The organism is Streptomyces coelicoflavus (assembly GCF_045041415.1).
GTDB lineage: Bacteria > Actinomycetota > Actinomycetes > Streptomycetales > Streptomycetaceae > Streptomyces > Streptomyces coelicoflavus.
This window is the reverse complement of record NZ_CP108218.1, coordinates 1,709,063-1,766,733: the sequence shown is the minus strand read 5'-3', so window position 1 is coordinate 1,766,733 and position 57,671 is coordinate 1,709,063. Positions and strand designations below refer to the sequence as shown.

44 protein-coding genes and 1 pseudogene (2 of these 45 running past the window's edge) are annotated in these 57,671 nt (G+C 71.4%); 25 read left to right on the top strand and 20 right to left on the bottom strand.

Translation table 11 applies throughout. The annotated features are described in order from the left end of the window. From OHA99_RS07740 to OHA99_RS07715, 6 genes are all read left to right on the top strand, one after another. On the top strand, positions 1-346 hold the final stretch of the coding sequence (locus OHA99_RS07740) for a hypothetical protein (protein WP_405694892.1). The gene continues 836 nt to the left of window position 1, outside the view; 346 of the gene's 1,182 nt are visible here — the last part of the coding sequence; the start codon falls outside the window, past its left edge; its stop codon occupies positions 344-346. Then, positions 343-1,476, top strand: a complete 1,134-nt coding sequence (locus OHA99_RS07735) for an effector-associated domain 2-containing protein (protein WP_381499702.1) — start codon at positions 343-345, stop codon at positions 1,474-1,476. The genes OHA99_RS07740 and OHA99_RS07735 overlap by 4 nt, the downstream gene beginning before the upstream one ends. A gap of 479 nt (positions 1,477-1,955) precedes the next feature. Beyond that, positions 1,956-3,821, top strand: a complete 1,866-nt coding sequence (locus OHA99_RS07730; RefSeq protein ID WP_405694890.1) for an aKG-HExxH-type peptide beta-hydroxylase — start codon at positions 1,956-1,958, stop codon at positions 3,819-3,821. A gap of 64 nt (positions 3,822-3,885) precedes the next feature. Beyond that, entirely contained in the window at positions 3,886-5,109 is a 1,224-nt protein-coding gene (locus OHA99_RS07725) for an arginine deiminase (RefSeq protein WP_007445225.1), read from the top strand. A 147-nt stretch (positions 5,110-5,256) separates the two neighbouring features. Then, a complete protein-coding gene (argF, locus tag OHA99_RS07720; protein WP_164250671.1) occupies positions 5,257-6,264 on the top strand; it encodes an ornithine carbamoyltransferase in 1,008 nt (335 codons plus the stop codon). Between the two features lie 132 nt (positions 6,265-6,396). Further along, positions 6,397-7,839, top strand: coding sequence for an amino acid permease (locus OHA99_RS07715; protein WP_405694887.1), 1,443 nt, complete (start codon positions 6,397-6,399; stop codon positions 7,837-7,839). On the opposite strand, the gene OHA99_RS07710 is transcribed toward OHA99_RS07715, so the two are convergent. Then, positions 7,799-8,239, bottom strand: a complete 441-nt coding sequence (locus tag OHA99_RS07710) for an ATP-binding protein (RefSeq protein ID WP_164382671.1) — start codon at positions 8,237-8,239, stop codon at positions 7,799-7,801. The genes OHA99_RS07715 and OHA99_RS07710 overlap by 41 nt on opposite strands. A gap of 184 nt (positions 8,240-8,423) precedes the next feature. On the opposite strand from OHA99_RS07710, the gene OHA99_RS07705 reads away from it, so the two are divergent. Next, positions 8,424-9,251 carry an enoyl-CoA hydratase family protein gene (locus OHA99_RS07705; RefSeq protein WP_366472468.1) on the top strand — a complete coding sequence of 276 codons (828 nt, stop codon included), beginning with the start codon at positions 8,424-8,426 and terminating at the stop codon, positions 9,249-9,251. A gap of 4 nt (positions 9,252-9,255) precedes the next feature. Next, positions 9,256-11,637 (top strand): bifunctional salicylyl-CoA 5-hydroxylase/oxidoreductase, encoded by a 2,382-nt coding sequence (locus tag OHA99_RS07700; protein ID WP_405694883.1) that lies wholly within the window; start codon positions 9,256-9,258, stop codon positions 11,635-11,637. Here the strand turns inward: OHA99_RS07700 and OHA99_RS07695 are convergent. From OHA99_RS07695 to OHA99_RS07685, 3 genes are all read right to left on the bottom strand, one after another. Then, the gene (locus OHA99_RS07695; protein WP_405694881.1) at positions 11,625-12,536 is read right to left on the bottom strand and encodes a sulfotransferase family protein; all 912 of its coding nucleotides are present in this window, start codon (positions 12,534-12,536) and stop codon (positions 11,625-11,627) included. The genes OHA99_RS07700 and OHA99_RS07695 overlap by 13 nt on opposite strands. Before the next feature lie 83 nt (positions 12,537-12,619). Next, a complete protein-coding gene (locus OHA99_RS07690) occupies positions 12,620-13,480 on the bottom strand; it encodes a PaaX family transcriptional regulator C-terminal domain-containing protein (RefSeq protein WP_405694879.1) in 861 nt (286 codons plus the stop codon). A 15-nt stretch (positions 13,481-13,495) separates the two neighbouring features. Next, positions 13,496-15,190 carry an AMP-binding protein gene (locus OHA99_RS07685; protein ID WP_405694877.1) on the bottom strand — a complete coding sequence of 565 codons (1,695 nt, stop codon included), beginning with the start codon at positions 15,188-15,190 and terminating at the stop codon, positions 13,496-13,498. 162 nt (positions 15,191-15,352) lie between these two features. Here OHA99_RS07685 and OHA99_RS07680 point away from each other — a divergent pair, with 162 nt between their 5' ends. Together OHA99_RS07680 and OHA99_RS07675 are read left to right on the top strand one after the other, a co-directional pair. Beyond that, positions 15,353-16,537, top strand: a complete 1,185-nt coding sequence (locus tag OHA99_RS07680; RefSeq protein WP_153177447.1) for an acyl-CoA dehydrogenase family protein — start codon at positions 15,353-15,355, stop codon at positions 16,535-16,537. Next, positions 16,534-16,932, top strand: coding sequence for a RidA family protein (locus OHA99_RS07675; RefSeq protein ID WP_282880675.1), 399 nt, complete (start codon positions 16,534-16,536; stop codon positions 16,930-16,932). The genes OHA99_RS07680 and OHA99_RS07675 overlap by 4 nt, the downstream gene beginning before the upstream one ends. Positions 16,933-16,967: 35 nt before the next feature. On the opposite strand, the gene lpdA is transcribed toward OHA99_RS07675, so the two are convergent. Then, the gene (gene lpdA / locus OHA99_RS07670; protein WP_405694875.1) at positions 16,968-18,383 is read right to left on the bottom strand and encodes a dihydrolipoyl dehydrogenase; all 1,416 of its coding nucleotides are present in this window, start codon (positions 18,381-18,383) and stop codon (positions 16,968-16,970) included. 185 nt (positions 18,384-18,568) lie between these two features. Between lpdA and OHA99_RS07665 the strand changes: the two genes are divergently transcribed. After that, positions 18,569-19,396 carry an alpha/beta fold hydrolase gene (locus OHA99_RS07665; RefSeq protein WP_165684498.1) on the top strand — a complete coding sequence of 276 codons (828 nt, stop codon included), beginning with the start codon at positions 18,569-18,571 and terminating at the stop codon, positions 19,394-19,396. A 66-nt stretch (positions 19,397-19,462) separates the two neighbouring features. Here OHA99_RS07665 and OHA99_RS07660 read toward each other — a convergent pair. After that, positions 19,463-19,627: pseudogene (locus tag OHA99_RS07660) on the bottom strand (DUF5999 family protein); the annotation flags it as partial. Between the two features lie 242 nt (positions 19,628-19,869). Here OHA99_RS07660 and OHA99_RS07655 point away from each other — a divergent pair. Beyond that, positions 19,870-20,313, top strand: coding sequence for a DUF6299 family protein (locus OHA99_RS07655; protein WP_153177442.1), 444 nt, complete (start codon positions 19,870-19,872; stop codon positions 20,311-20,313). Positions 20,314-20,463: 150 nt separating this feature from the next. Here the strand turns inward: OHA99_RS07655 and OHA99_RS07650 are convergent, their stop codons facing one another. After that, complete coding sequence (locus OHA99_RS07650) at positions 20,464-21,327, bottom strand: DUF2637 domain-containing protein (RefSeq protein WP_153177441.1); 864 nt, start codon at positions 21,325-21,327, stop codon at positions 20,464-20,466. 546 nt (positions 21,328-21,873) lie between these two features. Here OHA99_RS07650 and OHA99_RS07645 point away from each other — a divergent pair. From OHA99_RS07645 to OHA99_RS07625, 5 genes are all read left to right on the top strand, one after another. Then, positions 21,874-22,296, top strand: a complete 423-nt coding sequence (locus OHA99_RS07645; RefSeq protein ID WP_153177439.1) for a hypothetical protein — start codon at positions 21,874-21,876, stop codon at positions 22,294-22,296. Positions 22,297-22,346: 50 nt separating this feature from the next. After that, positions 22,347-22,856: a hypothetical protein gene (locus OHA99_RS07640; protein ID WP_153177438.1), complete on the top strand. Its 510-nt coding sequence runs from the start codon at positions 22,347-22,349 to the stop codon at positions 22,854-22,856. Positions 22,857-22,914: 58 nt separating this feature from the next. Then, positions 22,915-23,697: a DsbA family protein gene (locus tag OHA99_RS07635; RefSeq protein WP_405694871.1), complete on the top strand. Its 783-nt coding sequence runs from the start codon at positions 22,915-22,917 to the stop codon at positions 23,695-23,697. Further along, positions 23,694-24,560, top strand: a complete 867-nt coding sequence (locus OHA99_RS07630) for a cytochrome c biogenesis CcdA family protein (protein ID WP_405694869.1) — start codon at positions 23,694-23,696, stop codon at positions 24,558-24,560. The genes OHA99_RS07635 and OHA99_RS07630 overlap by 4 nt, the downstream gene beginning before the upstream one ends. Before the next feature lie 662 nt (positions 24,561-25,222). Continuing rightward, a complete protein-coding gene (locus OHA99_RS07625) occupies positions 25,223-25,741 on the top strand; it encodes a transglycosylase SLT domain-containing protein (RefSeq protein ID WP_405694867.1) in 519 nt (172 codons plus the stop codon). Positions 25,742-26,233: 492 nt separating this feature from the next. On the opposite strand, the gene OHA99_RS07620 is transcribed toward OHA99_RS07625, so the two are convergent. Further along, the gene (locus OHA99_RS07620; RefSeq protein WP_405694866.1) at positions 26,234-27,937 is read right to left on the bottom strand and encodes a TIGR04141 family sporadically distributed protein; all 1,704 of its coding nucleotides are present in this window, start codon (positions 27,935-27,937) and stop codon (positions 26,234-26,236) included. Between the two features lie 155 nt (positions 27,938-28,092). Between OHA99_RS07620 and OHA99_RS07615 the strand changes: the two genes are divergently transcribed. After that, positions 28,093-29,748: an N-6 DNA methylase gene (locus OHA99_RS07615; protein ID WP_189283622.1), complete on the top strand. Its 1,656-nt coding sequence runs from the start codon at positions 28,093-28,095 to the stop codon at positions 29,746-29,748. A gap of 23 nt (positions 29,749-29,771) precedes the next feature. Here OHA99_RS07615 and OHA99_RS07610 read toward each other — a convergent pair whose 3' ends face one another. From OHA99_RS07610 to OHA99_RS07600, 3 genes are read right to left on the bottom strand one after another with little or no spacing between them, the layout of a single operon-like run. Further along, positions 29,772-31,907 (bottom strand): UvrD-helicase domain-containing protein, encoded by a 2,136-nt coding sequence (locus OHA99_RS07610; RefSeq protein WP_405694864.1) that lies wholly within the window; start codon positions 31,905-31,907, stop codon positions 29,772-29,774. A gap of 30 nt (positions 31,908-31,937) precedes the next feature. Beyond that, on the bottom strand, positions 31,938-33,197 hold the full coding sequence (locus OHA99_RS07605; protein WP_405694862.1) for an McrC family protein: 1,260 nt from the start codon (positions 33,195-33,197) through the stop codon (positions 31,938-31,940). Then, on the bottom strand, positions 33,194-35,011 hold the full coding sequence (locus OHA99_RS07600; RefSeq protein WP_405694860.1) for a DUF4357 domain-containing protein: 1,818 nt from the start codon (positions 35,009-35,011) through the stop codon (positions 33,194-33,196). Before OHA99_RS07600 ends, OHA99_RS07605 begins: the two co-directional genes overlap by 4 nt. Before the next feature lie 555 nt (positions 35,012-35,566). Between OHA99_RS07600 and OHA99_RS07595 the strand changes: the two genes are divergently transcribed. From OHA99_RS07595 to OHA99_RS07575, 5 genes are all read left to right on the top strand, one after another. Then, a complete protein-coding gene (locus tag OHA99_RS07595; RefSeq protein ID WP_364811849.1) occupies positions 35,567-36,787 on the top strand; it encodes a sigma-70 family RNA polymerase sigma factor in 1,221 nt (406 codons plus the stop codon). 35 nt (positions 36,788-36,822) lie between these two features. Next, on the top strand, positions 36,823-39,975 hold the full coding sequence (locus OHA99_RS07590) for a helicase-related protein (RefSeq protein WP_405694858.1): 3,153 nt from the start codon (positions 36,823-36,825) through the stop codon (positions 39,973-39,975). Next, positions 39,972-41,855 carry a DrmB family protein gene (gene drmB / locus OHA99_RS07585; RefSeq protein WP_405694855.1) on the top strand — a complete coding sequence of 628 codons (1,884 nt, stop codon included), beginning with the start codon at positions 39,972-39,974 and terminating at the stop codon, positions 41,853-41,855. Before OHA99_RS07590 ends, drmB begins: the two co-directional genes overlap by 4 nt. A 5-nt stretch (positions 41,856-41,860) precedes the next feature. Further along, entirely contained in the window at positions 41,861-42,976 is a 1,116-nt protein-coding gene (locus OHA99_RS07580) for an AAA family ATPase (RefSeq protein ID WP_189283628.1), read from the top strand. A 110-nt stretch (positions 42,977-43,086) separates the two neighbouring features. After that, on the top strand, positions 43,087-43,725 hold the full coding sequence (locus tag OHA99_RS07575) for a hypothetical protein (RefSeq protein WP_405694853.1): 639 nt from the start codon (positions 43,087-43,089) through the stop codon (positions 43,723-43,725). A 65-nt stretch (positions 43,726-43,790) separates the two neighbouring features. Here the strand turns inward: OHA99_RS07575 and OHA99_RS07570 are convergent, their stop codons facing one another. The 5 genes from OHA99_RS07570 to OHA99_RS07550 all read right to left on the bottom strand — a co-directional run bounded on the left by OHA99_RS07570 (position 43,791) and on the right by OHA99_RS07550 (position 49,733). Then, on the bottom strand, positions 43,791-46,292 hold the full coding sequence (locus OHA99_RS07570) for an Hsp70 family protein (protein ID WP_405694851.1): 2,502 nt from the start codon (positions 46,290-46,292) through the stop codon (positions 43,791-43,793). 81 nt (positions 46,293-46,373) lie between these two features. Then, a complete protein-coding gene (locus OHA99_RS07565) occupies positions 46,374-47,006 on the bottom strand; it encodes a nucleotide exchange factor GrpE (protein WP_405694850.1) in 633 nt (210 codons plus the stop codon). Then, entirely contained in the window at positions 47,003-47,323 is a 321-nt protein-coding gene (locus OHA99_RS07560) for a hypothetical protein (protein ID WP_405694848.1), read from the bottom strand. Before OHA99_RS07560 ends, OHA99_RS07565 begins: the two co-directional genes overlap by 4 nt. Next, entirely contained in the window at positions 47,320-49,170 is a 1,851-nt protein-coding gene (locus tag OHA99_RS07555) for a hypothetical protein (protein ID WP_405694847.1), read from the bottom strand. The genes OHA99_RS07560 and OHA99_RS07555 overlap by 4 nt, the downstream gene beginning before the upstream one ends. Positions 49,171-49,286: 116 nt before the next feature. After that, entirely contained in the window at positions 49,287-49,733 is a 447-nt protein-coding gene (locus OHA99_RS07550; protein ID WP_405694845.1) for an ATP-binding protein, read from the bottom strand. 157 nt (positions 49,734-49,890) lie between these two features. Here OHA99_RS07550 and OHA99_RS07545 point away from each other — a divergent pair, with 157 nt between their 5' ends. Then, entirely contained in the window at positions 49,891-50,772 is an 882-nt protein-coding gene (locus tag OHA99_RS07545; protein WP_405694843.1) for a helix-turn-helix domain-containing protein, read from the top strand. Beyond that, positions 50,769-50,960: a DUF397 domain-containing protein gene (locus OHA99_RS07540; RefSeq protein WP_405694842.1), complete on the top strand. Its 192-nt coding sequence runs from the start codon at positions 50,769-50,771 to the stop codon at positions 50,958-50,960. The genes OHA99_RS07545 and OHA99_RS07540 overlap by 4 nt, the downstream gene beginning before the upstream one ends. Positions 50,961-51,019: 59 nt before the next feature. Here the strand turns inward: OHA99_RS07540 and OHA99_RS07535 are convergent, their stop codons facing one another. The 4 genes from OHA99_RS07535 to OHA99_RS07520 form a co-directional block, all read right to left on the bottom strand. Beyond that, positions 51,020-52,666: a hypothetical protein gene (locus tag OHA99_RS07535; protein WP_405694840.1), complete on the bottom strand. Its 1,647-nt coding sequence runs from the start codon at positions 52,664-52,666 to the stop codon at positions 51,020-51,022. Positions 52,667-52,731: 65 nt separating this feature from the next. Then, the gene (locus OHA99_RS07530) at positions 52,732-53,217 is read right to left on the bottom strand and encodes a hypothetical protein (RefSeq protein WP_405694838.1); all 486 of its coding nucleotides are present in this window, start codon (positions 53,215-53,217) and stop codon (positions 52,732-52,734) included. Between the two features lie 35 nt (positions 53,218-53,252). After that, positions 53,253-57,413, bottom strand: coding sequence for an Eco57I restriction-modification methylase domain-containing protein (locus OHA99_RS07525; protein WP_405694836.1), 4,161 nt, complete (start codon positions 57,411-57,413; stop codon positions 53,253-53,255). After that, positions 57,413-57,671: the end of a DEAD/DEAH box helicase gene (locus tag OHA99_RS07520; protein ID WP_405694834.1), read on the bottom strand. The gene runs 2,717 nt beyond the window's last position; only the last 259 of its 2,976 coding nucleotides appear in the window; the start codon falls outside the window, past its right edge; it ends in the stop codon at positions 57,413-57,415. The genes OHA99_RS07525 and OHA99_RS07520 overlap by 1 nt, the downstream gene beginning before the upstream one ends.

Below are 57,671 nucleotides of genomic sequence, written 5' to 3'. Positions count from 1 at the left end.
CGCGGTCGTCGCCCACAGCCTCGGCGGCATCATCGCCCTGGACACGCTGGTCCTCACCCCGCTGCCCCAGGTGCGGCTGCTGGTCACGGCCGGTTCCCAGGCGCCGTTCCTGTACGAGTCCGGGTCCCTGCCCTCCCTCGAACACCCCGCGCCGCTGCCGGCCCACTTCCCCGACTGGCTGAACCTCTACGACCCCCGTGACCTGCTCTCCTACCTCGGCGCCGGCTTGTTCCCGGGCCGGGTGACGGACGTCGCCGTCGACAGCCGGCAGCCCTTCCCGGCCGCGCACAGCGCCTACTGGACCAACCCGGCCGTGTACCGGCACATCGTGGACCGGCTCCCGTGACCGGCCCGCGCCCCGCCCCGGCCCCGGACCCGGCGCGGGTGCACGCGCTCGTCGTCGGCGTCGAGACCTACGACGCCGGCACCGGCTGGGACCTGCCCGGCCCCGCCCGGGACGCCGTCCGCTTCCACCGGCTGCTGCGCGCCGCCGGTGTCCCCGGGGACAACATCCGGCTGCACCTCGCCCCGCTGCCGCCGTACGTCCCCGAAGTGCCGTACGCGCCCGCCGACCACGCCACACTGCGCCGTGCCCTGGTCCGCGAACTCCCCGCCGTGCGGGGCGACGTGCTCTGGGTGTGGTGGGGCGGACACGGCGTCCTCGACCGGTCCGGGCAGCTGCGGCTGTTCTGCGCGGACGCCACCACCGAGGACAAACTGGGCATCGACCTGGACTCGGCGCTCGCCCGGTACGCCGGCGACGCCGTGCCCGGCTTCGCGGACCAGCTGTGGATCGTGGACGCCTGCGAGACCTTCGAGGAGGCGCTCGCGTTCCGGGAGCCACTGCCGCCCGACGCGCTGCCGGTGGGACGGCGCAGCACCGCGCACCGGCAGACCGTGCTGCGGGCCGCCGGGCGGGGCCGGACCGCCGCCAACGACCCGGTGCGCGCCACGGGCCTGTTCTCCGACGTCCTGCTCGCCCTGCTGGCCGACCGGACCTCCGTACTGCCCGCCCCGCCCGATGCGGAGGAACTGTTTCCGGCCGTACGAACGCGTATCGCCGCCCTCAGGGACGCGGGCCGAACCCTGCAGTATCCCGAGATCCGGCTGCGCAGCCCCGAACGCACCGAGATCCTCACCCCGGTGGGGCCGGGGGACCGGGAACGGCAGGTCTCCCCGCTGCTGCGGGCCGTCGACGCCCTCCTCGCGTATCCGCTGATGAGCGACCCGACCGAGCGTCAGACGGTGGTCGCCACACTGGGCCCGCACGTCACCGGGACCCTGCCCCGCCACACCAAGGCGCGCACGGACGCGACGGGCATCCTCAACGGACTCACGCGGCACCATCCACGCGCGTTGTGGGCGCTGTTCGACGCGGTGGTGTCCGTCGACGACGATCCGGCACGGAAGGGGGAACTCGCCTCGGCCCTGCGGGAACTGACGGACTCCGCGGAGCGGCCGCGTACCGGCGGTTGATCGGGTGGCGTGATCGTACGGTTTTCGACATGGGTCGGAATGGTCATGATGGAAAAAGGACACGGGGCATCGAGTGCCACCGTGCGAGAAGGGGGAGCATCTTGGACCGGCCGCCCGCTCTGTGCCATGCCGAAGTCGCCACCCGTGAACAGCCGGTCGCCCCAGGGCGCGTCGACGTCTGGGAGTCGGATCTGGCGGACGTCGCGGCGCTGCCCCTGACCGCTGTGGACGGACTCGCACCGCTCCGTCCCACCGCCCGCCTTCTCGAGGAGGTCCTGCGCGCACGCGGCAGCATCAGGGGCGGCGAGGGCGGAGGTGGCGGCGCCCGGGCCGAATAGGCACCGCCCGCGCCCGTCGACGGAGCCCGACGACAGAGCCCCGAAGGCACCGGCGGACGGAACCCGAAGACGCAGCCCCCGGCGGGGCCGCGCGCCCGCCGGGGCCCCCGCATGCCCGCCCCCGACCGGAGGTCCCCGCCCATGACCAGCGAGCCGCGCCCCGCCCCCTTCCGCGTGCCGGACCGGCTCTTCGCGGAACTGGCCGCCGGAGGCGGATCCGCGGAGGCCGTCGCCTTCCTGGAACGCGGTGAGCGGGCGCGGCGGCTGCTCCTGCTGCGGACGCTGCTGGACCGGCTCGCGGAGCCGCCCACGCCGCTGACCCCGGTCGCCGAGGCCTGGGACACCTTCAAGGCGGCCGCCGAACGGGCGCCCGAGGCGGTCGACCGGCTGCTGCTCGCGCCGACGACAGGTGGCTGGATCGCCCACATGCTGCGCCGGGTGCACGGCACCGCGACGGGGCCGCCCCTGTGGGCGGAGGCAGGCCGGCTGAACGTCCTGGCGCTCACCGCGGCCCTGCGCGCCGGTACGGAGGCCTCGCTCACGGTCCCCCTCACCGACGGCGCCCTGCACCTGCCGGTCCTCGGCCTGCTCCGGCTGTCGGCCGCACCACCGGGTCCGACCGTCGCACGGGCCACGGCAAAGGCGGGCGAACTGACCCTCTCCGGGCCCCCGGCGCCCGACGGCTGCCGCACCTCCGTGACGTGCCGCCCCGCCACATCACCGGCGGACGGAGGTGACCCCGGCGGACCACGCCCGTCCGGCCCTGCTCCGTCCGGCGCCGGCCCGTCCGGCCCGTGTCCGGCCGGAGTGCCGCCCGCTCCCCGTCCCGCCGAAACTCCGCCGGCCCCCGCGGTGGGCTCCGCCCCGGGTACGGGGTCCGCCCCCGCAGCCGCCTGGCTCCCCCTGCGCACTCTCACCCACACCACCCCCACCGGCCCGGTCGCCATCCCCCTCGACGACCTCGACCCCTACCGCGACCTCGACGACCCGGTCCCGCCCGCCCGGCTCGACGCCGCGGAGGCGGCCGAGTGGCAGCGGGTGTTCGACGGTGCCGTCGCCGCGCTCGCCGCGACCGGCACCGAGCAGGGCCCGGGGCGGCTCGACCCGGCGCTGATACGCGCCGTCGTGCCCTACGGGCGCACCGCCGCCACCCCGCCCGCCCCACCGACCGTCGCCGTCTCCGCCTCCAGCGGCGACTCCTTCGGCGCGATGGTGATATCCCGCCCCGGGTCCGCCCTCGCCCTCGCCGAGACCCTCGTCCACGAGTTCCAGCACAGCAAGCTCGCCGCCCTGCTCCATCTCTTCCCGCTCCTCGACGACGACCGCGAGGAGCGCTACTACGCCCCCTGGCGGGCCGACCCGCGCCACCTCACCGGGCTGCTGCACGGCGCCTACGCCTTCACCGGCGTCGCGGGCTTCTGGCACGACCGGCTGACCGATCCGGCGCACGCCGAGGCCGCCGCGTACCACTTCGCACTGCGCCGGGTGCAGTGCCGGCTGGTCGTGCGCACCCTGCTGACCAGTGCCCGGCTCGCCGCGCCCGGGCGCCGGCTCGTCGAGGGCCTCGCCCGGACGCTGGACGGCTGGCTGCGGGTACCCGTCGACCGGGCCGCCCTGCGCCGGGCCCGCACGGCCGCCGTCCTGCACCGCACCCAGTGGCGGCTGCGCAACGTCGCCGCGCCGGACGCTCCGGACGACGGTTCCGCGCCGGCCGGACCACCGGAGGACGGCGCCCTCCGCTTCCGCCCGGACCGCGGCTTCTGGCCCGACACCCGCACCCACGCCTTCGCGCGCCGCCCCACGGATCCCCGTACCCCCGACGAGCACCTCGCCGCCGGGGATCCGGCCGCCGCGCTGGACGGCTACGCCGAGGACCTGGCCCGTGACGCGACCGACCCTCGCGCGCTGTCCGGCTGGATCGTCGCCCGCGCGGTACTGGACCCGGGCGGGTCGGCCCGCCGCCCGCTCGCCCGCCCGGAGCTGCTGCTGCCCCGGCCCGGTCGCTGACCGGGGTCGCACCGGTCTGCGAAAGCAGGGGGTGAACGCCCGCCCGATTGGTCAGGATGGAGGCATGGGATTCCAAGTCGACTCCGAAGCCGGGCGGCTCACCCGCGTCATCCTGCACCGGCCGGATCTCGAGCTCAAAAGGCTCACCCCCAGCAACAAGGACGCCCTTCTCTTCGACGACGTGCTGTGGGTGCGCCGGGCGCGCGCCGAGCACGACGGGTTCGCCGACGTGCTCCGCGACCGCGGGGTGGCGGTGCACCTCTTCGGCGACCTGCTCACCGAGACCCTGGACGTCCCGGCCGCGCGGCGGCTCGTCCTGGACCGGGTCTTCGACGAGAAGGAGTACGGAGTGCTGGCCACGGACCATCTCCGGGCCGCCTTCGAGACCCTGCCCGCCCACGAGCTGGCCGAGTGGCTGGTCGGCGGCATGACCAAGCGGGAGTTCCTGGACGCGCACCCGGAGCCGACCTCCGTGCGCTTCCACGCCATGGAACTGGACGACTTCCTGCTCGGCCCGCTGCCCAACCACCTCTTCACCCGCGACACCTCGGCCTGGATCTACGACGGGGTCTCCATCAACGCCATGCGCTGGCCGGCCCGGCAGCGCGAGACGGTGCACTTCGAGGCGATCTACCGCCACCACCCGCTGTTCCGCGACGAGACGTTCCACCTCTGGTCCGAGGGGCAGGCCGACTACCCCTCCACCATCGAGGGCGGCGACGTCCTGGTCATCGGCAACGGCGCCGTGCTCATCGGCATGAGCGAGCGCACCACGCCCCAGGCCGTCGAGATGCTCGCCCACAAGCTGTTCGCCGCCGGGTCCGCCCGGACCATCGTGGCCCTCGACATGCCGAAGCGGCGCGCCTTCATGCACCTGGACACGGTGATGACGATGGTCGACGGCGACACCTTCACCCAGTACGCCGGGCTCGGCATGCTCCGCTCCTACACCATCGAGCCGGGCGCCGGGGAGAAGGACCTGAAGGTCACCGACCATCCCCCGGAGCACATGCACCGCGCGATGGCCGCCGCCCTCGGCCTCGGCGAGATCCGGGTCCTGACCGCCACCCAGGACGTGCACGCGGCCGAGCGCGAGCAGTGGGACGACGGCTGCAACGTGCTGGCCGTCGAGCCGGGCGTCGTCGTCGCCTACGAACGCAACGCCACCACCAACACCCACCTGCGCAAACAGGGCATCGAGGTGATAGAGATCCCGGGCAGCGAACTGGGCCGGGGCCGGGGCGGGCCGCGCTGCATGAGCTGCCCGGTGGAGCGAGGGCCTGTATAGAGACCCGCCCTGTATAGCGAACCGCCCTGCACCGAGACTGGCCCCGACGGAGACTGGCCCTGACGGAGACTGGCCCCGCATAGAAATTCAGAACTTCGTATAGACTTCCAGAAGTCAGTCCCCGACCTGCACCTCTGGAGCGCCCCCATGGCGACAGTCCCGACCGCCCTCACCGGCCGCCACTTCCTCAAGGAGCTGGATTTCACCGAGGAGGAGTTCCGCGGCCTGGTCGAGCTGGCCGCGGAGCTGAAGGCCGCCAAGCGGGCCGGGACCGAGACGCGGTACCTCACCGGCAAGAACATCGCGCTGATCTTCGAGAAGACCTCGACGCGCACCCGCTGCGCGTTCGAGGTCGCCGCCGCCGACCAGGGCGCCTCGACCACGTACCTCGACCCGGCCGGCTCCCAGATCGGCCACAAGGAGTCCGTGAAGGACACCGCCCGCGTCCTCGGCCGCATGTTCGACGGTATCGAGTACCGCGGCGACAGCCAGACCAAGGTCGAGGAGCTGGCGGCCTTCGCCGGCGTCCCCGTCTACAACGGCCTGACCGACGACTGGCACCCCACCCAGATGCTCGCCGACGTGCTCACCATGACCGAGCACAGCGACCGCCCGCTGCGGGAGATCACCTTCGCCTACCTCGGCGACGCCCGCTTCAACATGGGCAACTCCTACCTGGTCACCGGCGCCCTGCTCGGCATGGACGTGCGCATCGTCGCCCCGAAGTCCTACTGGCCCGCCCAGGAGGTCGTCGACCGGGCGCACCGGCTCGCCGAGACCAGCGGCGCGCGCATCACCCTCACCGAGGACGTGGCCGAGGGCGTGCGCGGCGCCGGATTCGTCGTCACCGACGTCTGGGTCTCCATGGGCGAGCCCAAGGAGGTCTGGGCGGAGCGCATCAAGGCCCTCGCGCCCTACGCCGTGACGATGGACGTCCTGCGCGCCACCGGCAACCCGGACGTCAGGTTCCTGCACTGCCTGCCCGCCTTCCACGACCTGGGCACCAAGGTCGGCCAGGAGATCTTCGAGGCCCACGGGCTCGACTCCCTGGAGGTCACCGACGAGGTCTTCGAGTCGGAGCACTCGGTCGTCTTCGACGAGGCGGAGAACCGCCTGCACACCATCAAGGCCGTCCTCGTCGCCACCCTCGCCTGAGTCTCCTCCACACCGCCTCCCCCCCCACCAGGCCCTATGCTGACCGGCGGCTCCGGAGCCACCCCTTCCGGCGCCGCCGGCCGCGACCACCGTCGCGCCCCCCCGCACCACCAGAAACGAGCACCACCCGTCATGCCCGCTTCCCGCGTCAAGTCCCCCCACCTCCTGATCGCCGAATCCGGCGCCGACCGCGAGGGCCACGGCCTCAAGCGCACGATGGGCCTGTTCCAGCTCGTCTGCTTCGGCGTCGGCGCGATCGTCGGCACCGGCATCTTCGTCGGCCTGTCCGACTCGGTCGCCGAGGCCGGCCCGGCCGTCGTCGTCTCCTTCGTCCTGGCCGCGATCACCTGCGTGTTCACCGCGTTCGCCTTCGCCGAGCTGGGCGGCGCGATCCCGGTCTCCGGCTCCTCGTACTCCTTCGCCTACGCCGGACTCGGCGAGCGCACCGCCTTCCTGGTCGGCTGGTGCCTGCTCCTGGAGTACGGCGTGTCCGTCTCGGCGGTCGCGGTCGGCTGGAGCCAGTACGTCAACGAGCTGCTCGACAGCGTCCTCGGCCTCCGGCTCCCGCAGGCACTGTCCGCGGGCCCCCGCGAAGGCGGCGCCGTCAACCTGCCCGCGGTGATCGTCATCGCCCTGGCCTGCGTGCTCCTGGTGCGCGGCGTGCGGGAGAGCGCCCGCGCCACGGCCGCCATGGCCGTCCTCAAGCTGGCCGTCCTCCTCGCCTTCTGCGCCATCGGCTTCTACGCCTTCAAGGACGGCAACCTGACCCCCTTCTCGCCGGCGGGCCTCGGCGGCATCGGCGCCGGCACCACGGCCGCGTTCTTCTCGTACATCGGCTTCGACGCGATCACCACGGCCGGCGAGGAGGCCAAGAACCCGCGCCGGGACATCCCCGTCGCGATCCTGGTCTGCATCGGCCTGGTCACCCTGCTCTACTGCGCCGTCGCCGTCGCCGCGATCGGCGCCGTGGGCGGCGACCAGGTCGGCGGCCGGCCCGCCGCGCTCTCCTACGTCGTCGACGAGGTCACCGGCTCCGCGATCGGCGGCGCCGTGGTCGCCTTCGGCGCGGTCGTCGCCATCGCCTCGGTGGTGCTCGCCGTGATGTACGGCCAGACCCGCATCCTGATGTCGATGTCCCGGGACGGCCTGATTCCGCGCGTCTTCGAGAAGGTCTCCCCGCGCACCTCGACGCCCGTCGCCGGCACCCTGATCGTCGCCGTGGTCTTCGCGCTCCCGGCCGCCTTCGCCCCGCTCGACGCGGTGGTCAACCTGTGCACCATCGGCACCCTCGCCACGATGGCCGCCGTCAACGTCTCGGTGATGACCCTGCGGCGCCGCGAACCGGGCCTCGCCCGCACCTTCCGCGTCCCGCTGTACCCGGCGACGCCCCTGCTCGGCGTCGGCTTCTGCCTGTACCTGATGTACGAGACGGGCGGCGCCACCTGGCTCCAGTTCGCGGTGTTCCTCGCGGTGGGCCTGCTGGTCTACACGGCCTACGGCCGCCGCCACTCCCGCCTGGCCCGGACGGCGGCCGTCAGTGCCGGCGACGCTGAGCGGGTACCGCAGGAAGCCTGAACCAGACCGCCTTGCCCGCCCCGGTGGGCCGGTGGCCGCAGGACGAGCTGAGGGCGCGGATCAGCAGCAGACCGCGCCCGCCCTCGCGCCACGGGTCGGGCGGCTCCACGTCCGTGCGGGTGAGGTCGGCCGGCGGCGCCGGGTCCGGGTCGTGCACCTCGACCTGGCAGCCGGTCGGCCGCAGCTCCACCACCAGCTCGATCGGCGTCCGGCCGACGGAGGTGTGCTCCACGGCGTTGGCGACCAGCTCCGCCGTCAGCAGTTCCGCGGTGTCACCGTCCGCCGTGTGCTCCAGCTCGGCCAGGGCGTTGCGCACCAGCGCGCGCGCCACCGGCACCGCCGCGGCGGAGTGCGGCAGCGCGATGCGCCAGGAGGCGGGAGCGGGGGAGTGATCGTGCACGGCAGGTCCGTTTCGTGGAGCAGGGGCGTCCTGTCCTGCTTTCAACCTTATGAATGGTACGGCGCCACCCGGCAGAGCCGTTCGACGGGCACCCCCAGGGACCTTCGGCCCTCGACACCGACGCTCCGACGTCTTATCGCGCACCCGTGACGACAGTCACAGAAGGGTGATAACTTCGAGTGTCATGAGTCCCTTCACCGGCTCCGCCGCCCCCACCCCCGACTGGCGGCACCTGCGTGTCGAGATCACCGACGGCGTCGCCACCGTCACCCTCGCCCGCCCCGACAAGCTCAACGCGCTCACCTTCGAGGCCTACGCCGACCTGCGCGACCTGCTCGCCGAACTGTCCCGCGAGCGGTCCGTACGGGCGCTGGTCCTGGCCGGCGAGGGGCGCGGCTTCTGCTCCGGCGGCGACGTGGACGAGATCATCGGCGCCACCCTGTCCATGGACACCGCCCGGCTGCTCGACTTCAACCGGATGACGGGCCAGGTGGTCCGGGCGGTACGGGAGTGCCCGTTCCCGGTGATCGCCGCCCTGCACGGGGTCGCGGCCGGGGCGGGCGCGGTCCTCGCCCTGGCCGCCGACTTCCGCGTCGCCGACCCGTCCGCCCGCTTCGCCTTCCTCTTCACCCGCGTCGGCCTCTCCGGCGGCGACATGGGCGCCGCGTACCTGCTGCCCCGCGTCGTCGGCCTCGGCCACGCCACCCGGCTGCTGATGCTCGGCGACCCGGTCCGGGCCCCCGAGGCCGAGCGCATCGGCCTGATCAGCGAACTGACCGAGGAGGGCCGCGCCGACGAGGCCGCCCACACCCTCGCCCACCACCTCGCCGACGGCCCGGCCCTGGCCCACGCCCAGACCAAGGCCCTCCTGACCGCCGAGCTGGACATGCCGCTGGCGGCAGCGGTGGAACTGGACGCCTCGACCCAGGCCCTCCTGATGACCGGGGAGGACTACGCAGAGTTCCACGCGGCCTTCACGGAGAAGCGCCCCCCGAAATGGCAAGGGAGGTAAGGGGATGCTCTCGTCCCAGGGAAGTCCAGTTGGCCTAGGGGCGCGGGGAACTGCGCGACTAGACACGACGGCGCCGCAGCCGCATGACAACCGCAACCACCCTCACCGCATCGCCATCGTCGGTGGAGGTCCCGGCGGCCTCTACACCGCCGCCCTCCTCAAACGCCTCGCCCCCGACCGCGAGGTCACCGTCTACGAACGCAACGCCCCCGACGACACCTTCGGCTTCGGCGTCGTCCTCTCCGACGAAACCCTCGGCGGCATCGAACACGCCGACCCCGTCGTCTACGAGGCCCTGAAGGCCCACTTCGTCCGCTGGGACGACATCGACATCGTCCACCGCAACACCCGCCACACCTCCGGAGGACACCGCTTCGCCGCCCTCGGCCGCCGCCGCCTCCTGGAGATCCTCCACGACCGCTGCCGCGATCTCGGCGTGGACCTGCGCTTCCGTACCGAGGCACCGCCCCCGGACCGACTCGCGGGGACCCACGACCTCGTCGTCGCGGCCGACGGAGTGCACAGCGCCACCCGCGAGGCGTACCGCGACGTGTTCCGGCCGCACCTCACCCCCCACCGCTGCCGCTACATCTGGCTCGCCGCCGACTTCGCCTTCGACGCCTTCCGCTTCGAGATCGCCGAGACCGAGCACGGCGTGATGCAACTGCACGGCTACCCCTACGCGCCGGACGCCTCCACCGTCATCGTCGAGATGCGCGAGGAGGTCTGGCGGTCGGCCGGCTTCGACGCACTCGACGAGACGGAATCCACCGCCCGCTGCGCCAAGATCTTCGCCGACGCACTCGGCGGCCGCCCCCTGCGGTCCAACAAGTCCGCCTGGACCACCTTCCGCACGGTCGTCAACGAACGCTGGTCGCACGGCAACATCGTCCTGCTCGGCGACGCCGCCCACACCGCCCACTTCTCCATCGGCTCCGGCACCAAACTCGCCGTCGAGGACGCCCTCGCACTCGCCGCCTGCCTGGAGGAACAGCCCACCCTCCCGCGGGCACTCGCCGCCTACGAGGAGGAGCGTCGCCCCGTCGTCGCCTCCACGCAGCGGGCGGCCAAGGCCAGCCTGGAGTGGTTCGAGGACCTGGACCGGTACCTCGGCCAACCGCCGCGCCAGTTCGCCTTCAACCTGCTCACCCGCAGCCGGCGGGTCACCCACGAGAACCTGCGGTTGCGCGACGCCGATTTCACGGACTCCGTCGAGCGCGAGTTCGGCTGCCCGCCGGACACGCCCCCGATGTTCACCCCGTTCCGCCTGCGCGGTCTGACCCTGCGCAACCGCGTCGTCGTCTCCGCGATGGACATGTACTCGGCCACCGACGGCGTCCCCGGCGACTTCCACCTGGTCCACCTCGGGGCCAGGGCCCTGGGCGGTGCCGCCCTGGTGATGACCGAGATGGTGTGCGTCAGCGCCGAGGGCCGCATCACACCCGGCTGCGCGGGCCTCTACACCGGCCGGCAGGGCGAGGCGTGGCGGCGGATCACGGACTTCGTGCACGCCGGCGCGCCCGGCACCGCGATCGGCGTGCAGCTGGGCCACAGCGGCCGCAAGGGCTCGACCCGGCTGATGTGGGAGGGCATGGACGAACCGCTGCCCGACGGCAACTGGCCCCTCGTGGCGCCGTCCCCGCTGCCGTACCGGCCCGGCAGCCAGACTCCGCGCGAGCTGTCCCGGGACCAACTGACCGACGTACGGCAGCAGTTCAGGTCCGCCGCCGAACGGGCCACGCAGGCCGGCTTCGACCTGCTCGAACTGCACTGCGCCCACGGCTACCTGCTCTCCGGCTTCCTCTCGCCGCTCACCAACCACCGCACCGACGCCTATGGCGGCTCACTGGAGAAGCGGCTGCGTTTCCCGCTGGAGGTCTTCGACGCCGTACGCGAGGTGTGGCCCGGCGAACGGCCCATGACCGTACGGATCTCCGCCACCGACTGGGCCGAGGGCGGCACGAGCGGCGAGGAGGCGGTGGAGATCGCGCGGGCCTTCGCCGCGCACGGCGCCGACGCCGTCGACGTGTCCACGGGACAGGTGGTGTCCGGTGAACGGCCGGAGTTCGGGCGGTCGTACCAGACGCCGTACGCCGACCGCATCCGGCACGAGGCGGGCGTCCCGGTCGTCGCCGTCGGCGCGATCTCCTCCTGGGACGACGTCAACTCGCTGATCCTGGCCGGACGCGCCGACCTGTGCGCGCTGGCCCGCCCCCACCTCTACGACCCGCACTGGACCCTGCACGCCGCCGCCGAGCAGGGCTACGACGGCCCCGGCGCCGTCTGGCCGGCGCCGTACCGGGCGGGCAGCCGCCCGCCGCGCACCGGGCGCACCGACGCCCCCAAGCCGAGGCTCACGCTGCACGGCCCGCGTCAGGACGTGTAGCCCCAGGCCGCGCACATCGATCGCAGCCGCTCGGGGATCTCCTCCTCCCCGGGCAGCGCGCGCCCCGGCTGCACGGTGCCGGTGCGGATGTTCTCGCGCCAGTCGCCCAGGCCCCTGACCAGCTCGGCGTTGCCCTTCTTGCCGTAGCTCAGCATGGCCGGCGCGTAGTCGACCTCGAGGTGCGCGCACAGCCGGCGCATCTCGCGCTCGGGGTCGTCGGTGATGTCCTCGTAGCGCACGGTGAAGCCGTCGGCGTCCGCCGCGCGGGCCTCCTCGACGGCCATCATGTAGCGCAGCACGTCCGTGACGGCCGTGTCGTGCGGCCGCTTGACCGGGTCGGTCTCGTGCCAGGACCGGGCGATCGACACGGGGTGGCGCAGGAGGAAGACGAAGCGCGCGTCGGGCCAGCAGTCCTTGAGACGCTGGTACATGTACGCGTTGGCGGGGGTCTTCTCGACCACGAAGTCCTTGCCGGACCGTGTGAGTTCGCGGTGCAGGACGCGGTCCCACAGCAGGTGCTCCAGGTCGCCGCGCCGGAGGTCGAGGGCGCCCATCGCGCGCTCGGAGAACCAGTTGGCGCAGGTGACCTCCAGCCGGCCGATGTGCAGCTCGTGCGGGGCGTGCAGCCGCGGATGGGCGCCCAGCATCATGCGCAGCAGCGTGGAGCCGGAGCGGATGGACGAGATGATGAAGACCGGCCGCCGCAGCAGCCGCTCGGTCGGCAGTTCCTCGGCCGACGGACATCGGTACGCGGCCGCCTGCCGCGCCGCGGGCTGCGCGGCGGCCTGCCTTTTCCCCGGCTTTCCCTTCGGCTTCCCCTTCGCCGCCTGGGGTGCTCTCCGTACCTGGAGGCCGGTGGTGACGGTGAGGGCCCGGTTCAAGTTGCGCGCGAGACTCATGCGTCCGCACGGTAGGTGAGAAACCTGAGAAGAGGGGCAGAGTGGGCTGAGGGTTCCCCGATCCCGCGAAAATGTGACGCGCATCACTGTCCGGAAGGTGAGGGTGGCCCTGCCTCCGGGCCCATGCCCGCGTAGCGCGCGCCCGCGTCGCGCAGCCGCTCGTGCAGCGCCCGGAAGACGGCCGCCGAGCGGGTGCCGGGCCAGTCCCCGGGCAGCAGCCGGGGCGGCAGCCCCGGGTCCACGTAGGGCAGGTGGCGCCAGGAGTCCAGGGCGAGGAGATAGTCGCGGTAGGCCTCCTCGGGCGGGGTGTCCTTCCGGTGCTCCCAATCGCGCAGCACGCGCGCGTGCCGGTCGAGGAACGCCTCGTGCTCCTTGGCGATCGCGGCCAGGTCCCACCAGCGGGCCACCGCCTCGGAGGTCGCCGTGAAGCCCAGGTGCTCGCCGCGGAAGAAGTCCACGTAGGAGTCCAGGCCCAGGCGGCCCAGCGCGTGCCGGGTCTCCTCGTACAGCCGGGCCGGGGCGATCCACACACCGGGCGCCGCGGTGCCGAAACCGAGGCCGGCCAGGCGGGAGCGCAGGACGTGCCGCTTCTGCCGCTCCGACTCGGGCACCGAGAACACGGCGAGCACCCAGCCCCCGTCCTCGTGGGGCGCGGCGGTGGCGTAGACGCGCCGGTCCCCGTCGTCCAGCAACTCGCGGGCCTCGGCGGAGAGTTCGTATCCCGCCGCGCCCTCGGCCGTACGGGCGGGCAGCAGCAGCCCGCGCCGCTTCAGCCGGGACACCGACGAGCGCACGGAGGGCGCGTCCACCCCGACCGCGGCGAGCAGCCGGATCAGCTCGGCGACGGGCACCGGGCCCGGCGCGAAACGGCCGTACGCTCCGTAGAGCGTGACGATGAGGGACCTCGGGGCGTGCTGTACGTGCTGGTCGGACACGTTGATCATCTTATGTCGTCGGCGTCAGGCCCGGCCGCCCAGGGGATCCGGACTAGCACCGGGGGCCGAGGCGGAGCCGGGGGCCGAGGGGGAACCGGTGCCGGGCGGGTCGAGCAGGCGGTAGCGCTGGAGCTTGCCGGTCGCCGTGCGCGGCAGCGCGTCCAGGAAGACGATCTCGCGCGGGCACTTGTACGGCGCCAGCTCCGCCCGCAGGAACTCGCGCAGCGCGTCCGCGTCCCGCCCGGCCCCCTCCCGCGGCACCACGTGGGCCACCACGACCTGCCCCCGGCGCTGGTCGGGCCGGCCCACCACCGCCGCCTCCACCACGTCCGGATGGCGCAGCAGCGCGTCCTCCACCTCGGGTCCCGCGATGTTGTACCCGGAGGAGATGATCATGTCGTCGGCGCGTGCCACGTACCGGAAGTACCCGTCGGGCTCGCGGACGTAGGTGTCCCCGGTGACGTTCCAGCCGTCGCGCACGTACTCGCGCTGGCGCGGATCGGCGAGGTAACGGCACCCGACCGGCCCGCGCACCGCGAGCAGCCCCGGCTCCCCGTCGGGCACGGGCGCGCCGTACTCGTCCTGCACGCGCGCGTGCCACCCCGGCACCGGAACGCCCGTCGTCCCGGGCCGGACGGCGCCGTCCGCCGCGGACACGAAGATGTGCAGCAGCTCGGTGGCCCCGATGCCGTTGATGATGCGCAGGCCGGTGCGCTCGTGCCAGGCCCGCCAGGTGGCCGCGGGCAGGTTCTCGCCCGCCGAGACGCAGCGCCTGAGGCTGCTCACGTCGTACCCGTCCAGCTCGTCGAGCATCGCGCGGTACGCCGTCGGCGCGGTGAACAGCACCGACACCCGGTGCTCGGCGACCGCCGGCAACAGCTGCCTGGGGCCCGCCTGTTCCAGCAGCAGGGCACTCGCCCCGGCCCGCATCGGGAAGACGACGAGACCGCCCAGCCCGAAGGTGAAACCGAGCGGCGGGCTGCCCGCGAAGACGTCGTCCGGGCGCGGCTTCAGCACGTGCGCGGAGAAGGTGTCCGCGATCGCCAGCACATCGCGGTGGAAGTGCATGCAGCCCTTGGGGCGCCCGGTGGTGCCGGAGGTGAACGCGATCAGCGCCACGTCGTCGGCGGCCGTGTCGACGGCCTCGTACGGCGTGCCGGGCACCGTGCCGGGCGCCGTGCGGGCCGCCAGGTCGTCCGGCGCGTCCCCGCCGTACGTCGTGATCCGCAGGCCGTCGATCTCCGCCTTGGCGAGGTCGTCGACCGCCCGGACGTCGCACAGCGCGTGCCGCACCCGGGCGATCCCGCAGATCGCGCGCAGCTCGTGCGGGCGCTGCCGGTCCAGCACGGTGACCGCCACCGCGCCCGCCTTCAGCACCGCCAGCCAGCACGCGGCCAGCCACGGGGTGGTGGGGCCGCGCAGCAGCACCCGGTTGCCCGGGACGACACCGAGGTCTGCGGTGAGCACGTGCGCGATCCGGTCGACGCGGTCCCGCAGGTCGCCGTAGCTCCAGGTGTCCCCGGACGCGGTGCGGAAGACCGGACGGCCCTCGGGCGGGCCGGTGAGCAGCTCGGCGGCACAGTTCAGCCGGGCCGGGTAGCGCAGCTCGGGCAGCTCGAAGACGAGCTCCGGCCACTGCTCGGGGGGCGGCAGGTGGTCGCGCGCGAAGGTGTCGACGTGGGCGGAGCGGTGCGGGTCCGCGTGGCGCGGATCGGCCATGGCGGTTCGCCCCCTTTGTCGTGGTGGGCTCGCGCAACGAGCGTATCGTGTTGGTGACGACAGTCAACGGGGCGCGATAACCTCGGCCGTGACCGGCCGTCCGTCCGGTGGCCCGTCCGGTGGGCGGGGAAGCACGCAGGGGAGCAGGGGAAGGGACCGGCGATGACCGCATTCTCGCTCGAACCGGCACAACTCACCTGGTGCGAGGAGCTGCGCACCCTCGCCGCCGACCGGCTGCGCCCGCTCGCGGAGAAGGGCGAGCCGGGCCGCGTCAACCGCGCCCTGGTCACCGAACTCGGCACCCTCGGCCTGCTGCCGCGCCTGTTCACCTCGGGCGCCCTCGACCTGTGCCTGATGCGGGAGTCGCTCGCCCACGCCTGCACGGAGGCCGAGACCGCCCTCGCCCTCCAGGGTCTCGGCGCCCATCCCGTGCACGCCCACGGCACCGATGCCCAGCGCGCCCGCTGGCTCCCCCGCGTGAGCGACGGCACCGCGGTGGCCGCCTTCGCCCTCAGCGAGCCCGACGCGGGCTCCGACGCGGCGGCGCTGTCGCTGCGGGCGGAGCCGGAGACCGGGCCCGGCGCGGGCCCCTCCGCCTGGCGGCTCACCGGCGAGAAGTGCTGGATCTCCAACGCCCCCGAGGCCGACTTCTACACGGTGTTCGCGCGCACCACCCCCGGCGCCGGGTCCCGCGGCGTCACCGCCTTCCTCGTGCCCGCCGACCGGCCCGGCCTCACCGGCACCCCGCTCGACATGCTCTCGCCGCACCCCATCGGCGCCCTCGCCTTCGACGCCGTACCCGTCACCGCGGACGACGTCCTCGGCGAACCGGACCGCGGCTTCCGGGTGGCCATGGACACCCTCAACCTGTTCCGCCCCAGCGTCGGCGCCTTCGCCGTCGGCATGGCGCAGGCCGCCCTCGACGCGACCCTCGCGCACACCACCGCCCGCGACGCCTTCGGCGGCAAGCTGCGCGACCTCCAGGCCGTCTCCCACCAGGTCGCCGAGATGGCGCTGCGCACGGAGGCGGCCCGCCTGATGGTGTACGCGGCGGCCACGGCGTACGACGCCGGCGCCCCGGACGTCCCGAAGCGCGCCGCGATGGCGAAGCTCCTCGCCACCGAGACCGCCCAGTACGTCGTCGACCGCGCCGTCCAGCTGCACGGCGCCCGCGCCCTGCGCCGCGGACACCTCCTCGAACACCTCTACCGAGAGGTGCGCGCCCCGCGCGTCTACGAGGGCGCGAGCGAGGTCCAGCGCGGCATCGTCGCCAAGGAGCTGTACCGGACGCACCAGGTGCCCCGGACACACGAGACCGACGCCACGACCGAGGAGGCCGGAGCATGACCGCCGAACGGGTGAACCCGCCTGAACTGTCCCCGCCCACCGGCTTCTCCCACGCCGTCGTCGCCACCGGCACCCGCGTCGTGTTCCTGGCCGGCCAGACCGCCCTCGACACCGACGGCACGATCACCGGCGACACCCTCCCCGCCCAGTTCGAGCAGGCCCTCACCAACCTCCTCACCGCCCTGGGCGCGGCCGGCGGCACCCCCGCCGACCTCGCCCGCGTCACCGTCTACGCCACCGACGTCGCCGCCTACCGCACCCACGCCGCGGATCTCGGCCGCACCTGGCGCGAACTGGCGGGCCGCGACTACCCGGCGATGGCGGTCGTGGAGGTCGTACGGCTTTGGGACGAACGGGCGTTGGTGGAGATCGACGGGTTCGCCGTACTGCCGTAGGGCGCCCCCGCCTTCTCTCCTCCCTTTCCGGGACCTCACATGTTGATCATGTGACCCGCGAGGCCGTGGATCGCCTCCTTGACCGCTTCGCCGAGCGTGGGGTGCGCATGCACGTTGCGGGCGACCTCGTGCACGGTGAGGTCCCACTGCTGGGCCAGGGTCAGCTCGGGCAGCAGCTCGGTCACCTCCGGGCCGATGAGGTGCGCGCCGAGCAGCTCGCCGTGCCGGCGGTCGCTGATCACCTTGACGAAGCCGACCGGCTCGCCCAGACCGTGTGCCTTGCCGTTGGCGGTGAACGGGAACTTGGCGACCTGTACGTCGAAGCCGGCCTCGCGGGCCTGGGCCTCGGTGTGGCCGAAACTCGCGATCTGCGGCTGGCAGTAGGTGGCGCGCGGGATCATCCGGAAGTCGTCGATCTCCATCGTCTCCGCCCCGCCGATGGTCTCGGCGGCGACGACGGCCATGGCCTCGGCCGCGTGCGCCAGCATCAGCTTGCCGGTGACGTCGCCGATCGCGTACAGGTGCGGCACGCTGGTGCGGCCGCGGGCGTCGACCTCGATCTCGCCGCGGTCGCCGACCCTCACGCCGGTCGACTCCAGGCCGTAGCCCTCGACCCGCGGCGCGAAGCCGATGGCCTGGAGGACCTTGTCCGTCTCCAGGACCTTCTGGGTGCCCCCCTGGGTGACGGTCACCCGGACCGGGCCCGACGGGTCGGAGTCGTCGATCGCGTCGACCCGGGTGGAGGTGAGGATCTCCACGCCCAGCCTGCGGTAGTGCCGGGTGAGTTCCTTGGAGACGTCGGCGTCCTCGGCGGGCACGATCCGGTCGGCGTACTCGACGAGGGTGACCTTGACGCCGTAGTTGTGCAGCACGTAGGCGAACTCGACCCCGATGGCCCCGGCGCCCGCGATGACGATCCGCTCGGGCAGTTCCTCGGTGAGGATCTGCTCCTCGTACGTGACGACGCGGGCGCTCAGCCCGGTGCCGGGCAGCAGGCGGGTGGTGGCACCCACCGCGATGACGCAGTGGTCGAAGGTGACCGTGGTGCTCGTGCCGTCGGACAGCGCCACCTGGAGGGTGCGGCCGTCGGTGAAGGTGCCGCGGCCGTCGTACTCGGTGATGCCGTTCTTGCGCATCAGATAGTGCACGCCCGCGACACGGCCGTCCGCCACCTCCCGGCTGCGCTTGAAGGCCGCGCCGAAGTCCAGGGTGATCGGACCGGCGCTCCGGATGCCGAAGGTGTCGGCCTGCCGGGTCAGGATGTGGGCCAGTTCCGCGTTGCGCAGCAGGGCCTTGGAGGGGATGCAGCCCACGTTCAGGCACACCCCGCCCCAGTACTTCGGCTCGACGACGGCCGTCCTCAGCCCGAGCTGCGCGCTGCGCACCGCCGCGGTGTAGCCGCCGGGGCCCGCTCCCAGTACGACGACGTCGAAGTGCTCGCTCGCTGTCATCCGTATTTCCTCTTCCGTAGGTGAGATCGAGCTCGCCGCGCCGAACTCGCTCGGGGCGGCCATCGTCTCAAGTCCCGGCAGGGTCATTGTTCTTCCCGCGGACCGGCGACCACGGCCGGCCGGGGGTGAACGGCTGTCTCTGCTTCTCCGGGTACGGAGTACCGGGCCGGCCGTAGAGTGCCGTCATGCCGGACATCGAACTGAGCGCGGGAACGATCGAGTACGAGGACACCGGCGGCGACGGCCCGGCCGTCGTCCTCCTCCACGGCCTCGTCCACGACAGGACCGTCTGGCGCAAGGTCCTCGCCGACCTGCGCACCGACCACCGGGTGATCGCGCCGACCCTGCCCTACGGCGCCCACCGCCGCCCGATGCGCCGCCCACCCACACCCGACCTGGTCAACGAGATGGTCGCCGAGTTCCTCGACCGCCTCGACCTCACCGACGTCACCCTCGTCGAGAACGACTGCGGACGCGCCCAGACGGTGGCCGCCCGGCACCCGGAGCGCCTCGCACGGCTGGCCCTCGTCGCGTGCGAGGCGTTCGACAACTACCCGCCGGGCCTGCCGGGAAAGCTGATCGGCGTCGCCTGCCGGACGCCCGGCGGGGTGTCCGCACTGGTCCGCACCCTGGGCCTCAAGCCGCTGCGCCGCCTGCCCGTCGGCATCGGCGCCCTCACCAAGCGGCCCGTACCGGACGCGGTCGTCGACGGCTGGCTGCGCCCGCTGCGCACCGACCCGGCGATCAGACGCGACTTCCGGCACTACGGCACCCACGTCCGCCGCGACGAACTCCTCGAAGCCGCCCAGGGCTTGCGGAGGTTCGACCGGCCCGCGCTCGTCGTCTGGGCGACCGAGGACCTGATGATGCCCCGCGCCCACGGCCGGCGCCTGGCCGAACTCCTCCCGCAGGGACGGCTGGTGGAGGTGGAGGACGCCCGGACGCTGATCCCCGAGGACCAGCCGGAGCTGCTCGCCTCCCTGCTGCGGGAGTTCATCGCCGAGAAGCACTGATCCCGGGGCCGCTACCGTGCCCGCGGGGCGGCAGCGGTCAGGCGGCCACCGCCGGGCGCCCCCCCCGGGCACCCGGTGCGGGGCGACGGCCAGGCCGTCGGGACGCAGTTCGCCGGTGTCGTCGAACACGATCGTGCCGTCGCACAGCAGCTGCCACCCCTGCTCAGGGTGGGCGGCGACGACGTGCGCGCGGGTGTCGGTCGCGGGGCAGGAAGGCCGGTGGGCACACATGGCGCACCTCCACATCGGGAGACCGTCCCTTCGTCGGGACCGTCGCGTGCACCGACCGTGCGCCCGCCGGCGAGCCGCCGCCAAGACCCGGGTGGCGAGCGTGACAACACCCGGACATGCCGGCGACGGTTCCACGACGGTCGACGCGGACTCGCCACCGAAGGGGTGACGGTCACTGCCGCCCGCCCCTTCGCCCGGTACCAGTGGAACCCCTCATTCCGACCGACCGGGAGGTTCCCACCATGCGCGTACGATCCGCCGCCCTCACCGCCACCGCCGGCGCCGCCCTGCTCCTGCTCGCCGCGCCCGCCGCCCCGGCCGCGCCCGGCGACGCCCGTCTCGTGGCGGAGTCGGTGACCGTCGACCCGGTCGGCCGCATCGCCGCCGACGGCGGCGTCACCCTCTCCGGCACCTACCGCTGCACCGGCGGCAGCGGCCCGGTCTTCGTCAGCTCCACCGTGAGCCAGGGCGACCCGTCCGTCCGGTACGGCGTCGGCGGCACCCGCGCGGTCTGCGACGGACTGGAGCACCGCTGGGTCAACACCGGCACGCCCGACACGGTCGTCCTCGAGCCGGGCGCGGCCCGCGTCGAGGCCACCCTGATGGAACTGCGCCCCATGGGCATCGTGCCGCTCCCGAGCTTCCACGCCCGGCAGGCACAGGACGTGACCCTGACGGCGTCCTGACCCCCCGCGGCGGCCGCGGAACCCGCCCGGAGGACGGCAGAAACGACTCCTGAATTTCCCTTCCGAACGTTTTCCTTCCCGGACATTCACCGGAGGGAAATGGAAGCCCGTTTCGGTCGCCTTGTTCCGACCGCTTTGTTCCGAACCGGGTCAGATCCTTTTCCCGGGGCCCGCGCCCGGCCGTGGCGACCGCACGGGATTCTGCCGCTGCTGCGGAAGGGACACCGGGTCGGCTGCCGCCTTGCCCGACGGATCGTCACCCGGCGTGACCGCGGCACGCTGCCGGTGACGCGGCACCGCCCGCCGGGGCGGACGGGTGAGCGTGATCTGCCGGATGACCTGCTGGAAGCAGACCAGGGAGGCCAGACCGGGCAGGGCGGCTGCCGCGGCGTCGCTGACGGTCCTGGGCGCCTCCGCGACGCACAGCAGCATCGCGATGGCCGAGAACAGCAGGACGACGGCCCAGGAGTGCACCGCACGGCGCTGGTGCAGCGCGGCCCGCAGCACCGCCAGCGAGGCCACCAGCCAGGGCCCGTACACCAGCAGCGGCCACCAGGACACGACACTGCCCCGGGTGCGGGTCACGGCGGCCAGGCGCAACGGCTCGTAGGCCACCATGCCGCCGAACAGGCTCACGGAGGCCGCGATGACCGCGGCGAGCGCGGCGACGAACAGGCTCGCGGCGCGCAGCCGGCTCACCTTTCTCCCTCTGCGGACCCTGCGGTGACTCGTCGGGGACTCCCTCAACGGGGGCAGTTCCGCCGTGATCTCCTGGAGATTGCTCAGCGGTGTGCCCGGGGCGGGTGCGAGCGCCGAAGTGTCCGTGGCGGAGGGGGAGGGGTAGGGGGAGGGGACGCCGGTCTGCTGCTCCATCGCGTCCTGGAGCAGGAAGGCCAGTTCCTCGGCCGGGTCCCAGCCGGGTTCGGGCGGCACCAGGGTCTCCTGGAAGACTTCCTGGGGAGCCCGGTGCCGGCCCGTGCCCGTGGTGCGGAACGACCCTTCGCCGTACGGCATGCGGGGGTGAGTGTGATCTTCGTACACGAGGTGCCGGTCACTCCGCCCTGGTGTACGTGAGGGAGCCCTGCGCCCGGCCCCACCGCTCGGCGAGGCCGCTCTCCAGCTCGGTCATGACGTCGAGGAAGCGTTGCAGGACCGGTTCGGTCACACGGAGAGGGACGGGGTGCCCGCCTCTGGTCAGAGTCCCGTCGCTCGGTGACGGACAGTGAGATCTGCCGGGCCTGTAGGTGTACGGGCCAAGCGCCGTCAATTCCCCGTGTTCCTCGGTCATATCCGAAGTAACGTCTGCCTACTCCGTCGGATGCGCGGCAGTCGAGTGAACGATTTCTGCGATACTTACCCAATCCCGAATTCACACCGGCTCGATCGTGACCGGTACGAAAAGCGTCAAAGGAGCCTTGAGGTGCCGGAGCCGAACCACCCGGGGCGCCCCGGGAGGCGGCCGACGGAAAGGCGCGCCCGGTGGGTCCCGGCCCCTGGGTGACCGGGCACCGGCGCGGGTGACCTAGGCTGGCCGCGACCACGAACAGCGCGGGAGCGGCGATGAGGCGAGCGGCACACGGGCGGGCACACGCCCGGTTGCGTGGTGCGCTGGCTCTGCTCGTGGGCGTGGTGGCGCTGCTGTGCGTCTTCGGGCACGCGGAACGCGACGGGCAGGGCACGCCGCCGCCCACCGCGGAGCGGGTGCAGACCCTCGTCGTCGCCGCCACCAATGCCACTCATGCCGCCAACGCCGTTGCCGCGCAACCGTCGGACGGCGCGGCCGCCCCGTGCGGCAAGAAGGCCGTCGCGGACCACAGCGTGCAGCGGGCCGAGAACCCTCCGCCGCCGTCCACCTCGGGAGGCCGGTCCGGTCTCGCGTCCCCGCACACCGACCCCGCGCCTCTCCTGTCACAGCACGTCGGCCCGTCGGCGGGCGGCCCCGATCCGCCCCCGGCGACCCTCCACTCCGTTCTGCGGATTTAGACCGGCCCGTAGGCCGCGTCCCTCAATCCTCGGAAACGGAGTTCTTCGGCATGTCCTCTTCCCCGCGCTCCTTCAGGCGGGCGGGTGAGGCACTGCGTGGTTGGCGGTCCCGACAGTGGGCGGTGGCAGGCGCGGGTGCGCTGGCCACGGCGGTCCTGGTCGGCGCGCCCACCGACGTGGTGCCCAATCCGCTGTTCGGCCGGTCGGTCCCCGTGCAGTGGTGGAACTACCCCGCCCTCGCCGTCACGGCCGTACTGGCCGGCATCGTCCTGAGCACCTATGTGCGCGGGCCCGCCGTGCGCGAGCCCTCGTCCTCCCCGGAGCCGCAAGCCGCCGACGGCGGCCGTCTCGGCGCGATCGGCGGGGTGCTGTCCTTCTTCGCCGTCGGCTGCCCGGTCTGCAACAAACTCGTCCTCGTGCTCCTCGGGGCCTCCGGCGCCCTGAGCTACTGGGCTCCGTTGCAGCCGCTGCTGGCCGTCCTGTCGGCGGTGTTGCTGGCGGAAGCGGCGCTGCGCCGGCTGTCCTCCCAGACCGAGTGCCCGGTCACGCCTTCCGCCTGACCCGAGGCCCGGTCCCACACCCTTCCCCCTTTCCCTCCCTCACCATCCGAGGTGACCCATGACCGGATCCACCGGATCCACTGCCTCCCCGTCCCGCCGCACCCGCAGGCGGACCGTCGGCGCCATGGCGGTGCTCGCCGCAGCCGCGGTGACCGCTGCCTTCGCGCTCACGCTCGACGGCTCGGACACCCGAGAGAAGAAGGCCGGTGAACCCGCGGCCGTCACCGGCTCCACCGACCCCGCCCCCGCACCCGCCGACCCGGGCCTGCTCGCCCTCGCCCGCCGCGACGCGTCCGACCCGCTGGCGGTCGGACGCGCGGACGCCCCGGTCGTCCTGATCGAGTACTCCGACTTCCAGTGCCCCTTCTGCGGCCGGTTCGCCCGGGAGACCAAGCCCGAACTGCTGCGCTCGTACGTGGACAAGGGGGTCCTGCGCATCGAGTGGCGCAACTTCCCCATCTTCGGCGAGGAGTCCGAACGGGCCGCGCTGGCCGGCTGGGCGGCCGGGCGGCAGAAGAAGTTCTGGGAGTTCCACGACGTCGCCTACGGCAAGCCGCGCGAACGCAACAGCGGCGCGTTCGACGCCGAGAACGTCATCGCCATGGCCCGCGAGGCGGGCATCGCCGACATCGAGCGCTTCCAGGCCGACATGGCCTCCGAGCAGGCCCGCAACGCCGTGCTCCAGGACCAGGAGGAGGGCTACAACCTCGGCGTGACCAGCACCCCCGCGTTCCTGGTCAACGGCACACCGATCCTGGGCGCCCAGCCCACGGACACCTTCGAGAAAGCCGTAGAGAGCGCGGAGAAGACGGCGAAGACGGCGAAGGAGGCCGGACGATGAGCGAGGCCGGCCTGGCGATGGCCTTCCTCGGCGGGCTGCTGGCCCTGCTCAGTCCGTGCAGCGCACTGCTGCTGCCCGCCTTCTTCGCCTACTCCTTCACCAGCCGCACCCGGCTGGTGACCCGCACCGGCCTCTTCTACGTCGGGCTGTGCACCACACTCGTGCCGCTCGGCGTGGCCGGCTCGTTCGCCAGCCGCCTCTTCTACGGCCACCGGGACGCCCTGGTGACCGCGGGAGGATGGACGGTCATCGCCCTCGGCGTGGCCCAGATCGCCGGGCTGGGCTTCGGCTCCCGCCGGATGGCACAGGCCGCGGGCGGGCGCCGCTCGGGTTCCGCGCTGTCGGTCTTCGCCCTGGGCGCGGTGTACGGGCTGGCGGGATTCTGCGCGGGACCGATCCTCGGTTCCATCCTGACCGTGGCGGCCGTGGACGGAGACCCCCTGCACGGCGGCGTGCTGCTCGCCGTCTACGCGCTCGGCATGGCGGTTCCGATGTTCGTCCTCGCCCTGCTGTGGGACCGGTTCGACCTGGGCCGCAAACGCTGGCTGCGGGGCCGCACCTTCCGGGCGGGCCCGCTGACCCTGCACAGCACCGCCCTCGTCGGCGGCCTGTTCTTCGTCGCGCTCGGGGTGGCGTTCCTGGCCTTCGACGGCACCTCCGCGCTGCCGTCGCTGCTCAGCACCGACACCGAGTTCGCCCTGGAGGAACGGCTGTCCGGCATCGGCGCGGCGGTCTCCGACCGGCTGGTCCTGCTGATCCTGGCCGGGGTGGCGGCCCTCGCCGCACTGCTGGTCCTGCTCCGGCCGGCGGCGCGACGAGACGCAGCGCCGCCGCACGACGCGGAAGGGGCCGGGCCGGAATAACGGACGGGCCCGGACGACGCGATCGCCGAGCCCCTGACCGGGCGGCCGGTGACGTGGACCCGGTCGGCTCCGACGAACCTTGTCCACACCTCGCGTGACCACACGGATGACCGGTCCGGCCATGGCCTCGGAGCCCCGGATGTGCACGGTCCTCATGTCGGCCGCGACCTCGATGCAGGCGCCGCCCTCCGCTCGCGCGCGTCCTCGTGCGCCACCTCGCCCAGTACCGGGAGGCCGGCCTCCCGAGCGACCCGGAGGGTGACTGTGCTGTTTCATCGAGTGAGGCACCTGCCTCCGCAGGGTGACCAGAGACGACCGTCGGGTGACCGGCTCTGTGAGGGCGCGCACAGGGCCCACGTCACACGGGGCCGGGGTTAGTAGACGCCCGACGGCCGCTCGCCCCCGTAATCGTCGGCCGTCCGGACGAGTGGGTCGGCCGGTCTGCGAAGCGGCGTAGTAGGTCACACACTTGTCGCGACGCCGGGGCGTTCCGCAGTGTGTTCTGCGTACCGGGGAGCCGAGCGCCGGGACCGGACGGGACAAGAGCCCGTCCGTGATCCAGACACCGGCCCTGATGACGCGAAGCCGCGTCCAACGCGGACACCGCGTCGCCGACCCCCCGTCGGCCTACCCATCACGTTCCCGAATGGAGAGGTACACCCGTGCACGCCATCCTGCGCCGCCCCCACATCCGCAAGTCCGCCGCGGCCTCCCTCGCCGCCGCGGGCGCCGCCGCCGTCAGCCTCACCCTCGTCCCGAGCCCGGCGCACGCCGCCGAGCCGGCCAAGGCGTCCAACGCGCAGACCCAGGCCCAGACCGACAAGATCAAGGCCATCGTCAAGGCCGGCGAGAAGAAGCACGGCGACGACCTCGACGGCTGGATCCGCACCGCCCTGGACGTCATGGACGCGAAGAACATCCCGGGCACCTACGAGGGCCTGCACCGCAACATCATGCGCGAGTCGTCCGGCAACCCGAAGGCGCAGAACAACTGGGACGTGAACGCCCAGAACGGCATCCCCTCGAAGGGCCTGCTCCAGACGATCCAGCCCACCTTCGAGGCCTACCACGTCAAGGGCACCAAGGACTCCATCACCGACCCGGTCGCCAACATCGTCGCCGCCTGCAACTACGCGGCCGACAAGTACGGCTCCATGGACAACGTCGACTCCGCCTACTGACCGGCGGACCCACCGACCGCCTGAGCCCCAGGGACGACCGGTCCCGCGCGGAGGCCGGCGGGGCCCAGGCAGCACGGCGGGGCCGGAGGGACGACACGTCCCTCCGGCCCCGCCTGCGTCGCACCCGAGCCGGGAAAGGTCCCCCTCAGATGTCCCGGAAGGGACCAGCCAGCGCCATGACCTGCGGCGATGGCCGGTCGCGGGGTGCTGACCTGTGCGAATGGGCTTTCGGTTATTTCACGCTCGTGCCTGTTGATGCAGCCGGAAGTCCCAGGAAAGTCCCAGGGGACTCCCACGGGTGGGGCGGCTCGCGAACGTCATGCAGGTGCGGTGGGTTGCCGAGTCCGAATGGCTGCTAGCTCAGGCACTCCCGGTGTGATCACTGGCGGTCCGTCCGTCAAGGCGTCATCCCATACGGCGGGCACGCTACAGCCGATGAGGGTGCGCTGGACCGGGTACGACGGGGCAGCCTGGGGCAACAGCGTCCGAGGGTCAGCAGTGAACCGTCGGACGGATCGCTGCGTCATGCGAAGGAAAGGAAGGGGCGTCGGTGCCGTCTTCCGGAATGCCCACGACCTCAACGGCCACCCCACGTGCCGCCAGGGCCTTTGCGGTCTGGGCGATGGTGATCTGCGAGAAGCCGAAGATGGTCTCGGGAGTAAGGCGCCCGCCATGCTTGAGAAGCATGGCGAGAACGATCCGCTCGGGCGTGTAGTCGGCCGGGAGCAGGAGCGAGTCGCCGCTCAGCCCGGCCACCTTCGCCGTGAAGTCCGCTCGGACCTGGGCGGACTCCTGGAGCAGTTCCACCGCCACCCTGGCCTGGCTGAACAAATGGCTCAGCGGACCGGAACCCTTTGCGCGCTTGACGAGGATCAATGTTCCGTCGGGCGTGATGAGATCGCAGATCTCGACCTGGTCCCGGCGGCGCAGCGGGTTGGCGACGTTCTTGGTGTCGAGGCAGAGCCAGCCGGGCCGGCTGTCCGCCACGCTGTTGTTGTAGGTGTTCTCCGACTCGCCATCCACCCAGGCCGGGAGGGAGACGGACGGCGAGGGAGGGAACAGCGTCTCCACGGTGGTCCGGCACTCCTCGACATAGGCGGTCCCGGTCTCGTACCACTCGGCGTCCATCAGGAAGAACCGTCGCGAGCCGAGTGGGATGCCGGTCTCCAACCAACTCAGTGCGCTGGTGGCTACGAGTGTGCAGGCGCCCCCTGCCCGGCGGTCCCTGGCCAGGGTCACCGTTCCATCGCGCAGTGCCTTGACGCGCTCGCCGGCGGGTGCGAGCCGGGCACGGGTCAGGACGTAACCGAGGTCGAAGTCGTCAGAGCGCAAGGCACCGCGGCTGTTGATCTGCGTCACGTACGTGGTGGCCTCCGTGTAGGCCTCGTGGTGTTCGGAGGGGACGGCTGCGGAGATCAGCCCTTCGTCGGGCCGGCCTAGACGTTCGTCCAGGGCCTGGGTGAGGTTGTCGAGGATCCTCGGGTCGGTGACCGGCACGACGTGGTCGACGAACTCCAGCTCCTGGTGAGGGGTCTCTTCGCGGCAGATCCTCGAGATCGTCCGCAGGTCGGAAAGCAGGGCCTCGGGCTCGACGCCGAGAGCGATCCTCAGGCCGCATCCACCCTGAGCGCTGACCGCTCGTCCTCGGGTAAACCGCGAACGGGTGAGTGGCAGGTCATCAAGGTATCCGCCCAGGCTCCGCACGATGCGGGAGTGTTCACGAATGCCCAGCAGTGGCACCGACGCTCCCCCCGGGACGAGTGAGATGTCGGTGCGTGCCTGTCCGAGGGTCCTGGACACAGCTCCGCGGATCAGGTTCGGGTCCATCTGCCGAATGGCGAAGGAGAGACCGAAGCGCTTGTCCTTGAGACGGTCGGGGATCAGTCGGTACCCCTGGTCGCAGCCTATGGCGTACACCGTGTCATCGACGGCGAGCAGAAGCAGGGCGGCGGTGCGGCGGACGCTCTCGCTGACTGTGACACCGGTGGTGTGTGACATGGGACCGCACCAGGGGGCCTCGGTGCGCTCCATTCCACAGGTGATGTACACGGCCGGGACACCCAGCGCCTCGGGCACATGGAGTGTGGCGCCGAGTCCGTCCAGAAGCTCGGCATCGAGTGCGGACAGCATGGCCTCCGCGGTGGGAGAGACGCCGGGCAGTCGATAAACGGTGCGTACTGCGGTGTTCGATGCCAAGAGTGATTGCCTCCATGGACAGGACTTGTGGCGTGCCCAGCGACGTACTGGTGCAGGTGATGAACAGGTACACACGAGAGGATGCCGACCGTGCGTGTACCTTGTCAACATACTTGCCTCTGGAGAGTCGAAGCTTGTCCGTGTACGCTGAGGTTATGACGGACACTGCCGCTTCTTCGGCCGGACCACTGGTCACCGGCGCCGAGATCGCTCGGCTGGCCGGAGTCACCCGGGCTGCTGTATCAAACTGGCGTCGGCGCTACGACGACTTCCCCGCGCCGGCGGGAGGAGCCTCGAACAGCCCGCTTTACGCGCTCGCGGAGGTCCAGGAGTGGTTGGACAAGCAGCGCAAGGGTCAGGAGGTCTCGCCCGAGGTCGAGTTGTGGCAGGCTTTGCGGGCTGTGTTCGGCGAGCAGATGATCGTGGGCTTGGCGCAGGTCGCCGAGGTGCTCGCCGAAGGGGCCGGGACCGAAGTGCCCGACGACATCGTCACCCGTGTGAAGGAGCTCGTCCGCGGTGAGACGCCTGCTGTCCTCGTCGACGGACTGGTCGAACGATTCATGGACTCCGCCCGGCGGGCGGGATCCGACCAGGTGACGTCCGAGCGCGTGGTGCGAGCCGTCCGTCACTTCGCTCCCGAACTGTCGTCGGATGCCACCGTCTTCGATCCGGCCTGCGGAATCGGCGTGCTGCTCTTGTCCGTCGCGGCCGAGGCCGGTTCGCATTGCCGCGGTCAGGAGTTGGATGCCGACAGTGCTCGCTTCGCGCAGCTCCGCGCCGACCTCCTGGGACGGTCAGGCGTGCGCATCGTGGCGGGGGACTCACTGCGCGCGGACGCATGGCCAGACCTCAAGGCTGATCTGGTCGTCTGCGACCCTCCGGCCGGCGTGACCGAGTGGGGGAGGGAGGAACTGCTGCTCGACTCCCGTTGGGACCTCGGCACCCCGTCCAAGGCCGAAGGTGAGCTCGCCTGGCTCCAGCACGCCTACGCGCACACCGTGCCCGGCGGCCGCGTCCTCATGGTCATGCCAGCCTCGGTCGCCTACCGCAAGGCAGGACGACGCATCCGTGCCGAGCTCGTACGCCGGGGCATCGTGCGCCAAGTCATCGCCCTGCCACCCGGTACGGCGACCTCACACGCTCTGCCCGTCCACCTGTGGTGCCTGGAGCGCCCCGAGAGCACGGAGGGTGCGGACACGTATCGCACCGTGCGCATGGTCGACCTGACGGACAACGGCCCCGACGGGGATCTGGAGCCACGCCCGGACCAGGTCGCCGACGTACCGTTGATCGAACTGCTCGACGACACCGTTGATCTGACCCCCGGGAGCCACCTCCGTCCCCGGCAACGTGACTACCCCGGTGAGTACGCCGCGCTGCGCAGGCAACTTGAGGACCGGTTCCGTCGACTTGCCGCCCTCCTGCCTGAGCTCTTGGAGGGTGAGGGGCCGGGCTCGCTCGACGGCGCCACCACCAGCGTCGCGGATCTCGCCCGAGCCGGACTCGTGGCGTACGAAGGGCAGGAACCGGTCTCGGCCAGCGAGCAGCTCGACACGGACTACCTGCAGGGGTTCCTGCGCAGCTCCGCCAACACCCGCAGGTCCACGAGCGCAAGCGGGACATACCGTTTCGACGGCAAGGGTGCCCGCATCCCCCGTATGGGCATCGACGACCAGCGCCGGTACGGCTCCGCCTTCCGGACCCTCTCCGCGTTCGAGGAAGGAATGCGCAAGGTCGAGGAGCTGAGCCGGCAGCTCGCGGAGATCGCCCGTGACGGTCTTGCGACGGGTGCCCTGGCACCGAAGGAATGAGTACGGCGCCGAGGTTACGGGCGTCAGACTGCGTGCGGAAGGAAAGGACTCGCGGTACCGCTCCACGTCACGCTCAGGTACTCACGAGCGCGTGTGCAGGCGACGAACAGCAGGCAGCGCTCGCGGAGCAGGTCGGCCTCGTGCTGGAGCGGGTCCGCCTCACGAGGGGTGATCTCCCGGGTGAACGGCACGGTGCCCTCGGCGGCGCCGAGCACGGACACCGCTCGGAACTCAAGCCCCTTCATGGCGTGCATCGTCGCCAGCCGTACGCCCTCCGCACCCCGCGCGACCTGACCTCTCACGCGTAGCACCGGGATGCCGGCTGCCTTCAGCTTGTCCTCGGCGGCGTCCAGAGAGAGGTTGAAACGGCCGCACACGCCGATCTCGTGCGGCGCGAGGCCCTCGTCGAGCAGCGTGCGGACCCGCCCCACCAGCGCTTCGGTCTCCTCTTGCCGGGTGGCGTGCCCGCATACCTCGGGGCGGCGGCCGTGGAGCAACGAACGGTATCCGGCCAGCGAGTCCGTTCCCTCCCCCTCGAGACTGTCGACGGCGACGGGGGCGAGGAGGCGGGCGGACCAGGCGAGGATCTCCTCCGTGGAGCGATAGTTGACGCGCAGCCGGAAGCTGCGGCCGGTCGTGGATATGCCCAGTGAGCCGAGCGACACTCGGGAATCGTAGATCCGCTGGTGCGGGTCGCCGGTGACGAACAGGTCGTCCGGACCGGGCGGGACGGCTGCGCGCAGCACACGCCACTGCGCGGGGTGCAGATCCTGTGCCTCGTCCACGACGACGTGGGCGTACGGGGCCGACCGGTCGGCGAGGAGTTCCGCCGCGCGGGCGCAGACCCGCAGATGCGTGGTCTCCCCTCGGTCCCGCAGGAACTGTTCGAACCGTTCCACGCCCCTCCACACCTCGCGGCGACGGGCAGGCCCGAGGCCGGTGCCCCGGCCCCGGCGACTCGCGCCGAGGTAGGCGTCCAGGTCGCGGAGGTTCTGGCCGAGGACGACGTGCCGGTACTCCTGGGCCAGGAACTGGGCGGTGAACGGCAGAGAGAGCTGCTTGACCGTCTTCTCCCACAACTTGCGCTGCTCCCGGTCGCCGATCGGTTTCGGCGCGGCGGCCGATCCGGCGCGCGCGATGCCGTTCGCGAAGGCGTCGACCGTGGTCACGTCCACTCGTGCCAGCAGCCTGTCGTCCTCGTCGAGGAGCAGGCCGAGCATGTCGCGCAGTCCGGCTGCGAGCGCGTTCGTGTAAGTGGTGAGCAGGATGCGGCCGTCCTCGGAGCGGTCGAGCAGGTGCTTGACCCGGTGCAGGGCGGCCACGGTCTTGCCTGTGCCGGGTCCTCCGGTGACCTGGACGGGGCCGCCGTGCGAGGCGCGGTACGCCACACGGCGCTGGGAAGGGTGCAGGAAGACCCGCCAGGCCGCGAACGGCTTCTCCAGCATGTCCTCCAGCTCATGCGGTCCGGTGACCAGCCGGATGCGTGCGGGCGTGTTGGCGATCACGGTGGCCAGGTCCTCAACCGGTTCGGCGGGCGCGTCGGCGGGACGGCGGACGGCGACCACATCTCGGTAGACCTCCTCCGGGCTGAACCCCTCGGCGAGGTACTGGAGCACCTCCAGCTGGTCCTCCGGGAGGAGCGTGGCGAAGGCCTCCAGCTGTGCCTTGTCCACCAGGGACCGTGCGGCGCGCAGAACCTGGTCGTCGACACCGAGCTCGCGCAGCGTGCCGTCGGAGACACCCGCGAACAGCAGGCGCGGGGCGGCGCGTGCTGCCGTCTCGTACAGCGGTGTCAGCTCGTCCAGAGCGACGGCGTTGCGCACCTCCAAGGCCCGCGTGGCGGAGTTCGCGCTGTACAGGCGCTTCGCCGCCCAGGTGTAGGCGTCGTCGTGCGGCAGGACGTTGACCAGGAGGAACGTGTCACTGCCGTCGTCCGGCGCGAGAACGACACCACGCCAGAAATCGGTGATGCGAATGGTGCGCATCCGCGGGTCGCGAGCCTTCTCCACGGACTCCAGATGCAACCCCTTGTCCGCGTTCAGTTCGGCGACGCTCATGGCCTGGAACTTCGCCATGGCCTTGCGTACTCCGGCTCGAACCGGCTTCTCCAGGGTGTCGTATCCGTCCCAGAAGCTCTGAGTGAAGGCGAGCCGGGGCATGGGGGTCCTTCCTTTCCACCGGACGGTCTTTCATGATCGCGGATGCGGGGAGCTCTCGGCCAGCCGCGCGGCGATATGTCTCAGGGAGGCCAGGAGTTGTGCGGGATCACTGGAGAGATCGAGACTGTGCTGGTAGATCCGCATGCCTCGACCGTCCCGTCCCGCTGCCGTTCCGTGCACCTCGTGGAAGTGCTCGGGCCGGCGTCCGGCCGCGTACACCAGGTGTGCCTCGCGCAGTCCGAGCACGGTGGCGTAGGTGAGCGCCTGGTAGAGGTCGGCGTTGAGGAGCCCGTCACCCTTCTCCACTTTGTACTTGGCGTCGGCGACGGCGAGAGGTGCGCGGCCGTCGCCGGTCCGTACGACGAGGTCCGGACGTATCCGCACGAGACCGGCGACATCGAGGTGATGGACGTCTTGCCTGCGCGTCGTCAGGTCGTGTTCCCGGAGAGCCTCACCCAGAGCCACGGTGACGAAGTCCTCGAACAGCTGGTTCATGTCGAAGAGGAAGCCGTCCACGGTGAGTGGGTCGGTCCCGCCCGGTCGGTGCTCCGGAGAGGTGCCGCGCAGGACCGCTTCGGCGAGCCGCAGCGCCGACTGGTAACGGGAGTTCAGGCGGGAGGGCTGCCAACGCGGCAGTTCCTGCCCCCGTACCAGGGGCTGTGCGTCGGCCAGCCGCACCCGCTGGTGGGCCAGGCGCCGCCGGACCGGCCCGGGAACGTCCGGCAGCCGCAGCAACCGTTCGGTGGCGGCGCGCAGGATGCGGTTCTCGGCGGTGTCGGCGGTGTAGGCGTCGTAGACGATCTCCACGGGCGGTGTACGGCCGAAGTGCCTGCGGATCTGCTCGGCCTCGCGCAAGCGCCCGCGTACGACCAGCGCGGACTCCTCCACCTCTCGGTAGCCCTGGAGGACGCCCCGCCGCAGCGCCCCGTCAATCTGCCGCTCCACGGCGTGCGCGAGCGCCGGGACGACGTCGTCGTATGCGCCGGTGTCGACGGTGCCCTCCCTGCTGTCGCGCCAGGCGCGGGCCGGGTCGAGGCTGAAGCCGAGAAGGAAGAACAGCCGGCTCACGGGAGTCTTGGGCATGATCCGCACGACCGGACCGCCGGGGGTGCGCACGGCCCCGACCCGGCTGCCTGCCCTGAGCAGCCAGTGTCCGATCCGGCCGGGGTCGGGGGTCGCGCTCTGCAGGATGCCGGAGGCGGCCAGCGCCCGTCCGGCCTCGGCGCTCAGCGGTACGGAGACGGCCGGCCCGTACTCGCGCAGGGACACCTCGGACCCGGGCTCCGTCACGGGAGTTGCTCGCGCAGCGAGTCGAGGCCGTAGCGGGCGGTGACGTCGATGCCCTCGCCGTAGTGGTGTTCTTCCAGCAGGGGCAGGATCTTCGTGCGCCACGTCCGTTCGAGGCCGCCGTCGCGGTACACGCCCGGCTTCATCAGGTACGACGGCCCGATGGCGAAGTCGGCGTCGTCTATCCGGGCGTTGAGAGCGTCGAGGAGGCGGGCGGGCGCCGGATCCCTGCCCTCGCGCGCCAGCCAGCGTGCGAGCAGTCCGGCGGTCGGCTCGGTGCGCGGAGACAGCTCGACGAACGCGAAACGGCGCCGCATCGCCGCGTCCACCAGGGCGATAGAGCGGTCGGCGGTGTTCATCGTGCCGATCACGAAGAGGTTGGGCGGCAGTGGGAAGTCGTCTCCGGAGTAGGTGAGCCGGACGGACCGGTCCCGGTACTCCAGGAGGAAGTACAGCTCGCCGAAGACCCTTGCCAGGTTGGCACGGTTGATCTCGTCGATGATCAGGAAGTGCGGGAGGTGCCGATTGCCCTCGCGCGAGGCGAGATCGGCCAGCTCCCGGAGCGGCCCCGCCGTCAGCCGGAAGGCCACTTCCCGAGTCTCGGGGTCTTCCACGGGGCGGAACCCCTCGAAGAAGTCCTCGTAGGCGTACGAGGGGTGGAACTGCACGATCTTGACCTGTTCCGGTCCGCCACCGAGGTACTCGGCCAGCTTCATCGCCAGGAAGGTTTTGCCGGTGCCCGGTGGACCGTAGAACACCAGCTGCCGCTCGTCGACGAGGAGTTCACGTACTTCGTCCAGCCAGCCCCGGTCATGGACGAGAAGGTCCTTGGCGAGCGCCTCGCTGATGGCCGGAAGGGACAGCTCTCGGGTCGCCGGCCGTTCCGCGGTGGGGCTCTCGCCGGCGGCTGTCGGTGCCGTGCGTTCCGCTTGCCCGGTGAGCTCGTCGAGTGCTTCCAGCACACCGGTCAGGTCGACGACGTCGTGCTGGACGGACAGCTTCTGCTGCACTTCCTCCGGCAGGTCCTCGTACGCATGGCTGCGCGGCGACCAGGTGACGGTCCGCCGCAGATTGGACAGCCCGCCCGGCGACGAGGCCTGCACGGCGTCGCCGGTGATCCGCCCGACGTACAGCCGTCCGTCCCCGATCGCTGCGACGGTGTCACCGGCGCGCATCTGCGTCAGGAAGGCGTGGAGTTCGTCGACGAGACCGCGCTTCTGGTTGTACGAGGCCGCCCCCTCGTACCCGTCCTCCACGAAGCGCCGCAGCGTGCTCTTGGTCGGATCGGTCTCCTCCAGGGGAGGCAGGTGCGCGGCCGCGAGGGAGACGAATCCCTCCGTCAGCCACAGTTGCCGCACCAGGTTGTGACCGGAGACGTTGGAGCCGCGCACCAGCCACGCCTTGCGCGGGGCGCGCCAGCCGGTGGACAGGTAGTCGGCGAGCGGGTGTCCCTCCGCCGTGCGCCACGACTCGGGGCCGGAGGCGTCGTAGCCGTAGACGAGCGCAGCGGCGGCCGAGGACGAGTTGCACTCGATGTCCCGGGTCACCACCCAGCGGCTCGGCGCCTGCGGCAGGTCGGGATCCGAAGGGGCGTCGACCAGGGCGCCACCCGCGCGCAGGTCAGCGCGATTGCGGCGGCCGTGATCACCCAGTCCGGGCCAGACCTCGGCGGCGACCACGGAGCCCTCCCGCAGCACGAACTTGTGGGTGCCATTCCCGCCGAACTCGGCGAGCAGGTGCCCGCGGGCGTAGCCTCCCCCTTTGGGGAGTCTGATGCGGAACTCGGGTGTTTCAGGCAGGAGTTCGAGCTGGGACATGAACGAACCTTCCGGGGCGCGCGAGGTCTGCGCTGACGTTCTTCACCCTACCCGTTGACACCGTCAAGTGACCCAACTCGAACGAGAAAACGATCACGTGATTGTGTTGACGGTGTAAACGTGATGGCTCTAAAGTGCTGATGTGCCCGGTCGGCTCGTACGTCAAGTCCCGGGCATTCGAACGCTCAAGTGGGGGGCACTGTGGGTGGGGAGCCGACGGCTGAGGCCAGACGGCGCACGATCGAGGCGGAGTTGCCGTCGGTCATAGAGAGGCTGAGCCGCTCCGCGTCTCGTTCGGGCCTCGTGAGTCACCGCGCCTTCGCCCTGGAGGCGAACCGGCTCGGACTGACGAGCGATGAGCAGCAGCGCAGGCTGCGCCACGGGCTCGATGCCGTAGGTCTTCACGTGAAACCCCAGCGCCGGAGACGGAGCGGGGGCGCACCCGCGGGGCTCACCGCCGCGCCGGCCCCGCAGGCTGCCGCGCCGGCCCGGCGGCCTGATGGGCAGTCTCCGCCGCCGCAGTCGCTGCTGAGGGCCGTCGCGGAACCGGCGCCGGTGCTGAGCGAGGCGGCCGAACGCCTGGCCCAGGCCCGGCGAATGCTGGGCCGCTACGCCGACAACGACGGCAAGGTCGGCAAGCTGGCCCACGACGGTGTCGTGCGACTCCATGGGCTCAGCCCCACCGAAGCGCGTGAACTGACGGCCTGCTTCCCCATCACCCGCCCTCGCCCAACGCGCCAGTCCGGCCAGAGAGCCACCGGGGCCCAGACGGTCGGCCCTGAGGCATCCGCACCCGCCCCAGCCCTCTCGAAGCCGGCAACGGGCAAGAAGCGCGCTGCCCGCTCCGTTGCCTCCGCCACGGACAGTGCCCTGTCGCTCGCCGTTCGAGCAGCCCGGGCTGTCCTGGCAGAAGACCGGTGGCGCCGGAACCTGGGCAACGCGTTGCTCGCGGCGGACGAGGAAGTCGGCCTCGCCGTGCTGCTGCGCGACGGCGGCGATCTCCTCAGCCGCGATGTTCCGGCCGAGGAGGTGAAGTCGCTGCCCCGTGACGGCGAGCGATGGCGCGCCTACGAATGCCTCGTCCTGCACAACCAGCGGCTCGTGTGGAAGATCGCACAGGCTTACCAGGGGCGCGGGCTGGACGTCGAGGACCTCGTCCAGCACGGCACTCTCGGCCTGATGCGCGCGGTCCGCAAGTTCGACGCGACCAAGGGCTTCAAGCTGTCGACCTACGCAACGTGGTGGATCAAGCAGTCCATCACCCGCGCCATCGCTGACGAGGGCACCGTGATCCGGCTGCCCGTGCACATGCACGAAAGGGTCAGCAAGGTCGCCATGGCCGAGCGCCGGCTGCTGAACGAGGGTCGCGCCAGGACCGTCGCCAATGTTGCCTACGCGACCAATCTCACCTTCGCCGAAGTGGAGGAGGTGCGCCGGATCAGCCGGCCCACCGACTCGCTGGACCGGATCATCGGCGACGACACCGCCCTCGCCGATCTGATCGTCGGGCCGAGTCGTCTGCCCGGCCCTCCAGTCGTGCTGCTCCGCAAGGAGCTTCAGGAGCGCCTGCGACACGTCCTGGGGCATCTCACCGAGCGCGAGCGGCACGTCCTCATCCGGCGCACCGGTCTCGACGGCGACGAGCCGGACACGCTGGAGGACATCGGTGTCGTCTTCGGCGTCACCCGCGAGCGCATCCGCCAGATCGAATCGAAGGCCAAGGCCAAGTTCCGCGGCCAGCTGGTCCGCCACGGGCTGATCCCCTCGAACCTCTGAAGCGCTCCTCCCGCCTGATCTGAAGGAACACCCACATGGACCCTCGCGAGCAGCTGGTGCGCTACCTGACCCACCAGCTCGTCGGCCCCGCCGGCGGTGACCACGAGGTGCTCGACGCCCCGCCGGACCGGCAGTACCTCATGGGCACCCTCTACCCGCAGCAGGCCGAACTCCGGCGACAGCTCGCCCTCGCGGCCGACGACCCCGAGGCACCGGGCGCCGAGCAGGACGCCGCCGACGTGAACCCCGCCGCTGACCCGGTACCGGAGACCAATAGCTGGCTGCCCGCGTCCATCGGCCTGAGCTTCTACACCGACGCCGCCCGGGTCGAGGTGACCTGCACCGCCGCTCGCTACGAGACACAACGGGGCGAACCGGGGCGTGGCCGCCGCTGGCGCCGCATACCCCTGCCGTCCACACCACAGACGATCGGCCCCGACCAGAAGGACGTCGCCGTCCTGGACGGCCGCGCGAGGATCCAGGTGACCCGCCGCTCCTACGGTGACGGCACGCTGGTCACCGTGGCCCTGATCAACGAGAAGCGCCACGCCGGATCCGGCGACAAGGCGCCGAGCTGGGACGACATGCTGTTCCAGTGCGGGCTCACCGTTCGCCCCGTCGAAGGGGCCGTGCTGCCCTACCCCAGCGTCCGGCTTGCCAGCCGGGACCCCGAGGAGCGCGAACTGCGCCTGCAGTACCGGCACGTCATCACGCACGCCGTCGGCCACGGCTGCGCCGTCCGCGAGGAGCGAGGAGAGGACGGCGGCGTCGAACTCCTCGCCTGCGAGGTGCTGCCCCGCGCCGAGGTACCCCCCATCCGGGCCGGTGGTCCGCTCGACGCCCCGGCGCTCAGGATCGCCCATCTGGCCGACTCCGCCGTCAGCAGGGACCAGATCCGGGAGGAGCTCGCCGAGTTCGCCGCCGCCTACCACGCCTGGTACGCGGGGCAGCGATCCGTCGAGGTGCCGCCCTGGGGCCGGGAAGCCGCGGAGCGGATCCTCGACCGCGTCCGCCAGGCGGTCACCCGCGTCGAGGCAGGTGTGCGTACTCTGTGCGACCCCGACCGTCCCGAACTGCTCGATGCCTTCCGTATCGCTCAGCGCGCCATGCTGCTGCAGATGCGGCACTCCGCCTCCGACCAGGCGGGGCAGCGGCGCCTGCGCTCCGACGACGTGGCCCTCGATCCGCCCGTCGACTCCGAGGCGAGCTGGCATCCTTTCCAGCTCGCGTTCTTTCTCCTCGCCCTCGACGGGGTCGTGGACCCCGGACACCGTGACCGCGAGACCACCGACCTCATCTGGTTCCCGACCGGTGGCGGAAAGACCGAGGCGTATCTGCTCCTCGCCGCCTTCACCATTGCCCTGCGCCGCATCCGGGGCGAGGGCGGCGGCACCACGGTGCTCAGCCGCTACACCCTCAGCCTGCTTACGACCCAGCAGTTCCAGCGCGCCGCCACCACGATCTGCGCCCTGGAACACCTTCGCCGCACCGAGCCTGGACTCGGCCTCGGGAACGAACCCATCACCATCGGTCTGTGGGTCGGGGACACCACCACCCCGAACAAGTTCCAGTCGGCGAAGGCCGCCTTCGACGAGCAGCGCGATGCCAGCCACCCCGAAGACGTCTTCATCCTCGACCGCTGCCCTTGGTGCGGCACGCGTATCCTGCCACCGACCTGGTCCAGCGTCCGCTCCGACTATGGAGTCCGCGCCAAGGCGGACGAGTTCGCCTTCTACTGCCCGCGAGACGCGTGCACCTTCCACGGCGTCCTGCCCGTCGCCGTCGTCGACCAGCATCTCTACCAGGATCCGCCCACCTTCGTCCTGGGCACCGTCGACAAGTTCGCCCGGCTCGCCTGGGAGCCCGATTCGGGCCGCCTCTTCGGCGCCGGCACCGGCCATCGCCCCCCGTCCCTGGTCATCCAGGACGAGCTGCACCTGCTCACCGGTCCGCTCGGCACCACGGTCGGTCTCTACGAAGCGGCCATCCTGGAGCTGTGCACCGGCCCGGACGGCCGCCCGCCCAAGATCGTCGCAGCGACGGCCACGATCCGGCGTTCCGCGGAACAGGTCCGTGCCCTGCACCAACAGGATGTCCAGCTGTTCCCGCCATCCGGGCTCGACGCCCGTGACAGCTTCTTCGCCGTCCCCGACACCGGCCGCCCCGGCCGCCTCTACCTCGGCGTCATGGCGCAGGGCCACACCGCGGGCCGCGGCGCTGTCGCCACCACAGCGGCCATGCTCCAGGGCGTCCACCGGCTCCCCGAGGAACACCGCGACGACTACTGGACGCTCGTCGCCTACCACCACAGCCTGCGTGAACTCGGCCGCACCGTCACCGCCGCCGGCGACGACATTCCCGCCCAGCTCCGCGGACTCGGCGAAGGCGCCGGCGTCCGAGAGCTGGTCGGCGAGCAGGTGCAACAACTCGACAGCAGTGTGAAGCGCGCCGACCAGCCCATCCTCCTCGACCGCTTGGAGAAGCCCTGGACGGACCCTCGGTCGGTGTCGTTCCTTCCGTGCACCAACATGCTCTCCGTCGGAATTGACGTGAAACGGCTCGCTTACATGCTCATGCAGGGCCAGCCCAAGACCACCGCCGAGTACATCCAGGCCACCAGCCGCGTCGGCCGCCACCAGGTGCCCGGACTCATCGTCACGTACTTCAACGCCACGCGCCCGCGTGACCGGTCCCATTACGAGACCTTCATCGACTACCACCGGGCGCTCTACCGCTACGTCGAACCCGCCAGCGTCACGCCCTGGTCGCTGCCCGCGCGTCGACGGGCCCTGCACGCCGCACTCGTCATCCTGGTCCGCCACCGGGTGGGCCTGGCCGCCGAGAACCAGGCCGGACGAATCACCGCCCACAAGGAAGAGGTGGAGCGTATCGCCGACGCCCTGGCCGAGCGTGCCGCGACCGCCGAGCGCGGCGCCACCGCGGGAGCCTGCACCGACGCCGTACGAGCCGATGTGCGAACCGCACTCGGCTATCTGCTGGACGACTGGTACCGGCAGGCGGACACCGCCGCCGCCGAGGGCAAGAACCTCTACTACCGCAGCCAGGGCAAGGGCCAGCACAACCTGCTCAAGGCATTCGAGCAGCGCTACGGCTTGTGGGAAACCCTCAACTCGATGCGCAACGTGGACCGGGAGTGCCAGATCACCGTGACGGGAGCAGGAAAGTGAAGCGCAAACTCCGGGTCCGGCAGGCCCAGACCGTGCTTCCCTTCGGGGTCGGGGCCGTACTCGACGTGCAGGGTGAAAGCTTCGTCGCCGCGGGCATCGAGAGGTGGCCGGACCTCAAGACGCCCGTCTCCTGCGAACGACTCGCCGTACGGCTTGGCGTCAAGGGCTTCTACGCCGCGCCCCACACCCTCAACGACCGGTACGACCAGCCCGACCGCCCCGGCGTCCCCTACGTGCGCTTCCCCGGCTGGCTGTTCTGCGGCTCCTGCCGGGGCATGGTCCGCTTCCTGCGCGAGAACGAGAAGCCGGGCGAGCCCCCCGTCTGCGCGTCCTGTGCCGCCGCGCCCCGCCTCACCCCGATGCGATTCGTTCGCATCTGCGCGGACGGACACCTCGACGACGTCGACTGGTGGTACTGGGCCCACTCCAGGCTCGCGCCCGATTTGCGCGACTCGTGCTCCGAGTCCGACAACGCCTGGAAGGCACGCCGGCTGAGCTTTCGAGTCGCCGACCGTGCCACGGGACTCGAAGCGCTCTCGGTGCGCTGCGGAGCCACCGGAGCGGGCGGCAAGCCCTGCGGTGCCGAACGCGACCTGCTCGACGTCCTCGGCCCTCAGGGCGGGCACTGCTCGGGCCGCAACCCCTGGCAGCGCTGGGACGCGAGGAGCTCCTGCGGCCAGCAGGTGCACATCGTGCAGCGCACCGCCGGAAACGTCTACTACCCGGTCGTCTACTCGGCCCTGGACATCCCCCAGACCGACGAAGCCCCCCGTGCGGAGCAGAGCGTGGCGGCGGCCGTCTTGGCGCACGACTACTGGCCGCTTTTGCTCGACGCACTCGGATCCCGCAGGGCAGACACCTTCCGCGGCATGATCAAGGAGGACACCGACGCTTCGGACGGCCTCATCGACCAGCTTGCTGCGGAGGCCATCGGTGCCCCGACGACGACGCCCCCTCCCGAGCCGAAGCCCGGAAAGTCGGGAAAGGTCGACCTGAGCCGCGACGAGTGGTGCGCATTCGACGCCATCCGGTTCCCCGAACCCGCGAAGGAGTTCACGATCCGGCGCGGCGGCCTCGGTCTGGACAGCGAGAAGGAAGAGCCCTGGGCCACCCTCGACGCGCACATCGGCGGAGTGGTCCTCGCCGACCGCCTGCGCGAGGTCAGGGCGTTGACCGGCTTCCGCCGCCACTCCCCGAACGGCACCCTCGTACCCGCCGACACCGGCGGCCGTCTGCGCTGGCTGCCCGCTACCGAGGTGTACGGGGAGGGCATCGTCCTCACCCTCGACGAACAGCGGCTGACCGCCTGGGAGAACGATCCCCGCGTCCAGGCCCACGTCCGCGGCGTCCGCGCCGACCTGGAGGCCTCGTTCCGCGCGGAACAGCTCGCCGAGGCCGTGGGCAGCGAACTGTCGCCCCGCTTCCAGCTCCTGCACACCGTCGCCCACCTCCTCATCCGCCAACTCTCCTTCGACTCCGGGTACACCACCGCCAGCCTGCGCGAGCGCGTCTACGGCCGTCCCGAGTACGGCCAGCACGGTCTGCTGATCTACACGGCCGCCGGGGACGCCGAGGGCACCCTCGGTGGCCTCGTCCGGCAGGGCGAGGCACCGCACTTCGCCGAGACGCTGATCCGGATGCTGGAAGCGGCCGCCTGGTGCTCCGCCGACCCGCTGTGCGCCGAACACACCGGCCAGGGCTTCGGCAACCTCAACCGGGCCGCCTGCCACGCCTGCACCCTGCTGCCCGAGACTAGCTGCGAGACCGGCAACACACTCCTCGACCGGGCCCTGGTCGTCGGCTCGGCCCGTGTCCCCGGCTACTTCACCGACGTCCTCACCGCGAGCCGCGAGTACGCCGCCGCCACCGCTCAGGAATGACATCCATGGCCACCGCGAACACCCCCCTGCTCCACCCCGACCTCACCCCGGCCCAGCGCGACTGCCTGGACACTCTGCCGCTGACCGGCAACCACGTCGTCAGCGGGCCGCCCGGAAGCGGCAAGAGCCTGCTCGCCGCACACCGCGCCGTCCACCTGGCCCTCACCGGCCGCCCCACTCTGCTGCTGTCGCGCTCCAACCTGCTGCGCCAGCTTCTGCGCGACACCGTGCACGGTCTCACGGTTCCAGGCGCACCGGTCGAAGCTGCCACCGTGCACGGCTGGATCCAGCGTCGCTTCGGCCGGGACGCCCCGCGCACCGAGGACGGCTGGTTCGACTGGACGGCCCTCACCCGTCAGGCCGCGGCCACTGTCGGCGAGGACGAGGCGGATGCCGTCCCCCACCTCGTCGTCGACGAGGGTCAGGACCTGGCGCCGGGCTTCTACCGGTTGGCCCGTCTCGCTGCCGCCTCCGTCACGGTCTTCGCCGACGAGTGCCAGCGCCTGACCGAGACGAACTCCACGCTCACCGAGATCGCCGACGCCCTCGGCCGTTCCTCCGGGCGGGTGGAGATCTCCGGCAACCATCGCAACACCCGCGAGATCGCCTCCCTGGCCGAACACTTCCGCACCGGCAGCGCCCACCCCGACATCCCGGTTCGCAGCGGTGTCCTGCCCGTGGTCCGCCACTACTCGGGCATCAAGGACGTCGCCGAAGACATCACCACCATGGCGGCGAGGCAACCGCGCCATCGGATCGGCGTGATCGTCAACTCCCTGCGCACGGCCGCCGACCTGATGCGCCTGCTGGAACGTGCCGGCCTCACCCAGGAACCCCAGCTGTACAGCTCGGCTGCCACATCCGGCCGCTACCGCGACCTCGACCTTGCCCGTCCGGGCGTCGTCCTCGTCCACCGGGCCAGCGCCAAGGGGCTGGACTTCGACACCGTCGTCATCGCCGACGCGGAGTCCGACGCGGGTACCGATCCCACGTCGGCGACCTTGCGCATGGCGTACTACGTCATGATCACCCGGGCTCGGGAGCGGCTGGTGCTGGGATGGCAGGGGAGCCGGATGCCCCGGCATCTGGAGGGGTTGCACGGATGGGCGCACATGCGGTGACGGCGCGGCACCGCGCAGCCGTCGTCACCGATTTGCACACCCGGCCGCCGAAGATGCGGCGATGCACCGACGCCCGCGAGGCGTCGTGATCCGAGAGGACCAGTAGTCCGATGAGCATGGCCGATGGCGTCAAGAGCCTGATTCAGCAAACACTCGACAACGCGATGGTCTCCCAGCAGGTGCGGGCGAGGGAAAACGTCGAGCGCCTGCGGAGAGTCCACCCCGGCGACACACCGCAGGAGCTGATCTGTCGGTTGGACCGCTCCTACCTCACCAGTATCACCGCATCTCGTGCGGCCCGGATCGTGCCCGGCTCCGGGGCCCCGGTGACTCAGACTGATACCGGTGCCTTCACCGAATCGACCGTGCAGTATCTGCTGTCGCTGGCCGAGGTATATGGCCTGCATTCTGAGGACCTCGAGCGACGACAGCTCCTGGGTTTGACCGTCCTCCTCGTCCACGGAGCGGGACGTGCCCTCGGCGAAGTCGCCCAGCGAACCGGTCCTCACTGGGGGCGACGCGGCGTCGGGGCGATCCCCGCGAGCGCGATCAAGCGGGCCAACAAGGTGCTTGGTCCGCGGTTCATCACGAAATCCGGCACCAAGCAAGGAGTTCTGGTGCTGGACAAGCACGTGCCACTTGGTGTGGGTGCCGTGATCGGCACAGGTGGCGACCATGTCCTCGGGCGACTGACGATCAAGTGCGCACGTTCCGTCCTCGGGCAGCCACCGGCGAGCTGGACCTGGTGATTGCCGCGGCGCCGGTGCGGTGCGGGGTCGAACCGGCCCCACACCGCACCGGAGCACGCGGCCCGTCACCGCCGGGACGGCAGGACGCTCGCCGCGGTGGAGGGGATGCGTACGTCCGCGAACTGACTGCGGCCCTGTTCGGCGAGGCGGCCGAGGGAAACGAGCTGAGTGTCCTGAGCCGTCTGGTCACCGCGTTCCACGGCGTCGCGCAGGGCGTCGCGAGCGGTCAGGACCTCCTTGCGCAGGGTCGTCGGGTAGGAGTCCTGTTCGGCGAGGGCGACGGTGATGATCGCTGTACGGACCGCCGGGTCGAGTCCGGTCCACAGGTCCTCGGCCCGCTCCGTGGCGCTCCGCAGCGCGTCGGTGCGCATGGCCCGTCGCGCGTCCATGACCGCGTCCGCCGCTGCCCGCAGCTCCTCCCGCACCGGTGACGGCAGTAGCCCGCGCCCGTTCCGGTGGGCGAGCACGGCCTGAGCGTGGACGCCGCGCGCCCGCTTGCACAGGTCGAGGGCGTCGCGGGCGGAGTCCAGCAGTCCGTCCAGGGAACGACCCACGGTCTCCCCCTTGCCCAGCGCCGCCAGGTCCGTTCGCAGCGCGGTCAGGGTGTCGCGCTCGGCGGGGGTCAGTTCCCGTTCGAAGTCGGACAGGAAGCCGGCGTACCGGTCGTGGAGTTCGGCTGCCTTCCGTCCGACGGTGGCCGAGACGGTGCTGCGCCGGAGCCGGGTGCCCTGCCATGCGCCGGAGGCGATCCGGTACCGCAGGTCGACGGTCCGGTCGGCGTCGAGTCGCACCTGGAGGGCGATCGGCACGTCACCACGGGTCTCGTCGGCGTCCCGACCGGTGTGGGCGCCGCAGAACTCGTTGCGCTCCGCCGAGCCCAGGTGCGGTCCCTCCCAGACACGGAACAGCACCCCCTCGTCGCGGTTCCTGCGTACCGCGAGGTCGTCCACCCGGTGCCATTCGGTCGGGTAAGGGGTCCCGGCGGGGAAGAGCACCTCGACGGTGCCGTCCTTGAGTTCGAGTCCGATGTGCTGCGCCGTCACCTGCTGGGGAAGGGCGGTGCCGAAGTCGCCGCCGCAGAACGAGCACGCGGTGAGACCCGGACCGTTGACCATGCCGCAGCCCGGGCACTTGAGGCCGCCGAGGTCCAGCCGCGCGTCGCAGTCGAGACAGTTGGCGGCGGTGGCGGGGTTGTCGTCGCGGCCGCATTCCGGGCACTCCGTGCGGCTGGCCGTAGTGGGGGCGGCCCGCAGTCCGGACAGGTCCGTCGCACACACCGGGCAGGCGGAGGTCAGCTCGGGTGCGGGGACGTGGCAGCCGGGGCAGTCCACCGTGGCCCTCCCCAGCAGCGGGGTTTCACAGCTCGGGCAGGAGTCCTCGGTGACGGGAATGCCCTCGATGGTGCACGTCTCGGCGGGGCAGTCCAGCGTGTCCAGCAGGCCGGCCTCCACCGCGGCGCCGTGCGCGACCGCCATCATGGGATCCACCACGTCCGACACCTTGTCCTCGCCGAACAGCTCCTGAAGGCCGCGCCGGACGGCCGGGACGCGGGTGGAGCCGCCGACCAGGAGAACACGCTGAACGTCCTCGGGAAGGGCGCCGCTCCCCGTCAGCACCGATTCGACCGTCTCCCGCATCCTGCGCAGGTGGTCGGTGAGGAGCTCCTCGAAGTCGGCGCGCCGCACCGTCCCCGACCACGATCCACCCTCGCGACCGAGTGGGGAGAGGGTCACGTCCGAGGTGTCCCGCGTGGACAGCTCGACCTTCGCGCGCTCGGCGGCCGCCCGGATGCGGAAGGCGTCGGTCTCACCGCTGTGGTCGCGTCCGCCGAGCCGCCGGCGAAGGTGGCCGTCGAGGAGCGCGTCGAAGTCGGCGCCGCCGAGGAGGTTGTCACCGCCCAGCTCGCTCACCGAGAAGTAGCCGGGGCCCAGGGTCAGCACCGACACGTCGAACGTACCGCCGCCCAGGTCGAAGACGAGCATGCTGCTGGGCTCGGTCACCTCCCCGCCCGGACCGACTCCGAAGGCGTGCGCGGCGGCGGTCGGCTCCTCCACGATCCGCGCCACGTGCAGACCGGCCAGCCGTCCCGCCTCGCGTACAGCGGCGAACTGCGGCTCGGCGAAGTACGCGGGAACGGTGATCACGGCACGACGGAACGACACGCCCGCGGCGTCCTCGGCGTCCTTCTTGAGCCGCCGGAGCAGTACGGCGGAGACCTGCACGGGGGAGAGGTAGTGCTCGCCGAGCCGGATCTCCACCGAGCCGTCGGCGGCGGCCCGGACGGGCGGCGCGTCGTCCGGCCGTGTGCTGAGGGCCTGCTGCACGAGGGCGTCGTCCCATCGCCGCCCGATCAGGCGCTTGACCTCGGTGATTACCGAACGGGGGTCCCCGCCGCGCCAGTTGAGAGCCTCCCGACCGACCAACAGGGTGCCGCTCGCGTCGACCCCGACCGCCGACGGCGTGGCCTGTTCGCCGTGCCGGTTGGACAGGACGGTGGGGACGCCGTCGTGCAGCCACGCCGCGACGGAGTTGGTGGTACCGAGGTCGATGCCGAGGGTCCGGTGCATGGAGGAACGCTTCCTGATCGTCGTGGAGTGCCGTGGACGGGAGGTGCGGTACGGGGCACCGGGCGGGGTGCGGCCGTCTGCTCAGCCGCGGCGGCGGGAACGGCGCCCGCGCCCGGCCGAGGACTTGCGCGGCAGGCCCCGCTGGGCGCGGGTGGTGCGCCGGGGCTGTGACCGTTTGCCGCCGGCTGGGGGCGTCACGGGGGCCAAGGCGTCCCCGGCCGCCTCTTCCGGCGTCCCGGGCTCGGGTGCGGGGCCGGGCACCGCGATGACCACCTGTGCGGGCCTCAGAGTGGCGGCACCCATGCGGAAGCCGGTGATCCTCTCCCTCAGTACCGTGCCGTGCGGCCGGGTCGGATGAGGCTCGGTACCGACGACGCGCATGGTCGCAGGGTCGGCCGTCCTGCCCACGACGTCCATCGGAGCGACATCGTGCCGGGCGAACTCACCGCGCAGCATCCGGTGCGCGGCGTCGATCTGCTCGCCCAGCGCGATGGCGGCCGACGCCGTCTCACGCGCGGAGCGGGCTCCTTGGAGGGCGCCTGCCCGGCGGCGGGTGTCGGCGAGCACGTCGTCCAGTGGCAGCAGAGCGTCCAGCAAGGCACGCAACCGGGCCTCCGCCTCGTCCCGTTTGCCGGACAGTGCCTCGACCCGGCGCCGCAGCTTGTCGAGTTCGGACGGCGGACCGGCGGTGGCGGCCGGGGCGGGGTCGGTCACGAAGGCTCCTCGGTGGCGTGCGCGGTCTCGGTCGCGGGCGGTGGCAGGGGAGGGGTGAGCATTTCGGCGACGAGGGCGGTGACGGGACTGCTGGAGGCCTGGTCGGCACGCTGCAGGAGCCGGTGCCGGTCCGGGTCCTGACGGGCCTCGGTGAGCGCCTTCGCCGTCAGTCTGCGCAGAGGTAGGGGCCGGGTGCCGGGCGGGATGCCGGGCACGAGTTCGTGGAGCGTGGGGCCGAACCAGGGGATCGGGGGGAGCGAGGGGTCCTCACCGCCCGGCCCGACCGGCCTGTCCCGATCGGTTTCGTCGGCGGTCAAAAGAGGGCCTCCTGCCCGGTGTCGTCGTGGCCCGCTCCGCGAGGGCGGGGGCGGGGGCTGGGTCCGAAGAGCGGGCTCTGCTCGGGCAACCCGGCACCGATCCGTGCCGCGCACGCACGGTCGCGCTGCGCCCCGCCAGGGTCGCCCGCCCGCTCATGGGCCCGGGCCCGGTTCAGGTAGGCGGTTTCCACGGTCTGGTCGAACCGCGCACTGACACCGGTCCGCATGCGGTCCTGGAGGAACAGCTCGATGACGTCCGAAGGGGTCGCGGTGGCCTCCAAGTGCTCCGCGAGATGCAGGACGGCCTCGTCGAGCGCCTCTCTGACACGACTGCCATGGGCGGCGGGGACCGAGAGGCCGTCGGCGACACACAGCAAGTCGACGCGGCGCTCCAGTCCGGCACGCTTGTCCTCGGCGTCGGTGCGCCCGGCCGCACGTACCAGCAGATCGACGAGGACGTGATCGAGGAGCATGTCCCCGTACCCTGCGCCGCCTGCACCGTCGTACTCGAGTACTTTCCGTACGGCGGCCCGCGCAGGGGCGAATCGTCCCCCGGAGGCCTCCGTGACGGCCTGCCCCGCAAAGTGCTCCCGGAGCCACCGCCGGGCCGCATCGCACTCCGGGTCGCGGTCGAGCAGGCTCTGCACCTGGCCGACCCGTAACCTGCCCCCGCCGGGTGCACCGGCGAGCGACAGACGCAGGTCCTCCTTCAGATGGTCGTCGAGGCCCGACCTGGCGTCCTGGTCCCGCGGGGTGACGACGAGCGCGCGAGCGAAGCGCTTCCGGCTCTGCTCGGGGTCGCTCCGCAGAACCTTCTGCCCCTGCCGCACCAGTTCGGCGGTCAGCTCGGCGGCCACGGAGGTGTCCTGCGGCAGGAGCGCGTGGGCGATCTCGAGACCCTGGATGCGCGTGATGGGGGAATAGCCTCGTCCGGCGCGCCCACGACCGACATTCTTCGCCGCGTGGAGGATGGCCGCCGCCTCCCTGGCTCCCGGCCTGCGCCCCAGGCGTGCCGCCGTACTGAAGTCCGCCAGCGCCTCGCTCCACTCGCGGGCCAGCATCCGGTCCCGGCCGCGCTCCGTCATCGCTTCGGCCACCGGCCCCGCGCATGCCCGGTGGTCGGGTGTGTCCTCGGTCCAGGTGGCGGGGTCGGGATGGCGCGTGGTGTAGGCGTCGAGGAGTTCGACCCGGCGACCGCCCCGGATGAGATGCCGGGCGGCGTCCTTCAACGGAATCAGGCCGTCCGGCCCGGCCTCGGCAGGGACGACGACAGGGAAGAGGCGTTCCGCATCCCAGGCCGTCCGCCAGGCGCCGAGTGCGTCCCGGCCCGCCCGGACGTCCAGGGCGTGCAGCAGGTCGGTGATCCGTCCGTGCAGATGGTCGCGGGCCTGGTCCCAGTCCTTGTCGGGGACCGGGGTGCCGCGCCGTGCGGTGAGCAGGCCGCGGAAGCCGCCCGTACCGTCCTCGTCCAGGAGATACGCCCACAGCACGATCGCGAGCGCCGCGGTGCCCGCGTCGGCGGACCGTCCCTCGTCGCTCAGCCTGCGGAGGGCATGCACCGCGAGGGCGTGGACGACTCCCGTGTCCGCCATCGCCAGGTCATCGGTGTCGGGACACCGACGGACCGCCTCCGGCCAGTTGCCGGCCCGAGCGGCCAACGCGGCCCAGAGCACGTCGTACCGCACCGCTTCGTCGTAGTCCTCCGGCGCGCCGTACTCGGCCTGTAGCCGACGCAGCACGGGGTGCGCGACGTGGAACTCCGCTCGGAGGAAAGCCCGTTCGGCTTCGGCCAGCAGATCGCGCACCGAGGCCGTCCGGCCCGCTCCCCCTGTGTCCAGCACCCGCACGATCCGACGTCTCCCTTGATCCCCCGCCTTGCGCAAGGATCACCGTAAGGAGGGCCTGTTGGCAACGTCAACGCGCGTCCGGTTGAGGGGTGGCTGGATTGCGCCGAGGGCCTGTCTCAAGACGTACCGATCAGCTCGGCCCGTACCGTCTTGCCGCTGGGCGGGAAGGCAAGCGTCTCCCAGCGGTCGGTGAGCGCGTCGACGAGCGCGAGGCCGCGTCCGCCGGTGCGGAGCAGCGCCTCGGGCGTGGCGTCCACCGGACCTGCCTGCGGCCACCTGTCTCCGCGCGGATCCGTGACGTCGACCTGGAGGTGGCAGGCCGCAGCGTCGAACACGAGGGTCAGGCGGAAACTGCGACCGGGCACGTGGCCGTGGAGGACGGCGTTTGCCGCGAGTTCCGCGACGACGAGTTCGGCACGCTCCGTGAGGTCCTGCGGAGTGGGCCAGGACCGCAGTTGGCTCACGGTGAGCAGGCGGGCGAGTCGTGCTCCGCGCCGGGTGGAGGAGAGCAGCTGCGTGAAGCTGAGGCGGGGGGACGTGAGTTGGGGAGCAGAGTGGTTCATGGCGCCAGCGTGGCGTGCGGGTGTGGCCAGTCGCGAGTGGCGCGCTTCGTACGCGAAGTCAGCGTACGGGCACGTGGAGTAGACAGTACGCATGACTGGCCGTCACGCTGAGTGGTGAACCTGTGGTGGCCCGAGGGGCTGGAGAGAGGGGCGGCGGATGGACATCGTCGAAGGGGAGGTGGCTGCGGGCGTCGGCGCCGGTGCCCGTACGGTTCCGGAGGGGGAGCGGGAACCCCACCCCTCGGACAGTCTGCGTACGTTCGGTGCGTTCGTCCAGGCGCTGCGCGAGCACGCGGGGCTCAGCCGGGGCGACCTCGCGGCAGCCGTCCAGTACTCCAAGCACACCGTGGAGTCGGTGGAGTTGGGCCGCCGGATGCCGGACGAGGCGTTCGTGGAGCGGGCCGAGGAGGCCCTGGGCAACACGGGTGCCCTGCGGAGGGCCGCGCGGCATCTCACGCGGGGCGAGGCGGGGCTCGCCGCGTGGTTCCGGAGGTGGGCTCGGTTGGAGCGGGAGGCGGTGAGCCTGTGTACGTACGAGTGCCGGTTGGTGCCAGGGTTGTTGCAGTCGGAGGGGTATGCGCGGGCTGTGTTCGACAACAGCATCCCGTTGCTGACCGACGAGCAAGCGGAAGCGCAGGTCACTGCACGCATGGAGCGGCAGACGATAATGCGGGAGCGGTCGACCGTGCCCTTCGGCTTCATCGTGGAGGAGTCGGTCCTTCGGCGCGGGCTGGGTGGAGCGCAGGTGCAAGCGACCATGCTGGACCACGTGCTCGACCTCACGGCACCGCGCAACGTGACGCTTCAAGTGGTGCCGCTGGAGTTGGAGTTCCATGGGTGCCTGGACGGGCCTGTTCAATTGGTGGAGACCCTGGAGGGAAGGCGGCTCGGATACTCCGAGGGGCAGCAGAATGGGCGGCTGATCTCCGACGCGAAAGAGGTGAGCTTGCTCTGCCGACGCTATGACACACTGCGCTCGCAGGCCCTGAACCCCAGAGAGTCACGGGACCTGCTGGAGCGACTGCGAGGAGAGCTATGAGCAGCGGTAAATCGGAACTCGCCTGGTACAAGTCCAGCTACAGCGGCACTCAGGGCGACAGTTGTGTGGAGATCGCGATCGCCGAAGAGGGTGTCCACATCCGGGATTCCAAGGACGTGGCCCGCCCGGCCTTCGCGGTCGGCCGTGACGGCTGGCGGACGTTCGTGCGGTTCGCGTCGGAGCGCTGAGCTTGCGGGTGTGCCGTCGGGTGCGTCCGGACGGCACACCCCTTTCTACCGCCGAGGCGTCAGGTGAGGGTGTTGCGCAGGTGGGGGCCGAGGTAGCCGACGTACACCTTCCCCGAGCGGGGACAGTCGTCGTAAAAGTGAAGGCGAGGGGCGATCGTGCTGCCCCCGCCGATCTTCAGGTGGGCCTGCATGAAGACCCGGCCGCCGGGGGACACCGCTTCCGGTACCGGGAGCATGCGTTCGGTGCGCAGTTTCGCCTTGCGGGCGACGGTGTCCGACTCGCGCATAGCTACCTTGGCGGCGGGGAACGGAAAGGCGCTGGACGCGTCGGACTTGCACCAGCTGAGGAAATCCCCGGAAGTCGTGCCTTCGGCGGAGGACTGGGCGAAGTGATTGAGGGCCAGTAGCCCGTCCCAGGCGACGTAGAGCCAGTTGTCCACCGACTGGCTGTCGAGGGACCGGGTGATCTTGCGGTTCCCGGTGAACGAGATGCCGGTCAGCTCGTTGAGCCGGTCCAGCAGTTCGGAGAACGTCTCCGGGTAGGTGATGTCCTCGACGTCGGCCGGCGCGTGGGCGAGGGCGAACTGACCGGCCTCCTGCAGCTGCTCGCGCAGGAAGCGTATGAGCCGCTGGGACTCCTGGACCTTGTCGTACAGTTCCTCGTTCTCGCCGCGTAGTTCGTTGCTGGCCTGGTCCGCCTTTGCCAGCTCCGTGTACAGGTCGTTGATCTCGTCGACCCGCATCGCCTCGGCACGCTCCGCCTCGTCCAGCAGGGCTGTCAGTGCCGCGCTGTCGGAGCGGAGCTGAGCGAGGTCCGTGCCGTCGGCGGTCGTGCGGGGGCGGGTGCGCTGTCGCGGAATGCTGAGCAGAGCGGCGGGCAGCGGCTGCCGGGAGGACAGTCGCTGGGGAAGGGCCGCGAGTATGGACGCGGCGCGGCGGGGGTCGGCCTCGATGGTTCGGCGCGACATCACGGGGTGACGTTGCGCGTCGGGTTTCCAGGCCGGGTCGAGCCCGGGCAGGTAGGTGCGGACGCCGCCTCCGAAGACGGGGTGGTACTCCAGCGCGCCGTTGAACCGCGTCTGTGCTTCCGGTGTGAGCACGTACAACACGGCCAGTCCGTGCAGGCAGCGGAAGAGCGGCTCGACGACCGAGCGCGACCAGTCGTCGGGGTTCTTGCCGTACGGCACCGTGGCGACGACGACAGGCAGCCGTCGGTTGGTGTCGCACAGCTCCTCGATGGCGTCGTCCACGTCCTCGGCCTCGATGAAGACGGGTGCGGAGGCGACATCGGCGAGGCCGTCGCGTGCTTCCAGTACGTCCAGGAGGGAACGGACGATGTGCGGTGTGTTGGCGCGTCTGGGGGCCATGCCTTCGCGGGCAGGCTGGTGCTCGATGTCGACCTGTACCCACGTTCGGCCCCCATCCTCCTCAAGGCCGGAGCGCACGATGAGCGTGGACTGCCAGGTGCCCGAGGCCGTGGAGGGTGTCTCGCGCATGCGCCAGCGGCTGTACGCGCCCTTGCGCCCGCCTTCCGAGTCCCGGTCGAGGGTGGCGTGCGGGGCTATCTCGGTCCGTCCCTCGTCCAGCCCGGAGGGGTCGTACCCCTTGCCGCGGATCCAGTCGATCAGCTGCCGCTCGGCTATGCCGCACGCCTTGACGTAGCTGAGTTCGGTCGAGACCACCATGCGGTAACCACGTGGTTCCATGAGCACTCCTACTGGGGAGCCGGGCGGGTCGGTGTTGCGTTCGGCACGGCGGCCATGCGGCCGTCTCACGCCTTGTCGGTCGGTCCGTAGCCGAGGGACGCGCGATTGATGAAACGGTCACCGAGGCCCCGAGCGGGGGCAGGCTTGGCCTGCCGAGTGGACTTCGCGGCCGGTGTCTTGGTGCGGGAGCGTGTGGCCGGCTTCGGCTTCTTGACGCCGGTGACCGGTGGCTTGCCCTGCGCCCTGAATTTCTGTCGCAGAGCGGTGAGTTGTTCGCGTTCCTGCTTGGTCTTGTGGGCGGGCAGTGCGTTGACGAGGGCGCGGGCCTTGCGGAAGAGGTACCGCGCCGCCGTATCGCGCTTGTCCTTCACCGCTTTGCGCAGCACGTTGATGGTGTGGCGCAGAGCCTTGATCTTCGCCGCATCCCCCTGGGGCAGCTGGAATTCGGCACCGGTCGCACGTTGCTCACGGGCGGCGCGACCGGGCCAGTCCGTGCCGCCCGTCAGGACGACTACGGCACGGGGATTGCTGGTCTGGCTTCGGCGTACCACGAGTGATCCTTCCTCTGGGCGGGCTGTGCGCTGGGTCAGCCGTGGCGGGGGCCCTGGCCAGGGGGCGGGGAGAGGGGGGAGCGGTAGGCGACGGAGCCGGGCTTCTCCTCGTCGAGCGGAGTCTCCAGGGTCAGGCCGGCGGTGGCCATACGGTCGTACTCGGCGAGGACGAGACGCTTGGTGCGGTACTCGCCGAACTTGGCGATCTCGTTGTTCTTCAGGCCGCCCGACTCCGACTGGAACGACTCCAGGATGTAGTCGGTGTCCTCACGGCTGATCCCGTAGAGGTGGAAGAAGTACGCGTCCAGCTCGGCGCGCAGCTGGGCCCGACGCTCCTCGTCCCAGCGGAAGGGCTCGCCCTCGTCCCCGAGGTCGCGGGCGAGGGGAGTCATGTCGTAGGCGGTGTAGACGAGTTCGAGGACGCGGGGGAGGAGGAAGGGGAGGTGGGGTTCGAGGGTGGCGGGGGTGGGGACGGGGAGCTGTTTCACGACCATTCGGTTCATGTGGATACCGCCGACCTTCTGGCGGGCAATGTAGTCGAACACAATTGAGCTCTGTGCCGACACCAGGGCAGCGGCACACTTTGGTGAAACCGAAGGCAGCATGAGGGGGAACGTGTAGCTAACCGCAGCCTTGGGAAGAAATGCGGGGATAGCGGTTCGCTCGTCCGTGGTCCGGCAGATATCGCGTGAGCCGATCGCCCAGTCGCGGTGCCAATTCAGCTCGTGCAGCCGGTCAGAAACTCCGGGAATCTTGACCTCTTTGCCGTTGCGCAAGGTTGGGACGAGTCCTTCCTCCTGAACCCAGTAACGTGCTTGCGCAACGCCGTGGGCATCGCGTTTAACAGTGATTGGCAGGCGTTCGTAGTTCTCGCTGCCAAGACCCTTATAGCTGTTCCACCGGTGGTCGAAATGGTGGACCATCTTGCCCTCGTAAACAGGGAGCATCCTTCGACCGTTGCGAACGAACACGTTGCCCCTCAGGGTCCAGCCGTCGTTTTCCAGCCCCTCACGAGTGTGGAACAGGTCCGAGTCGTCGGTCATATTGAACAGGTTCTTGAAGCTCACCCCCCATGGATTGCCGTTGCGGCGCTCCTCGTTCCACAGAACCGGCATGCGGCGATATACCCCGGCCGTGATGTCCGCGTCGCGCTGGGTCCGGAACACCGGCAGCGTGCCCGTGTTCGGGTTGATCCTGGCCAGGTCGTCCGGGCCCAACGCGAAGACCCGGTTCGGGTCCTCCAGATCCGTGACGTCGGAGAGAAAGAAGCCGACGCGACTGGCGTCCGCCTGTGCCGCGCGGCCGGTGAGGGCGAGCAGACAGAACTTGTAGCTGGAGTGCACGCTTTCGAACCACTTGCCGCCCTTGGGCAGCGCGGGCGACTTCGGGCGCCGGTTCTCGAAGTCGTACAGGGAGGCCAGAGCCCCTCGCCGTGTGAAGTCACCGAACAGGTGCTGCGACCCCGCGCCCGTGGCGATCGCCGTCGGCAGGATCACGCCGGACCGGCCCTCGGGCGCGACCACGTTCGTCATCCGCTCGGCGAACAACGTGTCCGTCTGCAGTGAATTGACGCCCTTGACCGTCAGCCCCTTCGCGCACAACGGGAACACCCCCGAGTCCCCCGCGAAATGGAACATCCCCTTGACCGCCCGCCGAGCCTCCCGGTACCGCTTCCCGGCGTCCGGGCGCTCGCGCTCCCACTCGGCGATACGCGTACGCCGTGCCGCGCCAGCGATCTCCGCGATGGCGGGGTCGACGACGCTGAAGTACTTCTTGTCCTCGAAGTCGACCTTGTCCCACGGCGGGTTCCCCACCACACACGAGAACCCCCCGGCCCACCCCGTTCCCGGATCGACCGCTCCCGCCGACGTGTCACCGTCCTCCGGGACCGTGAAGACCTCGGGGAAGTGCAGGTGCCAGTGGAAGAAGGCGTACTGGTCCCGCAGGCGCTCGATCTCGGCGTGGGTCGCGTCGGGGGCCGCCTTGCCGTCCGGGTCCTCCAGTCCCCGGAAGACCTTGTGGGTGACGGCGGGCGGGGCGTCCTGGTGCTTGAGCCAGACGAAGGCCGCGCACCACGCGTCGGCCACGTGCATCGCGTGCCGGTACTCGGCCGAGCCCGACCACGTGCGGAAGTCGGACTCCTTGCGGCGGACGTCGGCGAGGTCGCCGTCCGGTGCGGCGGTGATCCGGCGCAGTCCCCGGGCGAAGGAGGCGTTGGCGACCTTCGTCTCCGTCTCGATCTCGAACAGGCCGCCCTGACCCCTGCGTTCCTCCGTGTTGCGGGCCAGCAACTGCCGTGCCCAGCCCTCGTCGTCACCCTCCGTCTTCTTGAACGCCCGGTCCGGGATGCCGTCCCGCATCAGGGCCGGGGTCGCGCCGATCAGGCCGTTGCCGTGCTTGATGTGGGAGTCGAGGAACCCGAGGGGCCGGCCGGCCTTCATCGCCTCCAGCCACAGGGAGACCTTGGCCAGTTCGACGGCCATGGGGTTGAGGTCGACGCCGTACAGGCAGTGGGAGACGACCTCCCGGAGGGCGTCCGCCACGGCGTCCGCCGTGGGCTCGGGGTTGCGCTCGCGCACCGCCGCCACCCGCTTGGCGATCCGGCGGGCCGCCGCCACCAGGAAGTGGCCCGAACCGCAGGCCGGGTCGCAGACCGTGAGGGAGAGCAGTTCCTCGACGATCGTGTCGGCGGGGTCGATACGGCCCTCGGTGCTCGCCCGCTGCTCCCCGCGCTTGACGGCATCGTCTATCACCGGGTTCAGCGTGGAGTCGAGCAGCGTTTCGGTGAGGGCGGTGGGAGTGTAGTAACTGCCGGTCTTCTTGCGGTCGTTGCCGATGCGGTCGACCAGTTCGAAGGTGCGGTCGGCCGCGCTGTGCTTCGGCACCAGCTCCAGCAGTGCCTCGTACACCGAGCCGAGTTCCTCGGCGCCCATGTGCAGGTAGTCGACGGGACGCCAGCGGGCGGAGCCGGCGTCGCGCACGCGAGCCAGGTGCTTGACGGCCTCGAAGAAGTGCCAGTTCGACAGCCGCACGCCGTGCAGCGGCCGGTCGTCCGGGGTGTCGTTGAAGAGGCCGCCGAGCCCTTTCAGCCCCAGCTCGGGGCGGCCCTGCTCGGAGCCCAGCGCCTCGATGAGCAGCTCCAGGGCCCGGTAGCGGTCGTCGTGGGCGGTGCCCAGGCGGCGCAGGGCGTGCCGGCGGAGGCGGGCCGTGGAGAAGTAGCGGGCGAAGCGGTCGCGGGTTCGCCCGTCCGCTTCCGGGTCCAGCAGGGCGTCGCGGTCCTCAGCGACGAAGAGGAAGATCATGCGGTAGACGAGCCGGAGCAGTGCCGTCTGGAAGGCGTGGACGTCCAGGCGCTCGCGCAGCTCGTGGTTGTGCGGGTGGCTGAGAAACCCGGTGCCGAGGACGGTCAGGGCATCCTGGACGCCGATTCGGAAGAGCTCGAGGGCCCGGCTGCCGGACTCGATGGCGACCGTGCGCCACTTCTCCAGCCAGCATCCCGAGGGCGCGGTTCCCTCCGGCACCGTGAAGCGGGATGCGTGCAGCAGGCAGTACAGCAGCACGAACTCGCTGAACAGCTCGCCGTCGAAGATGGCCTCCAGGTCGAATTCGACGTAGGCGGCCGTGGCGAAGGACGACGAGTCCCGCAGCAGGCGCAGGCGGCGGCCGTTGGTGAGGGCCGCCCACAGGTGGGCCTCGGTGCGGTTGAGGCAGTCCTGGAGCATGGACTGGGCCGGGACCTGACCGGCCGTCGGGCGCTTGTCCAGCTCCTGGTTCCAGGGGATGAGGTGGATCAGGGCTGGGCCGTGGCGGTGGGAGACCGGGAAGTGCTTCTCCGGGTCGGAGTCGGCCGGGATGCCCGCGGCGCCGACCTCGGTCAGCGCCCCGAAGTCCAGCTTGCGGAAGAGCTGGGCGAGCCAGTCGGTGCCGGCCCGGCCGGTGGGGTCGGCCGCGGGTGCGCCGGTGACCGGGTCGGAAGGGAGGGCGGCGCGCAGGTCGCGCCAGAGCGGCTTGAGGTACTCCCAGGCGCGCTCGGCCTCGTCGCGCACGGGCACGGAGGCGGGCAGGCCGTAGTCGGCGGGCTTGGTGCCCGGGAGGTTCCGCGCGTCGGCGACGCGCAGCAGCATGTCGGCGGGGAGCAGTCCGCCGACCGTGGTGACGGCGGTGAAGGCCAGGGCGGTGCGGGTGGCGGCGGACATCAGGCTTCGGCTCCGGTCGCGGTAGAGGCGGGGGCGGCGGGGGAGACGGACGCGGCGGCCTGCGACGGCACGTACACGTACACACCGAGGACGTCGGCGGGCTCCTGCGGGACGACCTTCAGGCCGCGGACGATCTCCTCGTTGGCCTTGCGCACCCGGCGGTGCGAGGCGTCGAGTTCGGCGGCCAGGCGTACCCCGTACTCAGTGAGGTGGGCGGCGAGGTCCGGGAGGGCTTCCAGGTCGCGGGCGATCTGGTTG

What these genes read in the sequence shown, in the direction of transcription:
- OHA99_RS07730 (WP_405694890.1), top strand. Translation starts at nt 1,956, where the DNA reads ATGACCAGCGAGCCGCGCCCCGCCCCCTTCCGCGTGCCGGACCGGCTC.
- OHA99_RS07725 (WP_007445225.1), top strand. Translation starts at nt 3,886, where the DNA reads ATGGGATTCCAAGTCGACTCCGAAGCCGGGCGGCTCACCCGCGTCATC.
- argF (WP_164250671.1), top strand. Translation starts at nt 5,257, where the DNA reads ATGGCGACAGTCCCGACCGCCCTCACCGGCCGCCACTTCCTCAAGGAG.
- OHA99_RS07715 (WP_405694887.1), top strand. Translation starts at nt 6,397, where the DNA reads ATGCCCGCTTCCCGCGTCAAGTCCCCCCACCTCCTGATCGCCGAATCC.
- OHA99_RS07705 (WP_366472468.1), top strand. Translation starts at nt 8,424, where the DNA reads ATGAGTCCCTTCACCGGCTCCGCCGCCCCCACCCCCGACTGGCGGCAC.
- OHA99_RS07700 (WP_405694883.1), top strand. Translation starts at nt 9,256, where the DNA reads ATGCTCTCGTCCCAGGGAAGTCCAGTTGGCCTAGGGGCGCGGGGAACT.
- OHA99_RS07695 (WP_405694881.1), bottom strand. Translation starts at nt 12,536, where the DNA reads ATGAGTCTCGCGCGCAACTTGAACCGGGCCCTCACCGTCACCACCGGC.
- OHA99_RS07690 (WP_405694879.1), bottom strand. Translation starts at nt 13,480, where the DNA reads ATGATCAACGTGTCCGACCAGCACGTACAGCACGCCCCGAGGTCCCTC.
- OHA99_RS07685 (WP_405694877.1), bottom strand. Translation starts at nt 15,190, where the DNA reads ATGGCCGATCCGCGCCACGCGGACCCGCACCGCTCCGCCCACGTCGAC.
- OHA99_RS07680 (WP_153177447.1), top strand. Translation starts at nt 15,353, where the DNA reads ATGACCGCATTCTCGCTCGAACCGGCACAACTCACCTGGTGCGAGGAG.
- OHA99_RS07675 (WP_282880675.1), top strand. Translation starts at nt 16,534, where the DNA reads ATGACCGCCGAACGGGTGAACCCGCCTGAACTGTCCCCGCCCACCGGC.
- lpdA (WP_405694875.1), bottom strand. Translation starts at nt 18,383, where the DNA reads ATGACAGCGAGCGAGCACTTCGACGTCGTCGTACTGGGAGCGGGCCCC.
- OHA99_RS07665 (WP_165684498.1), top strand. Translation starts at nt 18,569, where the DNA reads ATGCCGGACATCGAACTGAGCGCGGGAACGATCGAGTACGAGGACACC.
- OHA99_RS07655 (WP_153177442.1), top strand. Translation starts at nt 19,870, where the DNA reads ATGCGCGTACGATCCGCCGCCCTCACCGCCACCGCCGGCGCCGCCCTG.
- OHA99_RS07650 (WP_153177441.1), bottom strand. Translation starts at nt 21,327, where the DNA reads ATGCCGTACGGCGAAGGGTCGTTCCGCACCACGGGCACGGGCCGGCAC.
- OHA99_RS07645 (WP_153177439.1), top strand. Translation starts at nt 21,874, where the DNA reads ATGAGGCGAGCGGCACACGGGCGGGCACACGCCCGGTTGCGTGGTGCG.
- OHA99_RS07640 (WP_153177438.1), top strand. Translation starts at nt 22,347, where the DNA reads ATGTCCTCTTCCCCGCGCTCCTTCAGGCGGGCGGGTGAGGCACTGCGT.
- OHA99_RS07635 (WP_405694871.1), top strand. Translation starts at nt 22,915, where the DNA reads ATGACCGGATCCACCGGATCCACTGCCTCCCCGTCCCGCCGCACCCGC.
- OHA99_RS07630 (WP_405694869.1), top strand. Translation starts at nt 23,694, where the DNA reads ATGAGCGAGGCCGGCCTGGCGATGGCCTTCCTCGGCGGGCTGCTGGCC.
- OHA99_RS07615 (WP_189283622.1), top strand. Translation starts at nt 28,093, where the DNA reads ATGACGGACACTGCCGCTTCTTCGGCCGGACCACTGGTCACCGGCGCC.
- OHA99_RS07610 (WP_405694864.1), bottom strand. Translation starts at nt 31,907, where the DNA reads ATGCCCCGGCTCGCCTTCACTCAGAGCTTCTGGGACGGATACGACACC.
- OHA99_RS07600 (WP_405694860.1), bottom strand. Translation starts at nt 35,011, where the DNA reads ATGTCCCAGCTCGAACTCCTGCCTGAAACACCCGAGTTCCGCATCAGA.
- OHA99_RS07590 (WP_405694858.1), top strand. Translation starts at nt 36,823, where the DNA reads ATGGACCCTCGCGAGCAGCTGGTGCGCTACCTGACCCACCAGCTCGTC.
- OHA99_RS07580 (WP_189283628.1), top strand. Translation starts at nt 41,861, where the DNA reads ATGGCCACCGCGAACACCCCCCTGCTCCACCCCGACCTCACCCCGGCC.
- OHA99_RS07575 (WP_405694853.1), top strand. Translation starts at nt 43,087, where the DNA reads ATGAGCATGGCCGATGGCGTCAAGAGCCTGATTCAGCAAACACTCGAC.
- OHA99_RS07570 (WP_405694851.1), bottom strand. Translation starts at nt 46,292, where the DNA reads ATGCACCGGACCCTCGGCATCGACCTCGGTACCACCAACTCCGTCGCG.
- OHA99_RS07550 (WP_405694845.1), bottom strand. Translation starts at nt 49,733, where the DNA reads ATGAACCACTCTGCTCCCCAACTCACGTCCCCCCGCCTCAGCTTCACG.
- OHA99_RS07545 (WP_405694843.1), top strand. Translation starts at nt 49,891, where the DNA reads ATGGACATCGTCGAAGGGGAGGTGGCTGCGGGCGTCGGCGCCGGTGCC.
- OHA99_RS07540 (WP_405694842.1), top strand. Translation starts at nt 50,769, where the DNA reads ATGAGCAGCGGTAAATCGGAACTCGCCTGGTACAAGTCCAGCTACAGC.
- OHA99_RS07535 (WP_405694840.1), bottom strand. Translation starts at nt 52,666, where the DNA reads ATGGAACCACGTGGTTACCGCATGGTGGTCTCGACCGAACTCAGCTAC.
- OHA99_RS07525 (WP_405694836.1), bottom strand. Translation starts at nt 57,413, where the DNA reads ATGTCCGCCGCCACCCGCACCGCCCTGGCCTTCACCGCCGTCACCACG.